The 57,671-nt window shown below is 72.9% G+C and carries 44 protein-coding genes and 4 pseudogenes (1 of these 48 running past the window's edge); 31 read left to right on the top strand and 17 right to left on the bottom strand.

The window, feature by feature from the left end; translation table 11 throughout:
- Window positions 1–452: the 3' portion of a MerR family transcriptional regulator gene (locus AB0947_RS30410; protein ID WP_366753559.1), read on the top strand. It extends 373 nt beyond the left edge of the window; 452 of the gene's 825 nt are visible here — the last part of the coding sequence; the start codon falls outside the window, past its left edge; it ends in the stop codon at window positions 450–452.
- Between the two features lie 256 nt (window positions 453–708).
- Entirely contained in the window at window positions 709–1,425 is a 717-nt protein-coding gene (locus AB0947_RS30405) for an SDR family oxidoreductase (RefSeq protein ID WP_366753558.1), read from the top strand.
- 100 nt (window positions 1,426–1,525) lie between these two features.
- Here AB0947_RS30405 and AB0947_RS30400 read toward each other — a convergent pair whose 3' ends face one another.
- Window positions 1,526–2,749, bottom strand: a complete 1,224-nt coding sequence (locus AB0947_RS30400; RefSeq protein WP_366753557.1) for a glycoside hydrolase family 3 N-terminal domain-containing protein — start codon at window positions 2,747–2,749, stop codon at window positions 1,526–1,528.
- A 1,217-nt stretch (window positions 2,750–3,966) separates the two neighbouring features.
- On the opposite strand from AB0947_RS30400, the gene AB0947_RS30395 reads away from it, so the two are divergent.
- The 3 genes from AB0947_RS30395 to AB0947_RS30385 all read left to right on the top strand — a co-directional run bounded on the left by AB0947_RS30395 (window position 3,967) and on the right by AB0947_RS30385 (window position 7,212).
- Window positions 3,967–5,328, top strand: a complete 1,362-nt coding sequence (locus tag AB0947_RS30395; RefSeq protein WP_366753638.1) for a sugar transferase — start codon at window positions 3,967–3,969, stop codon at window positions 5,326–5,328.
- 115 nt (window positions 5,329–5,443) lie between these two features.
- A complete protein-coding gene (locus tag AB0947_RS30390; RefSeq protein WP_366753556.1) occupies window positions 5,444–6,004 on the top strand; it encodes a DapH/DapD/GlmU-related protein in 561 nt (186 codons plus the stop codon).
- Complete coding sequence (locus AB0947_RS30385; RefSeq protein WP_366753555.1) at window positions 6,001–7,212, top strand: glycosyltransferase family 4 protein; 1,212 nt, start codon at window positions 6,001–6,003, stop codon at window positions 7,210–7,212. Before AB0947_RS30390 ends, AB0947_RS30385 begins: the two co-directional genes overlap by 4 nt.
- Window positions 7,213–7,387: 175 nt before the next feature.
- On the opposite strand, the gene AB0947_RS30380 is transcribed toward AB0947_RS30385, so the two are convergent.
- Together AB0947_RS30380 and AB0947_RS30375 are read right to left on the bottom strand one after the other, a co-directional pair.
- On the bottom strand, window positions 7,388–8,584 hold the full coding sequence (locus AB0947_RS30380; protein WP_366753554.1) for a glycosyltransferase family 4 protein: 1,197 nt from the start codon (window positions 8,582–8,584) through the stop codon (window positions 7,388–7,390).
- A gap of 29 nt (window positions 8,585–8,613) precedes the next feature.
- Window positions 8,614–9,594, bottom strand: a complete 981-nt coding sequence (locus tag AB0947_RS30375) for an NAD-dependent epimerase/dehydratase family protein (RefSeq protein WP_366753553.1) — start codon at window positions 9,592–9,594, stop codon at window positions 8,614–8,616.
- Between the two features lie 262 nt (window positions 9,595–9,856).
- Here AB0947_RS30375 and AB0947_RS30370 point away from each other — a divergent pair, with 262 nt between their 5' ends.
- From AB0947_RS30370 to AB0947_RS30350, 5 genes and pseudogenes are all read left to right on the top strand, one after another.
- Window positions 9,857–11,326, top strand: a complete 1,470-nt coding sequence (locus AB0947_RS30370; RefSeq protein WP_366753552.1) for a hypothetical protein — start codon at window positions 9,857–9,859, stop codon at window positions 11,324–11,326.
- On the top strand, window positions 11,323–12,906 hold the full coding sequence (locus tag AB0947_RS30365; protein WP_366753551.1) for a hypothetical protein: 1,584 nt from the start codon (window positions 11,323–11,325) through the stop codon (window positions 12,904–12,906). The genes AB0947_RS30370 and AB0947_RS30365 overlap by 4 nt, the downstream gene beginning before the upstream one ends.
- Complete coding sequence (locus AB0947_RS30360; RefSeq protein WP_366753550.1) at window positions 12,903–14,429, top strand: oligosaccharide flippase family protein; 1,527 nt, start codon at window positions 12,903–12,905, stop codon at window positions 14,427–14,429. The genes AB0947_RS30365 and AB0947_RS30360 overlap by 4 nt, the downstream gene beginning before the upstream one ends.
- A gap of 87 nt (window positions 14,430–14,516) precedes the next feature.
- Entirely contained in the window at window positions 14,517–16,058 is a 1,542-nt protein-coding gene (locus AB0947_RS30355; RefSeq protein WP_366753549.1) for a fibronectin type III domain-containing protein, read from the top strand.
- Window positions 16,055–16,468: pseudogene (locus tag AB0947_RS30350) on the top strand (adenylyltransferase/cytidyltransferase family protein); the annotation flags it as partial. The gene AB0947_RS30355 and the pseudogene AB0947_RS30350, both read left to right, overlap by 4 nt.
- Before the next feature lie 24 nt (window positions 16,469–16,492).
- On the opposite strand, the gene AB0947_RS30345 reads toward AB0947_RS30350, so the two are convergent.
- A complete protein-coding gene (locus tag AB0947_RS30345) occupies window positions 16,493–17,194 on the bottom strand; it encodes a CDP-alcohol phosphatidyltransferase family protein (protein ID WP_366753548.1) in 702 nt (233 codons plus the stop codon).
- A gap of 53 nt (window positions 17,195–17,247) precedes the next feature.
- On the opposite strand from AB0947_RS30345, the gene AB0947_RS30340 reads away from it, so the two are divergent.
- From AB0947_RS30340 to pqqE, 7 genes are all read left to right on the top strand, one after another.
- Window positions 17,248–18,774, top strand: a complete 1,527-nt coding sequence (locus tag AB0947_RS30340) for a glycosyl hydrolase family 28-related protein (protein ID WP_366753547.1) — start codon at window positions 17,248–17,250, stop codon at window positions 18,772–18,774.
- A 391-nt stretch (window positions 18,775–19,165) separates the two neighbouring features.
- Window positions 19,166–20,242, top strand: coding sequence for a PQQ-dependent sugar dehydrogenase (locus tag AB0947_RS30335; protein WP_366753546.1), 1,077 nt, complete (start codon window positions 19,166–19,168; stop codon window positions 20,240–20,242).
- 82 nt (window positions 20,243–20,324) lie between these two features.
- Window positions 20,325–20,462 carry a pyrroloquinoline quinone precursor peptide PqqA gene (pqqA, locus tag AB0947_RS30330; protein WP_014669248.1) on the top strand — a complete coding sequence of 46 codons (138 nt, stop codon included), beginning with the start codon at window positions 20,325–20,327 and terminating at the stop codon, window positions 20,460–20,462.
- 8 nt (window positions 20,463–20,470) lie between these two features.
- On the top strand, window positions 20,471–21,385 hold the full coding sequence (gene pqqB / locus AB0947_RS30325; protein WP_366753545.1) for a pyrroloquinoline quinone biosynthesis protein PqqB: 915 nt from the start codon (window positions 20,471–20,473) through the stop codon (window positions 21,383–21,385).
- Window positions 21,382–22,146: a pyrroloquinoline-quinone synthase PqqC gene (gene pqqC, locus AB0947_RS30320; protein WP_366753544.1), complete on the top strand. Its 765-nt coding sequence runs from the start codon at window positions 21,382–21,384 to the stop codon at window positions 22,144–22,146. Before pqqB ends, pqqC begins: the two co-directional genes overlap by 4 nt.
- A complete protein-coding gene (gene pqqD, locus AB0947_RS30315) occupies window positions 22,146–22,415 on the top strand; it encodes a pyrroloquinoline quinone biosynthesis peptide chaperone PqqD (protein ID WP_366753543.1) in 270 nt (89 codons plus the stop codon). The genes pqqC and pqqD overlap by 1 nt, the downstream gene beginning before the upstream one ends.
- Window positions 22,412–23,605 carry a pyrroloquinoline quinone biosynthesis protein PqqE gene (gene pqqE / locus AB0947_RS30310; protein WP_366753542.1) on the top strand — a complete coding sequence of 398 codons (1,194 nt, stop codon included), beginning with the start codon at window positions 22,412–22,414 and terminating at the stop codon, window positions 23,603–23,605. The genes pqqD and pqqE overlap by 4 nt, the downstream gene beginning before the upstream one ends.
- Before the next feature lie 73 nt (window positions 23,606–23,678).
- Here the strand turns inward: pqqE and AB0947_RS30305 are convergent, their stop codons facing one another.
- Complete coding sequence (locus AB0947_RS30305; RefSeq protein ID WP_366753541.1) at window positions 23,679–24,515, bottom strand: alpha/beta hydrolase; 837 nt, start codon at window positions 24,513–24,515, stop codon at window positions 23,679–23,681.
- 297 nt (window positions 24,516–24,812) lie between these two features.
- On the opposite strand from AB0947_RS30305, the gene AB0947_RS30300 reads away from it, so the two are divergent.
- On the top strand, window positions 24,813–25,820 hold the full coding sequence (locus AB0947_RS30300) for a hypothetical protein (protein WP_366753540.1): 1,008 nt from the start codon (window positions 24,813–24,815) through the stop codon (window positions 25,818–25,820).
- Between the two features lie 88 nt (window positions 25,821–25,908).
- On the opposite strand, the gene AB0947_RS30295 is transcribed toward AB0947_RS30300, so the two are convergent.
- The 3 genes and pseudogenes from AB0947_RS30295 to AB0947_RS30285 all read right to left on the bottom strand — a co-directional run.
- Window positions 25,909–28,665, bottom strand: coding sequence for a bifunctional YncE family protein/alkaline phosphatase family protein (locus AB0947_RS30295; RefSeq protein ID WP_366753539.1), 2,757 nt, complete (start codon window positions 28,663–28,665; stop codon window positions 25,909–25,911).
- Between the two features lie 54 nt (window positions 28,666–28,719).
- Complete coding sequence (locus AB0947_RS30290; RefSeq protein WP_366753538.1) at window positions 28,720–30,150, bottom strand: ABC transporter permease; 1,431 nt, start codon at window positions 30,148–30,150, stop codon at window positions 28,720–28,722.
- 587 nt (window positions 30,151–30,737) lie between these two features.
- Window positions 30,738–31,658 (bottom strand): annotated as a pseudogene (locus AB0947_RS30285) (ABC transporter ATP-binding protein); the annotation flags it as partial.
- 298 nt (window positions 31,659–31,956) lie between these two features.
- Between AB0947_RS30285 and AB0947_RS30280 the strand changes: the two are divergent.
- From AB0947_RS30280 to AB0947_RS30270, 3 genes are all read left to right on the top strand, one after another.
- Window positions 31,957–32,694 (top strand): trypsin-like serine protease, encoded by a 738-nt coding sequence (locus AB0947_RS30280; protein WP_366753537.1) that lies wholly within the window; start codon window positions 31,957–31,959, stop codon window positions 32,692–32,694.
- 100 nt (window positions 32,695–32,794) lie between these two features.
- Entirely contained in the window at window positions 32,795–35,974 is a 3,180-nt protein-coding gene (locus tag AB0947_RS30275) for an amidohydrolase family protein (RefSeq protein WP_366753536.1), read from the top strand.
- Between the two features lie 97 nt (window positions 35,975–36,071).
- Window positions 36,072–36,311: a hypothetical protein gene (locus tag AB0947_RS30270; RefSeq protein ID WP_366753535.1), complete on the top strand. Its 240-nt coding sequence runs from the start codon at window positions 36,072–36,074 to the stop codon at window positions 36,309–36,311.
- A gap of 82 nt (window positions 36,312–36,393) precedes the next feature.
- On the opposite strand, the gene AB0947_RS30265 is transcribed toward AB0947_RS30270, so the two are convergent.
- Together AB0947_RS30265 and AB0947_RS30260 are read right to left on the bottom strand one after the other, a co-directional pair.
- Window positions 36,394–37,356, bottom strand: a complete 963-nt coding sequence (locus tag AB0947_RS30265) for a DMT family transporter (protein ID WP_366753637.1) — start codon at window positions 37,354–37,356, stop codon at window positions 36,394–36,396.
- A 47-nt stretch (window positions 37,357–37,403) separates the two neighbouring features.
- A complete protein-coding gene (locus tag AB0947_RS30260; protein WP_366753534.1) occupies window positions 37,404–38,009 on the bottom strand; it encodes a TetR/AcrR family transcriptional regulator in 606 nt (201 codons plus the stop codon).
- 315 nt (window positions 38,010–38,324) lie between these two features.
- Between AB0947_RS30260 and AB0947_RS30255 the strand changes: the two genes are divergently transcribed.
- Window positions 38,325–42,581, top strand: a complete 4,257-nt coding sequence (locus AB0947_RS30255) for a carboxypeptidase regulatory-like domain-containing protein (RefSeq protein ID WP_366753533.1) — start codon at window positions 38,325–38,327, stop codon at window positions 42,579–42,581.
- A gap of 125 nt (window positions 42,582–42,706) precedes the next feature.
- On the opposite strand, the gene AB0947_RS30250 is transcribed toward AB0947_RS30255, so the two are convergent.
- A complete protein-coding gene (locus tag AB0947_RS30250; protein ID WP_366753532.1) occupies window positions 42,707–43,399 on the bottom strand; it encodes a TetR/AcrR family transcriptional regulator in 693 nt (230 codons plus the stop codon).
- 53 nt (window positions 43,400–43,452) lie between these two features.
- Between AB0947_RS30250 and AB0947_RS30245 the strand changes: the two genes are divergently transcribed.
- Window positions 43,453–44,571, top strand: coding sequence for an NAD(P)/FAD-dependent oxidoreductase (locus AB0947_RS30245; protein ID WP_366753531.1), 1,119 nt, complete (start codon window positions 43,453–43,455; stop codon window positions 44,569–44,571).
- Window positions 44,572–44,639: 68 nt separating this feature from the next.
- Here AB0947_RS30245 and AB0947_RS30240 read toward each other — a convergent pair whose 3' ends face one another.
- Window positions 44,640–45,914 carry an MFS transporter gene (locus AB0947_RS30240; protein WP_366753530.1) on the bottom strand — a complete coding sequence of 425 codons (1,275 nt, stop codon included), beginning with the start codon at window positions 45,912–45,914 and terminating at the stop codon, window positions 44,640–44,642.
- 43 nt (window positions 45,915–45,957) lie between these two features.
- Here AB0947_RS30240 and AB0947_RS30235 point away from each other — a divergent pair.
- Window positions 45,958–46,110, top strand: a pseudogene (locus tag AB0947_RS30235) (transposase); the annotation flags it as partial.
- Window positions 46,111–46,269: 159 nt separating this feature from the next.
- Here the strand turns inward: AB0947_RS30235 and AB0947_RS30230 are convergent.
- Complete coding sequence (locus AB0947_RS30230; RefSeq protein ID WP_366753529.1) at window positions 46,270–46,659, bottom strand: VOC family protein; 390 nt, start codon at window positions 46,657–46,659, stop codon at window positions 46,270–46,272.
- Window positions 46,660–46,853: 194 nt separating this feature from the next.
- Between AB0947_RS30230 and AB0947_RS30225 the strand changes: the two genes are divergently transcribed.
- Window positions 46,854–47,741: a LysR family transcriptional regulator gene (locus tag AB0947_RS30225; protein WP_366753528.1), complete on the top strand. Its 888-nt coding sequence runs from the start codon at window positions 46,854–46,856 to the stop codon at window positions 47,739–47,741.
- A gap of 499 nt (window positions 47,742–48,240) precedes the next feature.
- On the opposite strand, the gene AB0947_RS30220 is transcribed toward AB0947_RS30225, so the two are convergent.
- The 3 genes from AB0947_RS30220 to AB0947_RS30210 all read right to left on the bottom strand — a co-directional run bounded on the left by AB0947_RS30220 (window position 48,241) and on the right by AB0947_RS30210 (window position 51,388).
- Window positions 48,241–49,308 carry a CU044_5270 family protein gene (locus AB0947_RS30220; RefSeq protein WP_366753527.1) on the bottom strand — a complete coding sequence of 356 codons (1,068 nt, stop codon included), beginning with the start codon at window positions 49,306–49,308 and terminating at the stop codon, window positions 48,241–48,243.
- Window positions 49,305–49,925, bottom strand: a complete 621-nt coding sequence (locus tag AB0947_RS30215) for an RNA polymerase sigma factor (RefSeq protein ID WP_366753636.1) — start codon at window positions 49,923–49,925, stop codon at window positions 49,305–49,307. The genes AB0947_RS30220 and AB0947_RS30215 overlap by 4 nt, the downstream gene beginning before the upstream one ends.
- Window positions 49,926–50,518: 593 nt before the next feature.
- Window positions 50,519–51,388 (bottom strand): helix-turn-helix transcriptional regulator, encoded by an 870-nt coding sequence (locus AB0947_RS30210; protein WP_366753526.1) that lies wholly within the window; start codon window positions 51,386–51,388, stop codon window positions 50,519–50,521.
- A gap of 189 nt (window positions 51,389–51,577) precedes the next feature.
- Between AB0947_RS30210 and AB0947_RS30205 the strand changes: the two genes are divergently transcribed.
- From AB0947_RS30205 to AB0947_RS30190, 4 genes and pseudogenes are all read left to right on the top strand, one after another.
- Window positions 51,578–52,366 (top strand): SDR family oxidoreductase, encoded by a 789-nt coding sequence (locus AB0947_RS30205; protein ID WP_366753525.1) that lies wholly within the window; start codon window positions 51,578–51,580, stop codon window positions 52,364–52,366.
- Between the two features lie 115 nt (window positions 52,367–52,481).
- Complete coding sequence (locus AB0947_RS30200) at window positions 52,482–53,525, top strand: alcohol dehydrogenase catalytic domain-containing protein (RefSeq protein ID WP_366753524.1); 1,044 nt, start codon at window positions 52,482–52,484, stop codon at window positions 53,523–53,525.
- 92 nt (window positions 53,526–53,617) lie between these two features.
- Complete coding sequence (locus AB0947_RS30195) at window positions 53,618–54,640, top strand: LLM class flavin-dependent oxidoreductase (RefSeq protein WP_366753523.1); 1,023 nt, start codon at window positions 53,618–53,620, stop codon at window positions 54,638–54,640.
- Window positions 54,641–54,792: 152 nt separating this feature from the next.
- Window positions 54,793–55,043, top strand: a pseudogene (locus AB0947_RS30190) (WhiB family transcriptional regulator); the annotation flags it as partial.
- Window positions 55,044–55,653: 610 nt separating this feature from the next.
- Here AB0947_RS30190 and AB0947_RS30185 read toward each other — a convergent pair.
- Window positions 55,654–55,809, bottom strand: coding sequence for a hypothetical protein (locus tag AB0947_RS30185; protein ID WP_366753522.1), 156 nt, complete (start codon window positions 55,807–55,809; stop codon window positions 55,654–55,656).
- Window positions 55,810–56,274: 465 nt separating this feature from the next.
- On the opposite strand from AB0947_RS30185, the gene AB0947_RS30180 reads away from it, so the two are divergent.
- Entirely contained in the window at window positions 56,275–57,297 is a 1,023-nt protein-coding gene (locus AB0947_RS30180; protein ID WP_366753521.1) for a glycosyltransferase family 2 protein, read from the top strand.
- A 14-nt stretch (window positions 57,298–57,311) separates the two neighbouring features.
- On the top strand, window positions 57,312–57,671 hold a 360-nt coding region (locus AB0947_RS30175; protein WP_366753520.1), incomplete at its 3' end, for a lamin tail domain-containing protein.

Here is a 57,671-nt window from a genome sequence, read left to right as displayed (position 1 = left end):
CCGTCCCCGGCGTCCGGGTGGCCGAACTGACCGCGACCGCCGACAGTTTCTCTCCCGAGGACATCGGCCCGGTCATCGAACCGCTCTACGCCGAGCTGTTCCGGCGCCTCGACTCGGCCGGCATCGCGCCCACGGGCGCCGGTGTCGCCTACTACGAAGACGCCCCGGAGGGCGGCGGCAGGATCACCGTCCACGCCGCCGTCCAGGTCTCCGCCCCCCTCCAGGACGACGGTGCCTTCCGGGTCCTGGACCTGCCGGCCCTGGACCAGGCGGCGACCATCGTGCACCGCGGCTCCCCGGACACCGTGCTGCCCACCGCGCAGGCCCTGACCCACTGGATCGACGCGGGCGGCTACCGGTCGACCGGGTACCCCCGCGAGGTCAACCTGGAGTGCCCCGAGAACCGCGACGACTGGGTGACGGAACTCCAGGCGCCGGTGAGCCGGGCCTGATCACCGGCGGGAGGCGCGGCTCCCGCACGGTTCCCGCCGGCACCGCCACCGCGCGCCAAGTCCGGTGGCGGCCACGCTCCTTGACGGAGGGGCGCTCCATGACGGAGGGGCCGGCGAGGCGGGCCGGTCGGACGCCGTCGGCTATTACGGCGTAATCGCCTGCGGAGGTCCCCGCGCCCGGACGCGGTGGGTCACGGCGGGTGGAAGGATCGGCGACAGGGTCCAGTCCAGGGACGCCCAGGAGAAGGAGACGCCGTTGTCCGGACGTACCGTGCTGATCACAGGAGCGTCGAAGGGGATCGGCCTCGCCACCGCGCACCGGCTCGCCGGCCGGGGACACCGGGTGCTGGGCATCGCCCGCGGTGTCCCGGACGGTGGCTTCCCGGGGGTGCTGCACGCCTGCGACCTCGCCGACGCCGGGGCGACGCGCGAACTGCTGGAGGCGCTCACCCGCGAGGAGCGCGTGGACGCGGTCGTCAACAACGTCGGCATCGTCCTGCCGGAACCGCTCGGCGGGATCACCCTCGACGCGTTGCACGAGGTGTACGACCTGAACGTACGCGCCGCCGTGCAGGTCACCCAGGCGTGCGTCGGCGGGATGCGGGAGCGCGGCTGGGGCCGGATCGTCAACGTGACGAGCCGGGCGCAGCACGGTTCGCGCACCCGGAGCAGTTACGCGGCGGCCAAGAGCGCGCTGGTGGGGCTGACCGGCACGTGGGCGCTGGAGCTTGCGGAGCACGGGGTGACGGTCAACGCGGTCGCCCCGGGACCGGTGGAGACCGGACTCTTCCGCGAGCAGCACCCGGTGGGCGGCGCACAGGAGGCCAGGGTGCTGCGTTCGGTGCCCATGGGCCGCTTCGGCCGCCCGGAGGAGGTCGCCGCGGCCATCGCCTTCCTGCTGGGCGAGGACGCCGGCTTCATCACCGGGCAGGTGCTCGGCGTGGACGGCGGGGGGACGCTTCCCGGCCGGTGAGGCGCGGGGGGGCGGCGCCCCGGACGACCGGCCCGGCCCACAGGGCACTGCGGGACCGAGCCGGTTCCCGTCCGTGTGCGACGGCACCCGGTGGGATGGTTCAGCCGCAGCTGAGGAGGCCGGCGGCGGACTTGGCGGCGAGGATGCGGTGCACGCTGTCCGCGACATCGGCGCGGAACGCGGCGTCGGTCTTCATGCGGGCGCTGACCGCCTGCGCCATCGCCGGTACGGTGGACGCCTTCACGGTGAGGATCATGTTGCCGCCCGCCGCGAGGAAGTTGACGGCCCGCTGGCCCGGGGTGAACGACTTCACGGCGACGGCCTGTCCGAGGTCGTCCGAGATGACGACGCCCTTGAAGCCGAGCTGGGTGCGCAGCAGCTTGCGGATGACCGTCGGCGAGAAGGCCGCGATGTGGTGTGCGTCGATCTTCGTGTAGGTGGCCGAGGACATCATCACCAACGGCGCCCCGGACTTGATGCCGGAGCGGAAGGGGCCGAGGTAGGAGCTGGACGTCGTCGTCACCGAGTCCACGACGTTCGCGGTGGTGTCGGTGTTGCCGGTCACCCGGCCGAGACCGGGGAAGTGCTTGAGCGTCGTCATGACATGGGCCTGCTTGAACCCCTCGGCGAAGGCACCGCTGTGCGAGGCGACGACCTCGGGGGTGTGGCCGAACTCGCGGTTGTAACGGCCGATGGGCGCGTTGCGCGTGCCGAGGCTGGCCGGCACCGTGTCCGCGACGGGGGCGAGGTTGAGGTTCAGCCCGGCGGACTTCAACTGCGTCGCCCAGCCCGCGGCCCGGCTGCGCAGCGTCGACGTCGACCAGGTGCCCTGGGTGAGCGCGGCCGGCATGGTGGAGAACCCGGGGCCGCTCAGCACCTGGACCTGGCCGCCTTCCTGGTCCGTGGAGACCATCAGGCCCACGCGCCGGCCGGACACCGTGTCCGCCTGGCCCCGGAAGCCGTCGACCACCTTGCGCGTCGCCGTGGTGCCGGCGCTGCTGCGCCCGGTCAGCATGACCGAGCCGACGTGGTAGTCACGCAGCGTACGCAGGTCGGTCGCGCTGGGGTGCGCGGCGTTCACCCCGCCCATGAAGAGCTGGCCTATGCGCTGTGCCTGGGTCATACCCGTGTAGACGCGGTCGGCGCAGGTGGTGGCGACGGCCCCTGGACCCGGGCCGGCGACGGCGCGGACCGGCTGGACGGTATGCGCCTGGGCGGCGGGTTCGCCGACGGCGACCGCGGTCAGCAGCATGGTGACGAGCGGGATGCCGGTGCGCAGAGCCGCCGAACGGCCCCTTCCGCGCCGGCGGACACGTGCTGTCATGGATGGCGCTCCTGTCTCGGACGATGGGCGGGCAGGGAATCGGTGGCCCGCTGTTCCTGTACGGCGGGGGCAGACCGCTCCGCCGCGCGCCCCCGCTCCCACACGCTACGCCGCACGGCCGTGAGATGCGCGCCTTGCCTGCCACAACCCCATGAACAGGCCCTCGGAGGCCGCGCTTCCGTCTTGGGGAGGGGGCGCGAGTGCCTCCTGGGAGGGGGCGCGGGTGCCTCTCGGGAGGGGGGCGCAAATCTGTCCCGGCCGGGGCGCGAATCCGCCCTGGGAGGGGCGCGGGTTCCTCCCGGAAGGGGGCGCTGATCCGTTCTGGGAGGGGGCGCTGATTCTGTCCCGGCCGGGGGCGCGGTCCGTCCTGGAAGGGGAGCGCGGGTTCCTCCCCGGAAGGGGCGCGGATCCGGCCCGGCGGGGGTGCGGATCGATCCTGGGGGGCGCGGATCCGCCCAGGCCGGGGACGCGGATCCGTCCTGCAAGGGGAGCACGGGTTCCTCTTGGGAGGGGGCGCGGATCCGTTCCGGGAGGGACGCGAGTTCCTCCCAGGAGAGGGGCGCGAGTTCGTCCCGGACGGTACGCGGATTCGCCCTGGAAGGGGATGCCAATCCGCCCCGCAAGGGGGACGCCAATCTGTCCGGAGAAGGCGCGAGTCCGCCCGCCAAGGGGATCGCGAGTCCGTCCCGGAACGGAGCGCGAGTCCGTCCCCGGGAGAGGGACGCCGATCCGTCACGGTGCGCGACGCAGAGCCATCCCGGTAAGGAACCCCCTGAACCAGCCGTAAGCAGGCGCAAGCAGCCGCAAGCAGGCGCGAACCCTCCCCGGAGGGACGCCTGGCGCAGTCAGGAGGCGGCGTGGAACCGGTCAGGGACCCCTCAAGGGGGACACGCCTACCAGCCGGTCCAAGGGCGCTGAGCCGGCCCGGCCTCATCCGCCGCTCACTGTCCGGGGCACTGCGGTGCGGACTGGTCTAGACCGAAGGAAGTAAGCAAATCGGACATGGATGACTATTGCTTGATATAAAGATCACGTGAAGGCGTGACCGGTCCGGGGGGCACCGCGGCCGCGCCGGTTGTCTGGGATTGGAGCTCCTAAGGAGACGCATGCGGCCCTTCAGAATCGCGGCAACTCGACAGACCCCTGTTTCCGTGCCGCGTCGGCCGGCCCATCCGGAAGGCACCCACGCACACTGGTACGGCCCCCTGTCCGTCTGTGTGGATCTGGTCGGCGCCGCACTGCCGGTGACGGCGGCGATCGTGGAGGTGCACGAGCCCCACCCCCTGCGGCTCGCGGCCGTCGCCGCCCTGCTGTGGCCGCTGATCAGAGTGCTCGGCAAGCGGTACACACCCTCCGCCTGGGGTGACGGCGGCGGCCTGGGAGCCGTCCTGCGGGACTGGCTGCTGCTGGTCGGCGCGCTGGCGACGCTGCGTGTGCTGTGCGGGCTGGAGAGCGTGCCGGCCGAAGCCTTCACCGCGCTGATCCCGGCCCTGGTCCTCACCGCGGCCTGCCACAAGGTGATCCACCGTCACCTCCTGGCCGCCCGCCGCAACGGCCGCGCGCTGCGCCACGTCCTGGTGGTCGGGGAGGGCCCGACGATCGACGCGGTCGTCGGTCAACTGGCCCAGCGCACCGACCACGAGTACGCGATCGTCGGCTGCTGCCCGGTCGGCGAGGACGAGGTGCTCTCCGGTGTCCCCGTGTACGCGCGGCTGCCCCGCGAGGCGCCCGGGATCCCCGGTGAGGACGCCGCCACGGTGCTCGGGGCGGCCGACGAACTCTCCGCCGACCTGGTCTTCGTCGTGACGGGCCCGCACCTGTCGGGCGAGCGGCTGCGCCGGCTGTCCTGGTCGATGCACGACCGGGACTGCCCGATCGTCGTGCTGCCCGGCATCGTCGAGGTCGCCCGCCGGCGGGTCCGGCTCACCTCGGCGTCCGGACTCACCCTGCTGCACATCTCGCCGCCGCTGCGCCGTGGCGTGCCGGCCCTGCTGAAGGCGGCCGTCGACCGCGTGGGCGCGCTGCTGCTGATCGTGCTGTTCTCGCCGCTGCTGCTCCTGCTGGCGCTGGCCGTGCGGCTCGGCTCCCCCGGCCCCGCCCTCTACCGCCAGATCCGGGTCGGGCAGTACAACACGCCGTTCCCCATGTGGAAGTTCCGCACGATGGTGGTCGACGCGGACCGCCTCAAGGACGAGCTGGAGGCGGCGAACGAGAACGACGGCCACATGTTCAAGATGCGCCGCGACCCCCGGGTCACCCCCGTGGGACGCGTCCTGCGCCGCTACTCGCTGGACGAGCTGCCCCAGCTGTTCAACGTCCTCCTCGGCCACATGTCCCTGGTCGGCCCGCGCCCCCCGGTGCCGGAGGAGGTCGTCAAGTACGACCCGGTGGAGATGCGCCGGCTGCACGTCAAGCCGGGGCTGACCGGCCTGTGGCAGGTGAGCGGACGGTCGGACCTGTCCTGGCACGAGACGGTCTCGCTCGATCTGCGCTACGTCGACAACTGGTCCCCCTCCATGGACATGAACGTGATGGCCCGCACCGTACGCGCGGTGCTGAACGGCCAGGGCGCCTACTGAAGTTCGTCCATCCGGGCAGCCCTGCCGCCAACACGCGCCGATCGCTTCGGCGGAACCGGCGGCGGACCGGCAAGGTACCGGGAAGGAACCGGGAGGAACCGGAAGGAACACCGTCATGGCGCAGACCGCAGCCGCTCCGCACCGGCCGCTCGTCGAGCGATCCCTGCGCGGCTTCACCGGCGCCGGTTACGACAAGGGACGCCCCCTGCTCGTCCAGGCCGCCTGGTTCGCCGTCCTGCACCTGGTCTTCGTCAAATGGTGGTGCCCCGACCGCTGGCGCCCGGTGCTGCTGCGCGCCTTCGGCGCCCGGGTCGGACAGCGGGTGCTGATCCGGCACGGGGTGCGGGTGCACTGGCCGTGGAAGCTGGAGGTCGGCGACGACGTGTGGATCGGCGAGGAGGCGTGGATCCTCAACCTCGAACCCGTCACGATCGGCAGCGACTGCTGCGTCTCCCAGGGCGCGTTGCTGTGCACGGGCAGCCATCGCGCCCGTTCCGCCACGTTCGAGTTCGACAACGGCCCCGTCCGGCTGGAGCCGGGCAGCTGGGTCGCGGCCCGTGCCGTCGTCCTGCGCGGTGTCACGGTCGGCCGGGGCGCGGTGGTGGGCGCCGGCGCCGTCGCCCAGCGGGACGTGGCGCCCGGCGAGGTCCTGACGACGAAGGGACGTACGGCATGAGACTGCTCCACGTGGTCACGCTCCTCAGCGACGACGGTGCCTTCGGCGGTCCGCCGAGCGTCGCCGTCGCCCAGGCGCGGGAGCTGGCCGCGCGCGGGCACGACGTCGCGCTGATGTCGCTGTGGCGGGGCGCCGGCCGCGCGCCGGAGCGCGTCGGCACGGTCCGGCTGCGCTCCCGCCCGGCCCGGGCGCTGCTGCCGGGACGGGGTTTCATCGGTCTGCTGCACCCCCTCCTCGTCCGCGATCTGTGGCGGGCCATGGGCGGCGCCGAGGTCGTGCACGTGCACGCGGGGCGCGACCTGGTCTCCCTGTCCGCCCTCGCCGTCGCCGCCCTGCGCCGCGTGCCGTGTGTGGCGCAGACGCACGGCATGGTAGAGCCGCGCACGGCGCTGCCCGTCCGGCTGTTCGACCTGCTGTACCTGCCGTTGCTGCGCCGGGCGCGCGCCTGCTGCGTGCTGACCGAACAGGAACGCGGGCTGGTGGCGCGGGTGCTGGGGCCGGACGGTCCGCCGCTGCGCATCCTGCCCAACGGCATCGAGCCGGGCCCGCCCGAACCGGCGCCGCGCCGGCCGCGCGAGCCGCACGTGCTGTTCCTGGCCCGGCTGCATCCCCGTAAGCGTCCCGAGGCCTTCGTGGAGATGGCCGCGCTGGTCCACGAGGAGGTGCCCGAGGCCCGCTTCACGCTGTACGGCCCGGACGACGGATCGCTGCCCGCGGTGCGCCGGCTCATCGAGGAGGGGCCCGCCGGCGTGGTCCGCTACGGCGGCGCGCTCGACCCCTCCGAGGCGCGCGAGGCGTACCGTACGGCGGCCGTCCATGTGCTGGCGAGCGTGAACGAGCCGTTCGGCATGACGGTCATCGAGGCGCTGGCCGCCGGTACGCCCGTGGTCTGCACGGACACCTGCGGCATCGCCGACGAGCTGGCCCGCCGTGGCGCCGCCCTCGTCACCGACGGCAGCCCCGGGGCCATGGCGGCGGCGGTCCGCCGGCTGCTCGGTGACCCGGAGCTGTGCGCCCGGATGGCGGAAGCCGGCCGCCGCGTGGTCGAGGACGTCTACTCCATCGGCGCCGTGGTGGACCGGCTGGAGGAGATCTACCTGGGCGGCCGCCGTAACGAGCCGGCCGGCCGGGGCGGCACGCACAGCGCGGCGCGCCCGGCCGCCGGCCACCCCCCACAGCGGCCGGCCACGCCCACCCCGCTCAACTGACCCCGGCCCACCGGCCTCACCGCCGCCCGGCAGGCGACCGCCCACGTCCGCTCCCGCGCCGCACGCCCACCGGGGTCGCTCGGACCCGGAGTTCCCGGTCCGGGTCGCCCTGACGGCGCGCTCGCGCGCGGGCCTCCCGCCGCCGGTTCACGGACGCGGCGGCGGGAGGCTTCGGTCAGGGGCGGCGGGTGCCGCTCGCGCGCAGGATGGCCTCGAAGCGGGAGGCGCAGTCCTCCAGGGCGAACTCCCGCTCGGCCAGGGCGCGGCTCTCCTTGCCCAGCCGCTCGGCGCGGGGCGGGTCGGACAACACCTCCCGGACCCAGGTGGCCGCGGCGTCCAGTGCGGACTCCCGCGGGGGGAAGACCGCCGACCCGGCCTGCCGGAGCAACCGCGCGGCGAGGTTGTCGGCGGGCATCAGGCCGAGCACCGGCCGTCCGGCGCACAGGTAGGACAGCGTCTTGGACGGGACCGAGAACTGCCCCGCCCCCGGGTCGAGCAGGACGACGAGGACGTCACCCGTGCCCAGCACCTCGGGCAGCCGCTCGTACGGCTGGAACGGCAGCAGGGTGAGGTCGACGCCCCGCGCCGCGGCGGCGTCCCGGAGGACGGGTACGGCAGGGCCGTCGTTGACGACGACGAGACGCACCGGGCTGCCCTGTTCGCGCAGTCGCTCGGCGAGCCGTACCAGCAGCTCCGGGTCGTGCTTCAGTCCGAGCGTGCCGGAGTACAGCACCGTCCGCACGCCGTCCAGACCGTGCTGTGCCGACCAGCCGTTGGCCCGTGCCACCGGGACGATCTCGTCGAGCGGCGCCCAGTTGGGGATGACGGTGACCTTGTCCGCGGTGCCCCACTCCTCGTGGACCCGTACGAACGAGTCGGCGATCACCACGACGGCCGCGGCCTGCCGCGCCGACCACTTCTCGCCCGCCCCGAACACCTTCGCCGCCAGGCCCATCGACCTGGCGACGTCGGCGGCGGCGAAGCTCTTCAGCGCCACCGCGGTCACGTCCTGGTGCCACAGCACCCAGGGGATGCGCAGCCGCTTCAGGACGGCCGCGGTCACCACCAGGACCGGGATCGGCAGGTTGGACAGCAGGGCCACGTCGGGTTTCTCGCGGTGGACCTGCCGGGCCAGTTCGAGCCCCAGCCGGGTCTCCTGGCCGAGCCGGCGGACGTAGGCCTCCTTGCGCAGCCTGACGCCGTCCCCGATGGTGGCGAAGCGCAGGCCCGCCGTGGACCCGGCGAGGTCGCCCTTGCCGGAGACGTAGGCCGTGCACGTCGAGTGGACGACCTGGTGCCCGCGGCGCGCCAGCTCCCGGCTCAGCTGGGCCTGGAACGGGTGGCCGCTGTAGTCGTGGACGAGGATCCTCATCGTGCCGCCTCCCCGCGACGCGTCCGGCGTCACTGGTGGGAGCGCTTGACCTGGTCGTAGACCCATGCGTAGGTCTGTTCCAGCCCGTCGGCCAGGGAGACCGACGGCTCCCAGCCGTAGATTTCGCGGATCAGGGTGTTGTCGGAGTTGCGCCCGCGCACGCCCTGGGGCGCGTCCAGCCGGTGGCTGCGCTCGCAGCGGATGCCGGCGATCCGCTCGACGACGTCGACGAGCTGGTTGATGGTCACCAGCTCCGAGGAGCCGAGGTTGACCGGTTCGCCGCTGTCCCCCTCCATGATCATCTGGGTGCCGTGGAGGCAGTCGTCGATGTACATGAAGGAGCGGGTCTGCAGGCCGTCGCCCCAGATCTCGATCCGGTGGTCGCCGGAGAGCACCGCCTCGGCCACCTTGCGGCACACCGCGGCGGGGGCCTTCTCCCGGCCGCCGGCCCAGGTGCCGTGGGGGCCGTAGACGTTGTGGTAGCGGGCGACGCGGGTGGTGAACCCGTAGTCCTCCGTGTAGTGGCGGCACATGCGCTCGGAGAAGAGCTTCTCCCAGCCGTAGCCGTCCTCGGGTTGCGCCGGGTAGGCGTCCTCCTCACGGAGCGCGGTGACGTCCGGGTCGGTCTGCCTGGCGGCGGCGTAGACGCAGGCGGAGGAGGAGTAGAAGTAGCGCTCCACCCCGGCCTCGTGGGCGGCCTGGAGCATGTGGGTGCTGGTCAGCACCGACATCATGCAGGCGGCCTTGTTGTTCTCGATGAAGCCCATGCCGCCCATGTCGGCGGCCAGCATGTACACGTGCCGCGCGTCCCGGACGCCCGCGCGCGCGTTCTCCAGGAGCGACAGGTCGGCGATCACGTTCTCCGCGGCGTCGTGGACCTGGTACCACTCGTGCCGGGGCTTGATGTCGATGGAGCGGACGGTCAGTCCCTGGGCCAGGAGGGAGCCCACGAGATGGCCTCCGATGAATCCCCCGCCACCGGCAACGACGACGTCGACCTGCTTGCCCATGGGCAACTCCTTTGTCCGAGAATCGGATGACCTGGTGCGATAAAGGAATGCACATTTGTCATGATTTGCTGTAAATGGCACGCCGACCTGTCCCCCGCGTCACCCGATGACGGCGCCGTGCGGACGGCCGCGCGCGGCTCCCGGATTCGCGCGCGCCTGTACGGCTTCATGAGGTACGGGCGTTATAACCCTGTTGATGAGCTTTCAGGGGAAATACCCGGCTGGTGAAGACCTTCGGTGGCGTGAGGCCCCCGTCCGCAGCGTGGCCGCGGTCTCCCTGTGGGCCGTGGCGCTGCTGGTCCTGCTGCCGGGGCTGGTCCTCCAGTCGGACGGCGCGCACCCGTCGGTCCCGCTCGCCGCCCAGGCTGTGGTGCTGGCACACACCGGCGTGGCCCTCGTCCGTGTGCTGACCGCGACGACGGTGCGGCTCACCGCCCTGGGTTTCTGGGTCTTCGCCTACGTCTGGCTCGGCCTCGCGCCCCTGGCACAGCTCGCCACCGACACGTACCCCTGGCCCTACCGGACCGGCCAGGGAACCGCCCTCACGGCCGTGGCCGTCGTCGAACTCGGGCTCCTCGCCCACAGTGCGGGAGCCGCCGTCGCCGCCCGCCGGGAGCGCACCCGTACGGCCGGACCCGCCGCCTGCCCACCGGGGCCGGTGGAACGGCTGCTGTCCCGCCGCCTCGCACCCTGGCGCCTGCTGTCGCTGTGCGGGCTCGCCCTCGTTCTGGCGGCGCTGCTCGTCCCCGGCCAGCCGGGCGGCGTCGGCGCCTACTTCACGAGCCGTCAGGCGCTGCGCGAGGCGGGCGTCGCCGACGGTTCGAACGACGCGTTCCTCGCGGCCGTGCGCAGCTGGTCCCTGTCCGTGCCCGCGTTCTGGGCGCTGCTGGGGCTGCTGCACGTACCGCGCGCGCCCGGCGGCGACCGTCTGCTGCGCGGTGTCCGCCGGCTGCTGCTGCCGCTGCTCCTCGCCCTCAACGTCGTCGTCAACAACCCCGTCAGCAAACCGCGGTTCTGGTTCGGCACGGTCCTGCTGACCCTGCTGTTCGCCGTGCCCCGGCTGAGCCGGCCCCGCGCCTTCCGCGTCATCGCCGCCACGCTCATGGCGACCGTGCTGCTGCTCTTCCCGTACAGCGACTACTTCCGCTACAGCGACCGGGAGCGGTTCGCCGTCGTCTCCCTGTCCGCGCAGTTCACCACCAACGGCGACTACGACGCCTTCCAGCAGGTGCAGACCGGCATCGACATGGCGCGGGACCGGGGGTTCTCACCACAGGACGCGCTGGGGCCCGTGCTGTTCCCGGTCCCGCGCTCGGTGTGGCCGGACAAGCCGGGGGACACCGGCATCACCCTGGCCCAGTACGCCGGCTACGACTTCCTCAACCTCTCCGCCCCCCTGTGGATCGAGAGCTACCTGTGGGCCGGCCCGCCCGCCGTGGCCGCCGTGTTCTTCCTGCTCGGCGCCGCCGGACGGCGCATGGACGACGTACGCCACCGGCTCCACGACCGGGCCGGCACCCTCGCCGCGTTCCTGGTCCCGGCGTTCGGCTTCTACCAGATCGTCTTCCTGCGCGGCAGCCTGCTGGGGATCGTCGGCCCGCTGACGCTGCTGGTGACCGTTCCGCTGCTCGTCACCACCCCCGCCGCCCGCGCGGCCCGGCTCGTCCCGTCGGCGCCGCCGACCGCACCCACCCGACCCGCACAGCTCCCCGGAACAGGAGGGCACCCGTGACCGGCCCCATCCACCTCTACGACCGGTACGACGAGCCGGACCAGCTACGCGACCAGCTGCGCCGGCTCCTGCGCCACCGTGCCGTCATCGCCCTCGGGATCGTCCTGGGGCTGCTCGGCGGTGCCGCCCTGGCCCTCTCCCGCGCCCACACCTACACCTCCACCAGCGAAGTCCTCGTACGCTCCACCGCCGACCCCTTCGGCACGGTCAGCGTGGCCGCCGACAACCAGGTCAGCATGGGCACCGAGCAGCAGATCGCCGCCAGCACCGCGGTCGCCGTCCGCGCGGCACGCCTCCTGGGCCAGGCCGACGGCAAGGCGAACGCGCTGGAGGACGCCCTGCGGATCACCAACCAGGCCAAGTCCCAGGTGCTGCGCTTCGAGTTCACCGCCCGCACCCCGGGGCGCGCGGCGCGCGGCGCCAACGCCTTCGCCGAGGCCTATCTGGCCGACCGCAAGGCCCGTAACCAGGCCGCCGCCCAGCGGGCCACCCAGGGCGTGGAGCAGCAGATCAAGACGGTGGAGGCCGCGCAGAAGCAGGAGACGGCGGACGACGACACCGCCAAGGCCCTGCAGAGCCAGCTGGACACCCTGCGCAAGCGCGTCGTCGACATCAACTCCCGCGACACCGACGGAGGCGACGTCGTCCGCCGCGGTGAGCCGCCCGCCCGGCCCTCGGTGCCCGGCTGGCCGGCCCTGCTCGCGCTCGGGCTGGCGGGCGGAGCGGCCCTCGGCATCCTGCTGGCCTGGCTGCGCTCCGCCCTGGACACCCGGGTCCGGTCGGCCGACGAGGTCCGGGCCGCGCTGCGCACCCCGGTGCTCGGTCTGCTGCCCCCCGGGCACGGCGAGGACGACGACCTGCTCGCGGTCGGCCGCCGGGGCGGTGACCGGGCCGAGACCCTGCGCGCCCTCGCCTACCGGCTGCGCGGCACCGGCCTGCGCGGCGGCACCGGCCGGCTCCTCGTCGTATCCCCCCGGCGCGGCGCCGCCACCGAGGAGGTCGCCGTGAACCTGGCCGCGGCCCTCGCGGAGTGCGGCGACGAGGTGCTGCTCGTGGACGCCGACCCCGGCACGGCCGCCCTCACGGCCCGGCTGCCGCTGCTGCCGGACGACGCCCGCACGTCCGGGGACGCCTCCTCGCTGCCCGACGGCAGCAGCCTCGTCGACGCCGGGAGCGCCGGGCGGTTCGCCTGCTGCGCCGGCGGCACCGCCTCGCCCGACCGCACGGGCGGGCCCGCCGCCGTCCACCGGCTGCCGGCCGGGTCCGGCTCCCGCACCACGGTCGTCGTCGCCCGGCCGCTCCTGGAGCACGCCGACGCCCTGGCCCTCGCGCAGCGCGTCGACGGCGTCCTGCTGGTCGCCGGTCTGGGCACCACCCGGCGCGACGACCTCAGGCGGGCGCACGAGCTGGTCGAGTGCTCCGGCGGGACCCTCCTCGGCACCGTGCTCGACGCCGCCCGCCGGCGCGGACGCCTGCATGCCGTGCTGCGCCGCGGCCCCGCGCGCCCGGAGGCGGAGACCGCCACCCCGGTCGTGGAGCTGCCGGCGCAGGACGACACGCTCTCGGTCTCCCGCGGATGACCGCCCCGGACGCGCCCGCCGCCCCCGCCGCCGGCAGCGTCGCCGCCGCCGCGCGGGGCGGGTGGTGGGGTGTGGCGGGTTCCGCGACGAACGCCGTCTTCGCCTTCGTCTTCGTCGGCCTGCTCACCCGCGCCCTCGGGGCGCAGGGCGCGGGCGCGGTCTTCACGGGCGTGGCCCTGTTCACCATCCTCAGCAACACCTGCAAGCTCGGCGCCGACAGCGGGCTCGTCCGGCTGGTCTCGCGGGACATCGCGGTGGGCGGCGGCCGCTCGGTGGGCGGCCTGCTGCGCGCGGCCGTCGTACCCGCGGCCGTGGCCAGTACGGCGGCCGCCCTGGTCCTCCTGCTGTGCCCGGCGGTGGCCACCACGCTGCTGCCGCACCTGCCGCCGGCCGACGCGGTCGCCCTCGTCCGGCTCTTCGGGCTGTTCCTGCCCGTCGCCACCGTCGGACTGGTCCTGCTCGGCGCCACCCAGGGCCATGGCACCGTGGTGCCGTTCGTCGGAGTGGAGCAGGTCGGCAAACCGGTGCTGCGCGTGCTGATCGCCGTACCGGTGGCCGCCTGTGTGCCGGGCCTGCTGCCGCTGGCCGCGGCCTGGCTGCTGCCCGCGCTGGCCGGCACCCTGACCGCCTGGCCCGCTCTGCGCCGCTGCCGCGCCCTGCGCGGCACCACGCGGCCGGCCGTGCGCGGGGCCGTTCCCTGGCGCGCCTTCTGGAGCTTCGCGGCACCCCGCGCGATCTCGTCCGTCTTCGACATCAGCGCGGTCTGGGTCGGGGTCATCCTGCTGTCCGCGCTGGCCACCGGCACCGAGGCGGGCGTCTACACCGCCATCGGCCGCGTCGTCACCGCGGGCACCCTGCTGCAACTGGCCGTGCGGCTCGCCGTGGCGCCCCAGATCAGCAGGCTGCTCGCCGTCGACCAGGTCGCCGAGGCGCGCCATCTGCACCGGGTCTCGACCTGCTGGATCGTGCTCTTCTCCTGGCCGCTGTTCGTCCTCGTCGCCGCCTTCCCGCGGACCGTGCTGTCGGTCTTCGGCCCGGAGTTCGTCCGCGGGGCGCCCGCCCTGGTCGTGCTGTGCCTGGCCTCGATGGTCAACGTGGCGGTCGGCAACGCCCAGACCGTGCTGCTGATGTCCGGCCGCAGCTCCTGGCACCTGGCCGTCACCGCGCTGGCGTTCACGGTGCAGTTGACGGTCGGCCTGCTCGCCGTGCCGCGGTGGGGCGTCGTCGGGGCCGCCGTGTCCTGGGGCGCGGCGATCGTGGTGGAGAACCTCTCGGCCGCGCTGCTCATCCGGCTGCGCCTCGGCTTCACGACCGTGGACCGGGGCTACACCACCGCCCTCGGGACCGGACTGGCCGTCTCGGTGGTGCTGGGCGCGGCGCGCGCACTGGGAGGTGACACCACGTCAGGACTCGCCGCCGGGATGACGTTGGGATTGTGTGCCTTTGGTACTACTTTGTGGTGGTATCGCAGGCCGCTGGGAGTGAGTGAGCTGGTCGGAGTCCTGCGCCGCCGCGCCGCATGAGCCCGGGCAAGGGTGTGCGGTCCGGGTGCGGCGGGCCCCGCGTCATTCCCCGCGTGTCGCCCACACCACTGCCATCCGGGGTGTCCTTTGCGCCTGAGAAACCTGCCGTCGAGGGCGGCCACCCGTGCTGTCGCCGCCACGCTCCTGTGCTCCGCCGCCCTGCTCCAGCCCGCTCCCGCCACGGCCGCCGGCGAACCCAGGTCGTCCTTCACCGCCGATCCGCTGACCACGTGGCAGACGAACGGCATCGTCTGGTCGCTGGCCTCCGCGCACGGTGTCGTCTACGTCGGGGGAACCTTCGACGCGGTGCGGCCGCCCGGCGCCGCGCCGGGCGAACGGGAGGTCCCGCGCCGCAACTTCGCCGCGTTCGACGCGGTGACCGGCGCCCTGCTGCCGTGCGCGCCGTCGTTCACCGGGGGCGAGGGAACCGTCCGCGCGCTCAGGACCTCGCCGGACGGCCGGGTGCTGTACGTGGGCGGCTCCTTCAGCCATGTCGGGTCCACCGGCGTGGCCAGCGCCGTCGCCCTGGACACGGCCGACTGCTCCCTGCGCGGAGACTTCCGCCCGGCGGTGTCCGCGACCGTCCGGGCGATCGACGTCACCGACCGGACGGTCTACCTCGGCGGTGACTTCGGGCAGGTCGACGGCCGGACCCGCAAGCGCGTCGCCGCCCTCACCCCCGAGGGCGGCCTGCGCCCGTTCCGGGCCGACGTGGACGCTCCGGTGCGCGCGCTGTCGGTGGCGCCCTCGCACGAGAAGATCTACGCGGGCGGTGACTTCGAGTGGGTCAACGGCCGGCGGGCCCACTCGCTGGTCGCCCTGAACGCCAGCAGCGGGGCGACCGAGCGCACCTTCCCGGACTGGCTGCCGCCCCGGTCGTCGGTGAAGTCGATCTCCCAGGACGGCAGCCGGTTCTACGTGGGTGCCGAGGGCCACGGCGAGGGCGTCTTCGACGGCCGTATCGCGGGCCGGCTCGACAACGACCGGATGGTGTGGAAGGACACCTGCCACGGCGCCACCCAGGCCGTCCTGCCCTACCGGGGTGTCCTGTACAGCGCCTCGCACGCGCACGACTGCCATGAGACTCCGGGCGGGTTCCCCGAGCGGCACGACCGGCAGCACCTGCTGGCCCAGTCGCCCGCCGACAGCAGGATCCTGCACTGGTTCCCCGACACCGACGAGGGGACGGGGGAACAGATCGGACCCCGGGCGCTGACGGTCGCCCGGGGCGTCCTCTGGGTGGGCGGCGAGTTCACCAAGGTCAACGGCGAGCCCCAGCAGGCCCTCACCCGTTTCGGGGCCGGCCCCGACACCGGGGCGCCGGACGTGCCCGCGCTCTCGCTCGCCGCCCGGCGCCCCGGACAGGTCACCCTGCGCTGGAAGGCCTCGTGGGACCGGGACGACGCGTCGCTCACCTACCGGCTCTACCGGGACGGCCGGCTGGTCTCCCGGCAGCAGCAGTCGTCCGCCTACTGGAACCGCCCGCTGATGAGCTACACCGACTCCGTGGGCGCCGGCACCCGCCACGAGTACCGGATCGAGGTGACGGACGGCACGAACACCTCGCGCAAGTCGCCGCCGTTGCAGGTGTCCGTGCCCGTGGGGGCGGGGGGTGACACGGCCAAGTGACCCGCATCGGATTCGCGCCCGGCGTCTACGACCTGTTCCACATCGGGCACCTCAACATCCTGCGCGAGGCGCGCCGGCACTGTGACCGCCTGGTCGCCGGGGTCACCTCGGACGACCTCGTGGTCCGCCTCAAGGGCAGACCGCCGGTCGTCCCGCTCCCCGAGCGCCTGGAGATCGTCGGCAGCCTGCGCTGCGTCGACGTGGCCGTCGTCGAGTCGGAGGAGGACAAATTGGAGACGTGGAAGCGGGTCGGCTTCCACGTCATCTTCAAGGGCGACGACTGGCGCGGAACGCCCAAGTGGAACGAGCTGGAGCGGCGTTTCGCGAAGGTCGGCGTCCAAGTCGCCTACTTCCCCTACACCCTGCACACCTCCAGCACCCTCCTGCGCGGCGCGCTGGAACTGCTCTCCCGGAGCGAGCCGCCGGAGATCCCCTCAGCGCAGCTCGCGGAACCACTTGACCAGGAAGGCGGCCATGAACAGGAGGTGGGCCAGCAGCAGGGTGCAGTAGACGGAAAGGAAGACGTGCTGGCTGCCCAGGAATAGGAAGCTGAGGCAGGTCACGCCGTAGTCGACGGGCAGGAGCAGCAGGGACCGCAGCGCCGGCGCGGGCTCCGCCGGCGCCGGGGCCGCCGTCCGCCGCTTGAGCTGCTCGGTCAGGATGCCGGCGAAGAAGATCACCACGGCCGCCAGCTCGAACAGCATCGGGGCCAGCAGGAAGGCGGGGTCGGGCAGCGAGAAGAACCGGTAGAACGACACCAGGACGACCAGGTGCACCGTGACCAGCTTGACGCAGTCCAGCACATGGTCCAGCCACTCGCCGGACGGGCTCCCGGAACGCTGTGTGCGGGCGAGCTGCCCGTCCGCCGCGTCGAGGGCGAACCCGACGGCCAGGGCCGCGCAGACGCAGACCGACAGCCCCGGACCGGGGCGCACCAGGGCCACGGCGGCCAGGGCCGGAAAGGTGAACAGGGCGCCGAGCACCGTCAGCTGATTGGGGGTCGCGCCGACCCGGTAGGCCAGGGCCGCCAGGACGCGGCCGGCCGGACGGTTGACGAACAGGGTGTAGACCGACACCCCCCTGGCGGGCTTCTGTGCCGCCGACATGTGCCTGAGCACCTCGATGAACCCGGTCATTCAGCTCCTTATTGCCTGGAAAGAAGGGGATTATGACAGAAGGGGATGGATCGATGTCCCGTGTCAGCCGTCGGCGGCTTCTGCGTGGCGGCGCCTCGGTGCTGGCCGCGACGGCCCTGTCGACCCGCGCCGCCTCCGCCGCCCCGCGCCCCTCCGCCGACGACACCGTGGTCAACGTGGTCGACCTGGGCGCGGTGGGCGACGGGCGGACCGACGACACCGAGGCGTTCGAGATCGCCTACACGTTCGCCGCCGCACGGGTCACCGAGGGCGTCGGGCGCGTGGTGATCGAGATCCCCGCCGGCGAGTTCCTGATCACCCGTCCGCACGCGCTGCTCAACGGTGTCGCCCCGCCGCGGCCCGCGAGCGGCCTGCGGTTCTCCGGCGCGGGCAGGCGCATGACGAGTCTCGTCTTCCGCCCCGGCACCGGCCCCGGCTCCTGCCTCTGCCGCAACCAGGACGTGTGGTCCAACCTCTCCTTCGAGCGCATGCGGTTCCGGTCGGCCACCCCGGGCGCCTCCTTCTTCGACTCGTACTCGACCGGACAGGCGCAGGACTACCGGTTCTCCGAGTGCGAGTGGATGGGGGAATGGGAGTACGGGCTCGTCCTGAGCGGCACGGACACCAACTCGGAGATGCGGTGGGAGGCGTGCCGGGTCGGCGGCCGCTACCGCCGGGCCTTCTTGTACTCGGGGCTGACGCGGAACGGGCAGCAGGAGCCGAACGACCAGGACCAGTTCCTCAACTACTGGTTCACCGACATGAAGGTCGAGTACGAGTGGGGCAACTTCCTGGAGTTCCCCTACGGCGGCTCCATCGCCTGCCGGGGCGGCTCGTACATCATCACGGACAGGCGCCCGCAGAGCACCCCGGAGTACGGCACCACCAGCACGTTCTTCCGCTTCCCGGTGGCCCGGCACCACGACTCCGTGCAGCGGTTCCACGCCCAGGACATCCGTTTCGAGGTGCGCAACCCCGACGTGGTCGTCATCGACTGCGCGTGGAACGGCGGCACGGTCCACTTCGACGACTGCGACGACACCGGTCTCGCCTTCAAGGACTTCTCCGCCGAAGTCCGCCCGCACCGCTACACCGTGGGCCCGCGCGGGCCGCTGATCCGCTACGACTCCTGCCAGCTGGTGGGCCGCCACGAGTACCGGCCGGCCGCCGCGCCGGACACCCTCCCGGTCCTCGCCCGCTACGACATGTGCCTGCTCCGCAGCCACACGGCACACGACTTCGCGGTCGCCGGCGGCACGGGGCAGGTGCCCTTCGTGCGGTTCGTGGACTGCGTCGACGCGGGCGGGACGGCCGGCTCGCCCGTGTCCACCCCGTCCACCCCGCCCGGCCCGGCCGCCCCGCCCCCGTGCCTGGCGCCGGGCCCGAGCCCGAGCTCCAGCCCGAGTTCCAGCCCGAGCCCCGCGTCGGCGCCCGAGCCGGGTCCCGCCACGGCCCCCTCGCCGCAGCCGGCGACGGCCCCCGAACCCGCTCCCGCGACGGCTCCCGGCACCCCCGGCACCCCGACGCCGTACGACACCGCTCAGGCGGGCTGCTCCTCCCCGCAGCAGGACCCCCTCTGACCCGGTGTACTCCGTCCGCGCCCATCCGGGCAGCGGTGGGTCACCCGAGGGAGGGACTTCACGGCGCCGGTCACCGGCGGCGGACGTGCCAGCGCGCAAGCTCACTGGTATCCGCACTCCCGACGCCGGGAAACGCCCGTCAGCACGACGGGCCGGTCCCGGTGGCCATTCGCTCCAGGGGGCGCCTGAAACTCCGGAAGGAAGTCGTTGCCACGCTCCGGCCCACGCCCTGCCCACCGGGTCCGCCGCGGTGCGGCGCAGCGATGAGCACCCCCCTCGTATCGCAGTCGACCGCCTCGTTCCGTCCGGGACCACGCGGTCGCGCCACGACATGAAAGGCATCAGGATGTCACGCTTGGCGCATGCGGCGCTGCATCGGGTCCGTCCGGGCATGGCCGCGCTCACCGCTGTCGCCGCCGTCACCGCACTCGGCGTGTCCGGGGCGCCCGCGACGGCCGGGGAAGGCCCCGCCGGCCCGCGCGCGGGTGGCGCACCGTCGGGGATCAGCAAGCTCACGGGCGAACTGACCACGCCCTGGGGGATCTCGTTCCTCCGGGGCCGCGACGCGGCGCTGGTGACGGAACGCGACACCGCCGAGGTCTGGAAGGTCGCCCTGGACGGCGCCAAGAAGAAGGTCGGCTCGGTCCCGAACGCGGTGTGGCACAAGCAGACGCAGGACAAGGGCGGTCTGCTGGGTGTCGCCACGTCCCCGACCTGGAACGGGACCACCGACAAGGACGTCTTCTTCATGGAGACCACGGCCACGGACAACCGTGTGGTCAAGATGAGGTTCGACGGCACCAGGCTGAGCCACTACACCCCCATCCTGACCGGCATCGTCCGGGACACCCAGCACAACGGCGGGCAGATCGCCTTCGGGCCCGACGGATACCTGTACGTCGCCACCGGTGACGCCCAGAAGAGCCGGCTGGCGCAGGACAAGAAGTCGCTCAACGGCAAGATCCTGCGGATCACCAGGAACGGTGCCGCGGCCCCCGGCAACCCGTTCGGGACGCGCGTCTACAGCTACGGTCACCGCAACCCCCAGGGGCTGGCCTGGGACCGCGCCGGCCGGCTGTGGTCGACCGAGATCGGCGCGGACGCCTGGGACGAGCTCAACCTCGTCAAGCCGGGCCGGAACTACGGCTGGCCCACCTGCGAGGGTGCCTGCCGCGCCGGGGGGATGACGAACCCGAAGATGGTCTGGAAGCCCGAAGAGGGAGGTGTGCCCGCCCAGATCGCGATCGTCAACAACGTGATCTACGCCTCCACGCTGAGCGGCCACCGGCTGTGGCGGGTGCCGATCGACTCCACCGGCCAGGACGTCGGACGGGCGACGGCCTACTACAAGAACGCCTACGGCCGGTTGCGGGCCCTGGTCAAGGTCCCCGGCGCGGACCAGCTGTGGATGGGCACCAGCGACCGCGGCACCGACAAGGACCTGATCCTCAAGGTGACCATCAAGTAGTGACGGCCCACTGACGGCCCACTGAAGGCTCCCTCCCGCCCGGGGAGGGCAACACCCCCTCGCAGAAAGGAAGGTAAGCACCATGACCGAAGCCGTCGAGCAGGTCGAGCAGCCCGCCCGCACGACCGAGGAGATCGACCGGACCGCCTGGCAGACCCCCGGATACGTGGTCGTCGACACCGCGCTGGAGGTCACCGCCTACTCCCTCAGCGTCCGCTAACCGCCGGCATGCTGCTGCAGGTTCTCGGTACCGCGGCCGGCGGCGGCATCCCCCAGTGGAACTGCGCGTGCCCCGGGTGCTCCGGGGCACGCGCCCACCCCGGGCGGCGCCGCCGACACGCCTCGCTGGCCGTCCGCGCCGACGAGGGCCGCTGGTACCTCGTCAACGCGACCCCCGACATCGGCGACCAGATCGAGGCCCACCCGGTCCTCCACCCCGGGCCCCGGCCCCGGCAGACGCCGGTCGCCGGAGTCGTGCTCACCGACGCCGAACTCGACCACACGCTGGGGATCGGACGGCTGCGCGAGGCGGACCGCCTGGAGATCCTCGCCACCGCCCCGGTCCGCGAGGCCGTCGAGGGCCGGCTGCGCCTCGGCCCGGTCCTCGCCCCGTACACCGATCTGACCTGGCGGGAGCTGCGCTGCCGGGGGGCACAGCCGCTGCACGCCGACACGGGCCTCCCGGCCGGATCCGGCCTGCGGATCAGCGCCGTACCCGTCTCCGGCAAGCGCCCCCGCTACGCCGCCGACGCCCCCGGTGACGACGCCTGGGTCGTCGCGCTGCGCCTGTACGACCCCGTCACCGGCGGCACCGCCCTGTACGCGCCGGCCGTGGCCGCCTGGTCCGACGAGCTGCACCGCGCCGCCGCCGAGGCCGACTGCGTCATCGTCGACGGCACCTTCTGGGACGACGAGGAGCCGCGCCGCACCGGCATCTCCCCCCGCACCGCGACGGGCATGGGGCACCTGCCCATCGACGGACCGGGCGGCACCGCCGGCATCCTCGCCACGCTGTCCGCCCGCTGCCTCTACACCCACCTCAACAACACGAACCCCCTCGTCGACCCCGCCGCGCCGCAGCACAAGCGGCTCGCCCGGCTGGGCCTCGGGGTGGCCGAAGACGGAATGGTGATCGAGCTGTGACCACGACACTCGCCCCGCCGGTGAAGCCCTGGAGCCGCGCCGAGTTCGAGGACCGCCTGCGCGCGGTGGGCCAGGACCGCTACCACGACCGCCATCCCTTCAACGTCCGCATGCACGAGGGCGACCTCAGTCCGGACGAGGTGCGCTGCTGGATCACCAACCGCTTCCACTACCAGCGCCACATCCCGGTCAAGGACGCGCTGATCATCGCGAAGCTGGACTCGTCGCGGCTGCGGCGCATGTGGCTGCGGCGGATCGAGGACCACGACGGACGCGGCGAGGGCGAGGGCGGCATCGAGCGCTGGCTGCGGCTCGGCGAGGCGGCCGGCGTGGACCGCGAGGTCCTGCTGTCGGGCGGGACCGTGCTGCCGGGCGTCCGGCTGGCCGTGGAGGGCTACGTCACCTTCTGCCGCCTGCGCTCCACCCTGGAGGCCGTCGCCGCCTCGCTCACCGAGCTGACCGCTCCCGGTCTGATGCGCCGGCGCATCGAGGCGTTCGAGCGCCACTATCCCTGGATCGCGCCGGACGGGCTCGCCTACTTCCGCGCCCGCGTCGACCAGGGCCGGCGCGACAGTGCCGAGGCGCTGGACCTCGTGCTGGAGTGGGCCCGGACCCGCGAGGAGCAGGAGAAGGCCGTGGCCGCGCTCTCCTTCAAGTGCGATGTGCTGTGGTCCCTGCTCGACGCCGTACAGCAGTACGCGGGCATGCCGGGGCAGGGCGAGCGGGCGCACGGCCGGGACAGCGCGCTGGAGCGGGTGTGATGCCGCGGACCGCGGAGCAGTGGTGCCCGGCGCTCGCCCCCGCGCTGATGCTGCGGCACGACGCCGTGCGCGGCACGGACCTGCTGGTCCTGCCGGAACGCGTGGTCGTCCTCGAAGGGCACGGCGGGACGGTCGTCGGCCTGTGCGACGGCACCCGCACCGTGCCGGGGATCGTCGGCGAGCTGGCCGAGCGCTTCCCCGGAGCGCCGGTGGCCGCCACCGTCCCCGCCTTCCTCGACAGCCTGCGGCAGGAGGGCTGGCTGACGTGACCGCCCCCGTGAACCCCGCGTCCGGCGTGGCGCCCGCGCCGCCCTGGGCCCTGCTCGCCGAGCTCACCCACGCCTGCCCGCTGCACTGCCCGTACTGCTCCAACCCGCTGGAACTGGCCCGCCGTTCCGCCGAGTTGAGCACCGACGAGTGGTCGGACGTCCTGCGTCAGGCCGGTGAGCTGGGCGTCGTGCACACACACCTGTCCGGCGGTGAGCCGCTGCTGCGCCCGGACCTGGAGCGGATCGTCGCCGCCGCCGAGGCCGCCGGGATCTACACGCAGCTGGTGACGAGCGGGACCGGGCTGGACGAGGCCCGGCTGGCCGCCCTCACCGGGGCCGGGCTGCGCAGCGTCCAGCTGTCCGTCCAGCACGCCGACGCGGGGGCCAACGACCGCATCGCCGGGCGCCCCGCCTCCTTCGCCGCGAAGGAACGGGCCGCGGCGCTCGTGCGCCGGGCCGGGGTGCCGCTCGGCCTGAACGTGGTGCTGCACCGCGACAACCTCGACGCCGTCGACGCCGTCATCGGGCTCGGCCTGGCCTGGGGCGCGGACCGCATCGAGCTGGCCAACGCGCAGTTCTACGGCTGGGGCCTGCTCAACCGGGCCGCGCTGCTGCCCACCCGCGACCAGCTGGCCCGCGCCCGGGAGACCGTGGAACGCCGCCGGGAGGAACTCGCCGGCCGGATCGACCTGGTGTGGGTCGTCCCCGACTACTTCGACGGCGTGGCCAAGCCCTGCATGGGCGGCTGGGGGGCGGTCTCGCTCACCGTCGCGCCGGACGGGACCGTGCTGCCCTGCCCGGCGGCCGCCTCCCTGCCGGACCTCGACCCGCCCAACGTCCGCGACCACCGGCTCGCCTGGATCTGGGAGCGGTCCCCGGCGTTCGACCGCTTCCGCGGCACCGACTGGATGACGGGCCCCTGCCGGGGCTGCCCCCGTCAGGAGGAGGACTTCGGCGGCTGCCGCTGCCAGGCGTTCGCCCTCACCGGCGACGCCGCGCGCACCGACCCGGCGTGCGCGCTCTCCCCCGACCACCACCTCGTCCGGGACCCGGCCGACGCCGACCGGACCGAGGCACCGCCGTACGTCTACCGCCGGCCCGGAGCGGTCCCCGCACCGGCTCCGGCCCCGGCCCCGGCACCCGCCGCCGTCACCGCCGACGGACCGAAGGGCGGGAACCAGGGCCGCTGATGAAGGGGTGGTGACGCGGGTGGCCACCGGGCGCCCTCGCCGCCCCGGCCGTCGGCCGGGGCGGCGACTGGCGTCACTTCGCCAGGAAGGCGAGCAGCGCGGTGTTGACCTCCTCCGCGTGGGTCCACAGCAGACCGTGCGGGGCGCCCTCGATCTCCACGTAGTCGGCGGACGGCAGGGCCTTGTGGAAGGGCCGGGCGGTGCCCTCGACGGGCAGGATCCGGTCGCCGGTGCCGTGCAGGATCAGGGCCGGCACGCCGATGGCCGGGATGTCGGCGCGGAAGTCGGTGTACCAGGTGGACGGCGCGGCGGCGGCGGCGAAGAACCCGCCGCTCGCGGCGACGTTCCAGCTGTTGCGCACGGCCTCCTCGCTGATCCGGGTGCCGAGGTTCTCGTCCAGGTTGTAGAAGTCCTTGTAGAAGTCCGTGTAGTAGGCGTAGCGGTCCGCCTTGACGGCCGCGACGACACCGTCGAAGAACTCCTTCGGGGCGACCCCGTCGGGGTTGTCGTCGCTCTTGAGCAGGCAGGGCTCCAGCGAGGCCAGGAAGGCGACCTTGGCGACCCGGGCGGAGCCGTAGGCGGACACGTACCGGGCGACCTCGCCCGTGCCCATGGAGAAGCCGACCAGAACGGCGTCCCGCAGATCGAGCGTCTCCATCACGGTGTTCAGATCGGCCGCGAAGGTGTCGTAGTCGTACCCGGTCGTGGGCTGGCTGGACTGCCCGAAGCCGCGGCGGTCGTAGGTGATCACGCGGTAGCCGGCGTCCAGCAGCACGGCGCTCTGCCGCTCCCAGGAATGGCCGTCGAGCGGGAAGCCGTGGATGAGGACGACGGGCTGCCCGCTGCCGTGGTCCTCGTAATACAGGTCGATGGTGGTGGAGTTCTCCTGGCCCACGGTGATGTACGGCACGGTCTCATGTCCTTCGCTGGGAGTGGCTTGTGCGGTCATGCTAGGGCGGCGGACGCCGCCGTCTGTTGTCGGCGAGCGCACTGCTTCTTGTCTGTCAGTGCCAGGACGCGCGGTGTTCTCGGCGGCACCTCCGCCTCCGCGACGGGCCGTACAACCCTGTGGGCGGGTTGTGAGTCTTCTGTTCGATCACATGGTGATCGGAGCAACGAGGAGACCATCATCAACGCCATACGCAAGACCCTGACCGCCACCGCCGTCGTCGGTGCCGTCCTCGCGGGTTCCGCCGCCTGCGGAACGGTGGAGCAGCTGTCCGCCGGCAGGAAGCTCGACCGGGCCTTCGAGGAACTGGGCAAGAAGAACAGGCTCTCCTTCGAGCTCGACGTCGACGCCGACGCCGCGACCCTGAAGGCGCTGGACGCCAAGTCCGACCCCGCGCCCGGTGAGGAGATCCCGGACGAGGCCGCCGAGCTGATCAGCGGCGCGAAGATCACGGTGACCGTGGAGTCGAAGAAGCCGCTCGCCGAGTCCGGCGAGAAGGACCTCGTCGGCACGGCCATGAAGGTCAGCACCCCGGACGGCGACCTCGCCGAGTACCGGGTGATCGGCGACTACACCTACATCCGCGCCGACATGGACGCCATGGGCAAGGTGTCGGGCAGCCCCGTTCCGTCCGCGGACGACCTGCCGCCGGGGGCCGGGCCGTTCAAGGCCGTCCTCGAGGGCAAGTGGGTGAAGTTCAGCACCAAGGAGATGGACAAGGCCGCCGCCGAGGGCGGGGAGGGCGACGGCGGCCCCGCGCCCGCGCCGTCCCTGGACGCCAGGACGCAGAAGAAGCTGGTGCAGGCGCTGCGCGAGGTCGTCGCCCGTGAGGTGCGCTTCAAGACGGCCGGCGGCGGGGACGGCACCGAGCACGTCACCGCGACGGCGCCCTTCCGCACGCTGGTCACCGAACTGTTCGGCGAGCTGCGGCCGCTGGCGAAGGACCTGCCGCCGGGCATGGAGCTGCCGACGGACAAGGACCTGAAGGACGCGCCCAACGCCAGGGTGACGGCGGACTTCACCCTCAGGCACGGCGAGTTGTCCCAGGTGGACGTGGACCTCGCCAAGCTGGCCGGGACCGCCAAGGTCAAGAAGCTGGGCCTGACGCTGCGGCTGGGCGAGGGCACCAGGCCGACCGCTCCGGCCGGTGCCACCAAGCTGGACCTGGGCGACCTGATGAGCGGCTTCCTCGGCGGCCCGCCGGTCGACGCCGCCGGCATCGACACGAGCGGTCTCGACCAGGACTTCCCGGGCGAGGACTTCTGACAGGAGGACCCCTGTCGGGCGGTCGGCCCGACAGGGGTCCTCGGCGGATCGGCGCGTGTCAGCCGTCAGGCTGCCGGCGGCCGGACCGTCAGCCGTCGGACTCCGCCGACGGGATGTAGGCGCCGGGCACGTCGTTCGGGGCGTAGATCTTCTTCTCGCCGGGGTACGGGCGCGCCCAGTTGTGGGTCTGGTACCAGGTGAGGTGGTTCATCTGGGCCGGGTTGGCGTAGTCGGGGACGGCGTGCGGGCCGGTCAGGTGCTGCTTGGCCTTCCAGGCGTCCCACGCGGCGGCGAGGGACTCCTTGCCGGCCGGCACCTTCGCCGACGGCACGGCCGCGGCCTTGGGGTCCTGGGCGGCGGGGGTGTCCACGCCGCAGGCCGGCGGGGTCTTCAACCCGTCGGTCAGCGAGGTGCGGTTGGGCAGGGCGGTGAACGGCGTGTAGTCGGGCTTGTGGGTGAACGCGCCCCGCATCGGGGTCGCCGCGCTGTCCTTCTGGTTCATCGGGTGGATCCCGAGGATCTGCTCGATGGTGCGGATCATCGTGATCTGCGAGTAGTAGTGGCTGTCGACGGTGCCGTGCTGGGCCCAGGGGCTGATGATCTGGACCGGGGCGCGGTGGCCGTCGACGTGGTCCAGGCCGGCCTGGGAGTCGTCCTCGACGACGAAGATCGCCGAGTCCTTCCAGTACTTGCTGTGCGAGATCTTGTCGATGATCTTGCCGGTGGCCAGGTCGTTGTCGGCGACCTGGGCGGCCGGGCTCGCCGGACCACCGGTGTGGTCGCTGGAGAGCCAGAACATGTTCAGGTTCGCCGGGCCGTTCTTCTCGAAGTCCTGCTTCCAGATCTGGTACCGGTACAGGTCCGGGACGCTGGTGTCGAACTTCGGGAAGCCGGGCACCGAGACGCTGTTGAGCGACGGGATCGGCGAGGACGAGTTCAGCGGGTAGGCGGTGGCCTGCCCGGTGGCGTCCATGTTCTTGGCGTCGCAGTACAGGTTCTGCCAGCTGGCGCCGGACGGCTTCGTCAGGAACTGCTGGAACTCGCCGAAGTTCCGCACGGACTTGCCGGCCGCCTGCGCGCCCGACCACAGGAAGCCGGTCTTCTGGTGGCCGAGTGCGTCGTCCTCGGTGTCGTAACTGCGCTTGTACTCGCCGGCCGAGGACTCGGTGTACTCGGGGTTGTCGGCCTGCATGAGCCAGTTGTGGCCCTCGGCGGAGTTGGTGCCGATGTCGTAGGTGTTGTCGTACAGCCCGAACTGCTCCGCCAGCGCGTGCTGGTTGGGGGTGACGTTCTCGCCGAACTGTGTCAGCGACGGGTCGCCGTTGCCCTCGGGGACGTCACCGAGGACCTGGTCGTAGGTGCGGTTCTCCTTGACGATCAGGAAGACGTGCTTGATCGTCGACGGGTCGCCGATCCGCGTCGGGACCGGCTGCGCCTTGCCGTTGCCGTTGCCGTGGCCCTTGGCCAGCCGCACGGAGTCGGCGGTCCAGCCGTTCTGCTGGAAGACCTTGGCGGTCTGGGAGCGGATGACACGGTCGCTGGGCAGGGTGAACTGCGTCAGGCTGGAGGTCGTGTCATGGGTGCCGTGGCCGGCGGCGGCGGGGCGGCGCGCGTCGATGCCGCGGGTGTTGGAGACGACGACCTTCTTGCCCACGGTGGTGATCTCGGCGGGGAAGTAGTCCGTCGGCAGGAGGCCGACGTAGCTGACCGGCTCCTGCGGGGAGGTGTAGCGGTAGACGGCGACGGCGTTGGCGCGGCCGAGCGTCACCAGCAGCCGGCCGTCGTCGGTGAGGGTCACCGCGTCGGGCTCGTAGCCGACCGAGGCCTCCGGCCACGGCTGGGTGGAGATGGTCTGGACGACCTTGTCCTTGGCCGTGCTGATGACCGACACGTTGTTGTCGGCGGTGTTGGTGACGAACACCGCGCCGCGCTGGGCGTACACGGCGGTCGGGTGCAGGCCGACGTCGATGGTGCCGACGGCGGCGGACGGGTCGGCCAGGTCGATGACGCTGACGGTGCCGGTGGTGGTGGCGCCGGTCTTGGGGTCGGCCGGCACCTGGGTGCCGTAGGAGTTGAGCGTGGACTCGCCGGCCTTCGCGGGCCGGCCGCCCTCGTTGCTGACGTAGAGCTTGTCGCCGACCCGGGCCATGCCGCGCGGGGCGTTGCCCACCGTCCAGCTCTGCTTGACGGTGCCGGTCGCCGCGTCGATCGCGACCACCCGGTTCTGGCCGTTGACCGCGGCGTACACGGTGGAGCCGTCGGCCGAGAAGACGGCCGCGGCGGCCAGGGCCTGCTTGCTGCCGTCGGCCGGGATCTTGACGGCCACCGGGTTGGCGAGGGTGCCGTCCGGGTTCACGGTGAACTTGGTGTAGCCGTCGAGCTGGCCCAGCCACAGCTGCTTGCCGTCGGGCGAGTACGTCGGTCCTTCCTGGCCGACGGCGTTGCTGCTGATGCGCAGGTCGTCGGCGGCGTTGGTGCCGACGCGCTGCTTGATCTGCCCGGTCGCGAGGTCCACGACGACCAGCGAGGCGTCGCCGTCGGTGACCGAGGCGACGAGGTGGCCGCCGTCCGGGCTGACCGTCGACGACATGATCTTGCCGTCGTCGATGACGAGGCGGTCGCCGTACGGGTCGATGTACTGGTCGGCGGAGACGACCTGGCCCTTGTCGGTGACCTGGCCGACCTGCTCGGTGCCGAACTGGCGGGTCTGGGCGACGGCGGTGCCGGTGGCCAGGGCGGCCGTGGTGATGCACGCCGTGACCAGGGTGGCCCGGCGGCTGACACGTCTGCCCAGCAGGTCGTAGTACTTCTTCTCGGCCTGCCGGCGGCGGCGTGTTATCTGCATGCGTCATTCCTCGGGATTCGGGGCGGAGTTGGGGGGTGGCCGGGAAGGGAAAGTTCAGGGGGTCCGGGAGTCCGGGGAGGCGGAGAGCAGGTCGACGTCGCCGTCGAACTGCCACAGCGGGTTCGGTGCGTCTCCGGTGGAGGTGCGCACCACGAAGTAGCCGTTGACTTCCTTCGGTCCGTCGCCGTCGGCGACGAACCGCCCGTCCGCCGTGATGTCGAGCTGGTAGACGGCCGACCCGGTGGCCGCGACGCCCGGCAGGTGCCAGGAGACGACGCACCGCCAGTCGTTGCCCGGGCCCTGCGCGCCGTCCTGGACACCGGCCTTGGTGCACGCCGCCGAGGTCCTCAACTGCGCCTCGGTGACGGCGGGCCGGTGGAGCTGGTCGGTCTGCAGGCGGTACAGGTGGGCGAACTCCGTGGCGAGCGAGCGCTCCACCTTGGCCTGCTCGATCCCGGAGCCCGTGGCCGTGGTCGTCGCCGCCACGACCGCGACGGTCACGCCGAGCAGCGCCGCGAGCGGCAGGGCCGCCGTGGTGACCGCGCGGCGCGCCGAGCCGTCGTCGGTGGGGTTGGTGAAGTCGCGCCGCAGGAAGAGGACATAGGCCAGCGCCGTCGCCGTCACGGCCCACAGGAGACTGACAACGATGCCGATCAGGAGCGGGGTGAGCTGCGCCGGGCCGGTGAACAGGCCGTTCCAGGTGAGGAAGGCGTCGCCGGGCAGGGCGAGGCGCAGGGCGACGGGGAGCGGCAGCATCTGGGCGAGCTGCATCGCGAGCGCGACGAGCGCGGGCAGCAGCAGACCCATCGGGGAGCGCCCCAGGACGACCGAGCCGAGCAGCCCGATCCCGGCGAGGGCCAGGGTCGGGGCGAGCACAGCGGCCCAGGCGGCCAGGACGGTGCCGGCGGCGTCCCCCGGCGTGAGCAGGTGGCCGTCGAGGCCGACGAGCGGCTGGTTGCCGACCGCGACCAGCCCGCCGGCCGTGCTGGAGACGGCCAGTCCGGCCACGAGCAGCAGGATGACGGTGAGGCCGGCCAGTGCCTTCGCCGCGAAGATCCGCCGGGGCGAGCGGACGGCGACGAGGAGGTGGCGCCAGGTGCCGAGCCGGTCCTCGGAGGCGAACACGTCGCCGGCGACGACGGAGGTGAGCAGGGGGAGCGCCCAGGTGCCGGCGAAGCCGAGCGTCACGAGCGGGCCGGCCCATCCGGTGGCGTGCATCCAGCGGCCGAAGAGGGTGTCCGTGGGCAGCGTGCTCTGCCCGCTCACCCCGGCGACGAAGAGCGCCGGCACGATCCAGCAGGCGAGGAGCAGCAGGCGGACGCGCCACTGGGAGAGGAGTTTGACGACTTCGAAGCGGTAGCTCCGGGCAACTGTGACGCGGCCTGATGCGGTGGTGTGCGCGAGGGGTACGGCGGTGGGGGCCGGGGCCGGGGGTGTGGCGGGCGTCGGGGATGTGGTCGCGGTGGGGGTCGGCGTTGCGGTCATCGACCGGTCTCCTGCTGCTGGGCGACGGACTTCTCGGGGGCGTCCTGCTGCGGAGGCTCGACGCCGTCCGACTGGCGGGCGGCGGCACGGTCCCGCCGGCGGGGGGCGGCATCATCCCGTTGCGGGGGCTCGGCGCCGTCCAACTGCGAGGGCTCGGCGCCGTCCAACTGCTGGGCGTCGACGCCGTCCCGTTGCCGGGCTTCGGCACCGTCCCGCTGCCGGGCCTCGGCACCACCCCGTTGCCGGGCGTTAGCGGCATCCCGCTGCGGAGTCTCGACGCCGTCCCGCTGGCGGGCGGCGGCATCCCGTTGCCCGGCGTCGGCGCCATCCCGCTGCGGGCTCTCGACGCCCTCCACCTCCTGGGCCTCGGCACCGCCCCGCTGGCGGGCGTTAGCGGCATCCCGCTGCGGAGTCTCGACGCCGTCCCGCTGGCGGGCGGCGGCGGCACCCCGTGGCCCGGCGTCGGCGCCATCCCGCTGCGGGCCCTCGACGCCCGCCACCTCCTTGGCTTCGGCACCGCCCCGCCGCCAGCCGACGGAGTCATCCCGCTGCCAGGCGCCGGAGTCGCCCCGTTGTCCGCCGGCGGGTTCCGTCAGGGACAGGAACGCCGCCTCCAACGGGGAAACCAGCGGCGCGAGTTCGCGCAGGGCGATGCCCTCGTGGACGAGCCGCGCCACCAGCTCGTCGAGGGCGGGCACCAGCGCGCTGAGCACCAGCGCCTCGTCTCCCCGGCGTCCCGCGGCGTCGTCGGCCAGGCGGATGCCGGGCGCGCCGGCGGCCAGCCGGCGTGCGCGCTCCGGGTCGGACGTGACCAGCCGGTAGTCGAGTTCACCGTTCTCGGCGGCCAGTTCGCCCAGCGGCCCGGAGAAGACGACGCGTCCGGTGGCGAGGATGGTGACCTCGGAGCACAGGGCCTCCAGGTCGTCCATCCGGTGGCTGGAGAGCACGACGCTCGTGCCCTCCCGGCCGAGCCGGGCGAGGACACCGTGGACGTGTTTCTTCCCGGCCGGGTCCAGGCCGTTGGAGGGCTCGTCCAGGATGAGCAGCCGCGGCCGGGTGAGCAGGGCCGCGGCGAGGCCGAGCCGTTGCCGCATGCCCAGGGAGAAGCCGCGGGTGCGCTCGTCGGCGACGTCCGTGAGTCCGACCTGTGCGAGGGCGTCGTCGATCCCCGCGGACCGCGTGTCGTCGCCGCGCAGGGCGGCGAGCGCGGCGAGGTTCTGCCGGGCGGTGAGCGAGGGGTACAGCCCCGGCCCGTCCACGAACCCGGAGACACCGCCGGGGGCTTCGAACGCGCGGCCCACCGGCGTGCCGAGGATCTCCAGGCTGCCGCTGTCGGCCACGGCGAGGCCGAGGAGGAGGCCGAGCAGCGTCGTCTTGCCGGCACCGTTGGGGCCGACCAGGCCGTGGATCTGCCCCCGCGGCACCTCCAGATCCACGCCGTCGAGCGCGACGACCTCACCGAAACACTTGGTGATGCCGCGCGCCCGGATCGCGAGCTGTGCGTCCATGAGCCCCTTCTTTCGGAAAGCCTCATGGACCCTAGGAAGCTCACACGACACCGACAGCGATCCCCGGTTGAACGCTCAGGGAACGGAAAACCAAACGCGAGTCAATCGGCGTCCGGAGCGCCTGTGGTCGTCCCCGTATGGGCGTTCTGCCCGGACGTTCTGACCGGACGTCAGCACGGAGGGAACCGTTCTGTTCCCGCAGTGCACGGATCGCGCGGTCGCGGAACCGCCCGGACGGCCCTTCGCTCTTGCCGGACGCATGCAACCGGCAGCTACCGAAACCAACCGAGGAAACCCCATGTTGAGCAAGACGCGTGTACACGGCGCGATCGGCGCGATCGGCGCGTTCATCGCCTTCTTCCTGGCGACGGCGGACCCCGCTTCGGCCATCCAGGGAGGCACGGTCAGCAAGCACGGCCCATGGGCGGTGCGCGTCTACATCGACGGAGAGCCGTCCTGCACGGGCACCGTCGTCGCCCCCGAGTGGGTGATCACCGCCGGTCACTGCGTCCGCTACGACAACTGGGACATCACGTTCCGCGTCGGCAGTCTCGACCAGCGGCACGGGAAGACCGTGCGTCGCGTCGAGAACGGCACGGTGTTCGCGCCCGGGGCCGACGTGGCGCTCGTACGGGTGCCCCGCCTGGACGTCGAGCCCCTCGCGGTGGGAACCGGCGACCGTGTGAAGGTGGGGCGCGGTGTGCGGTCCTACGGCTGGGGGGCCACGTGCGCGCCGCCGCGCAGCGAGGGCTCGTGCCAGTCGAACGTGCTCAAGCAGGCGCAGGTCACGATCGTCAGGCACACGGACCCGCGGTGCGATCTGCTCGCGGGGACCGGGGACTTCTGCGTCCAGCGCGGTACCGGTCTGCCGGCGGGCGGTGACTCGGGTGGCCCGGCGACGGCGTTCGACAAGGCGGGCCGAGAGGTGCTCGTGGGCGTCCTGTCCGCGTCGGACCGGGCGCAGGTCGCCTCGTTCGGAGACGTCACGCGCCTGCGCTCGTGGATCAAGTGGGTCGTCCGCACCGGGGGTCGCTAGCCGGGCCCCGCGCCGTGACGGGCGCGGCTGCCGCGGCCGTACGGCCGCCGTTGCCATAATGCGGACGCCGGTGCGTTGTCCGTCCGACGGAAGGCCGCCCATGGATCAGCGCTCAGCAGTGTCCCGTCGCGGTGTCCTCACGGCGGGACTCGGCGCCGCCGCGGTGGCGTTGCCGGCCGGGGCCGGCACGGCGTCCGCGTCCCCGGCCCGTCGTACGGTCGCGGTGGCCGGCGGCCGGACCCTGCGGTTCACCGAGGGCACCAACGCGTCCGTGGCCGTCTCGCCGGACGGCGGGCGCCTGATCGTCGAGGTACAGGGCGTGTTGTGGTCGCTGCCCCGGACGGGCGGTGCGGCGACGGCGCTGACCGGGGCCGGGCTGGAACCGGCCCGGGTGGCCTGGTCGCCGGACGGTTCCCGGCTCGCCGTCTGCGCCTATGAGGGCGGCGGGTTCCACGTGTGGACGATGGCGCCGGACGGTTCCCGTCGGCGCAGGCTGACGTCCGGGCCGTGGGACGACCGGGGCGTCAGCTGGTCGCCCGACGGCCGCCGCGTCGCGTTCGCGTCCGAGCGGGGCGGGGACGCCGTACGCGGCGGCTCGTACTCCGTCTGGACGGTGGACGTGCGCACCGGTGAGCTGACGCGGCTCACCCAGGACGCCGGGGTGGAGGACCACGACCCGGCCTGGCACCCCGACGGCGGCACGGTGGTCTTCGTCCGGGCCGGCGCCGACGGGGCACGCACGCTGGCCTCCGTCCCCGCCGGGGGCGGCAGCGTCACGGTGCTGCGCACGGTCGGCGCGGGAACGCTCGTGGGGCCCGCCGTCTGCGCGGACGGCCGGGTCGCCTGTGTGCGGGTGGACGACGCCCCGCAGGGGGCGTACGCGGCGCGCTCCACGCTGCTGGTGGACGGCGAGCCGGTCACGGACGGCGAGGACGTCTCCCCGCTGCCGCCCTCCTGGACGGCGGACGGTGAGCTGTTCTACGTGGCGGACGGGCAGGTGAGGGTGCGGCGGCCCGGCACGGCCGGCGGCGGCCCGCGGACGGTTCCGTTCGTGGCGGAACTGCCGGTGCCGCGGCCGGGCGGGTCCCGCAAGCGGTACGACTTCGACTCGGTGGCCCGGCGTCCGGTGCGGGGCGTGCACCTGCCGGTCCTCTCCCCCGACGGGGCGTCCGTGGCGTTCGTCGCGCTCGGCGCCCTGTGGGTGATGCCGGTGGGCGGTGGCCGTCCGCGCAGGCTGGTGCAGGCGCCGCCGTCCGCCTACGCGCAGATGCCGTCCTGGGCGCCGGACGGGCGGAGCGTCCTGTACTGCCGGGAGAGCGGGCCGGGCGGCGACGGGCTGATCGGTGTGCGCCGGTTCCGGCTCGACGGCGGCCGGGAGGAGGTGCTGGCGACGGGGGGACGCCTCAACCCGGTGCTCTCCCCCGACGGCACCCGGCTCGCCTGCCAGGACTCCACCGGCAACCTGCTCGTCCGTGACCTGGCCACCGGCACGGAGCGGAACCTCGCCGCCCCCCTGGGCGCGGGCGGGCCGCCGGGCCGGGCGAGCTGGTCGCCCGACGGGCGGTACCTGGCGTTCAGTGACCGCAACCGGCTCAACCGCCGGTTCCGCGAGGGCTACAACGTCATCCGGGTCGTGGACACCGCGACCGGGCGGTGGAACGCGTATCTGCCGGCCGCGCACGCCTCGCTGTCCGACCGCGGCGACAGCGGTCCCGTGTGGTCGCCGGACGGCACGGCCATGGCGTTCGTCATGGAGTCCGCGCTGTGGGTGATGCCGGTGCGCCCGGACGGCTCGCCCGCCGGTGATCCCCGGCGCCTGACCGACGAGGCCGCCGACCATCCTTCCTGGTCGGGGGATTCGCGCACCCTGCTGTACGAGGCGAGCGGGCGGCTCAGGCTCGTTTCACGCGACGGCTCCGGCCGGCGTGACGTCCCGGTGCCGCTCACCTACCGGCGGCGGCTGCCGTCCCGCTCCGACACCGTCCGGGTGCACGCCGGACGGCTGTGGGACGGGACGGGCGAGTCACCCAGGGACGACGTGGACCTGGTCATCCGCGGCCACCGCATCGCCGCCGTCGAACCCCACCGGGCGCGGGCCCGCGGCGGCGAACGGGTGATCGACGCCTCCGCTTCCACCGTCGTCCCGGGACTGTGGGACTCCCACACCCACCCGTGGCAGTACACCTACGGCGGCCGGCAGGGCAGCCTCATGCTCGCCTACGGCATCACCACCAGCGTCTCCCTCGGCGGCTTCGCCCACGAGGCCGTCCGCATCCGGGAGTCGGTGGCGGCCGGCCGTATGACCGCACCGCGTCTGTTCGCCACCGGTGAGCTGATCGACGGCAGCCGGGTCGCCTACAGCATGGCCCGCGCGCACCGGACGCGGGAGGGTCTGGAGCGGACCCTGCGCCGGGCGGTCGCGCTCGACGCCGACTTCGTCAAGACCTACGTCCGCGCGTCCGCCTCGGTCATGCGGGAGGCCGCCCGCACCGCCCACCGGGACCTCGGCGTCCTCGCCGGCAGCCACTTCCTGTCCCCCGGGGCCGCCGTCGGCCAGGACCTCACCACCCATCTCCAGGCCACCCAGCGCACCGAGTACGGCCACGCCCTCAGCCCCACCGGCCACTGCTACCAGGACGTCCACGAGACGTACCGGGGCGGCGGCTTCGCGCTCGTCGCCACCCCGTTCACCGCGCTCGCCCAGCTCGGCGCCGATCCCTCGCTCGCCGACGACACCCGCGTCACGAGGCTCGCCGCACCGTGGGACGCCGCGCTGGTGCGCAGGCTGGCGCGGACACCGCCCGGCGCGGCGGCCACGCGGGCCCTGGAGCGGGAGACGGCCGTCTACCGGCGCGTCCTCGACGACGGCGGGGTGCTCGCCCTGGGCACGGACGCGCCCCTGACCCCCCTGGGCCTCCACCTCCACCTCGCGCTGCGGGCCCTGCACCGCTTCGGCGGCCTGTCCGTCGCGCAGGCGCTGCGCACGGCGACGGCTTTCCCGGCCCGGCTGTTCGGGGTCGCGGACGATCTGGGCACCCTGGAGCCGGGGAAGCTCGCCGACCTCACGGTGATCGACGGCGATCCGTTCCGCGACGTCGACGACCTCGTGCGCACCTCCTGGGTCATGCGGGACGGCGTGGTGCACCGCCGCGAGGACCTGGTGAACGCCTTCCCGGCCGGCCCGCCGGCACCGTCCGGCCCGGCACACGCCGACTGGCTCGACGTCAGCCGGCGGCTGCGCCGTGAACCCTGCTGTTCGCACCACACCGTCGGGCCGTAGGCACACCGCCGGGCGGCCGGCGGGCGGCCGTCCCGGGAGCGCGGGCGGCGGCGTGCGCTGACGGGCGTTTCGGTGATGCTCTGCATAGCATCCTTACGTGACAGACATTCCGGACGAATTGGTCGAGCTGGAACGTTGCTGTGAAGCGGAGCGCGCGAAGCTGGCCGGCCTGTGCGGTGAGGAGTACGACGCCCAGTGGCGGGCGTGGCGAGGGGCGGCCGAGGCGTTCCACACCGCCCTGACGGCGTACTCGGCGCGCGAGGGCGGGTCGCGGTACGAGCTGGAACAGTCCGTGAAGAAGGCGGTGCGGAGCACGCAGGAGGATCCGGCGCCGTAGCCGACCGCCCCCTGACGGCACGGCCCGGAGCCGCTCGCCCCTCCGCCGGGCGGCCCGTGCCGTGGGCGGGACACGCTCGCGCTCAGTCTGCCGCCTGGTCCCGGACCGCGGTGAGACCGGACGTGACCGACGGTGCCGCGTCGGGGACCGGTCCGGCCGGGTCCCCGGAGTGCCGCCGCCGGCGAGGGGCGGCGGTGAGGACCGCGAGGCAGGCGATGACCAGTGCTATGCCCGCCCAGCCCGCGCCGGGCAGGCGTTCGCCGACGACCAGGACGGCGAGTACGGCCGCCACGGCCGGTTCCAGCAGGGAGAGCGTGGTGGCGGTGCTGGCGGGCACGTGCGCGAGACCCCAGCCGAACAGGACGTAGCCGGTGAACATCGGGATGACGGCCATGTACGTGCCGACCGCCGCGTTGGACCAGGAGGCGACGAGCGGGGCGCCGGTGACCAGGAGGACGGGCAGGAGGAGCAGTCCGCCGAGCCCGAAGACCGCGCCCATCGCCGCGCGGGAGGGGATCCGGCGGCTGATGAGCCGGTGAGCCGCCCAGGAGTACAGGGCGTAGGTGGCGGCGGCGACCAGGCCGAGGCTCACGCCGAGCAGCGTGGCCGCCATGGACGCCCGGCCCGTGCCGTCGCCCGCGTGCGCGGCCTCGGCGACGCACAGCAAGGCGGTGCCGAGCAGGCCGAGGGCGGCGGCGGCCGTCCAGCGGCGGGTGAGCCGGCGGCCGTCCACGACCCGTTCGATCACGGCCGAGGCGAGCGGGGCGGTGCCGAGCGACACGACGGTGCCGACGGCGACTCCGGCCAGGTGCATCGAGCTGTAGAACGCCAGGGGGTACACCGCGACGGAGGCCGCGCCGAGCAGCACCGTGCCGCGCCGTTCGCGCAGGCGGGACGCGTGGCGGGCGATTCTCGGGGCGGCGACGAGGGCCTGGAGGAGTCCGCCCAGGCCCATGGCGACGGCGCCGATGGCGAGCGGGCCGACCTGCGGGGCGAACGTGGCGGCCGTACCCGTCGTACCCCACAGGACGGAGGCCGCCAGCACGCAGAGCGCGCCCGTCCCGGCGGACCGGCCGGGTCCGGCGGGCCGGCTCACAGCCGGTCCAGCAGGGCGGCGGCCATCGCGCGGGCGTGCCGGAGGCGGGCGCCGTCGCCCTCAAGACCGGCGCGGGCCATGGCGCCCTCCAGCAGGAAGGCGAGGTGCTCGGCCGTCGCGCGGGCCTCGCCGGGCCGTTCGGGCAGCAGTTCCTCCAGGTGGCCGGCGATCAGCCGCTCGACCTCCTCCTTGTGGGCGCGCACCACGGCCCGGCCCTCGTCGCCGGCCGGCAGCTCGGCGGCGGCGTTGAGCAGTCCGCAGCCGCGGAAGCCGTGCTCGTAGGCGAAGGCCGCGTGGTCGGCGTAGGCGTCGAACACCGCCAGCACGCCGTCCCGTGGGCCCCGGGCGTGCTCCAGCCGGGCCCGGTACAGGCCGAGCCACTCCGCGTGCCGGGCGTCCAGGTAGGCCCTGACCAGGTCGGCCTTGGAGGAGAAGTTGTTGTAGAGGCTCATCTTCGCCACGCCGGCCTCGGTGGTGATCGTGTCGATGCCGGTCGCCGCCACGCCGTCGGCGTAGAAGCGGCGGGCCGCCGCCGCGAGGAGGCGTTCGCGGGCCGGGCGCCGGCGCGCGCCGTCCGGGGTGCTCACATCGGTTCCCCTCATCACGGTCCAGACTAGGTAGGTCGGTCTACCCAGAGTAGGTCACACGAGGGACCCCGTCCACCTGGGCACGAGAGCCCGTCCACCTGAGCACGAGACCCCGTCCCCCTGAGCTGATCAGCCCGCGAGCACGACACGGGCGACGGCGGCCGGGTAACGGGGGCGTGAATACGTCACGGCGGCAAGACGCCAGAGGCAGCGCATTGACGGGTCCGGTCTGCCGGGTGATCTTTCTTCTCACCGGCGAACCCCCTTGACCGACACCGCAGTCGGACCGGTTCCGCTTCCAAGCCCGCCTCCCTCCCCCGGAGTTGTCCCGTGCGTAGACCTCCCGTCCCGCGCCCCGGCCGTGGCCGCGCGAGACCCGTCCTGGGCGCGGTCACGGCCGTGCTGCTGGCCGCGCTCACGCCCCAACCGGCCGCCGCCGCGGCGGCATCGGCCACCCCCGCCGCGACCCCGGCGGCGTCCTCCTCCCCCGCGACTCCCGGCACCCCCGACACCGAGGCCCTGTGCGGCACCCCCCGTCCGGGACACTTCGGCTGCTTCGCCGTCCGCCGTACCGGCGCCCCGAAGACACGTGTGCGCGCCGACGGCACGGTCACACCCGAGGGTTACGGCCCCGCGGACCTCCGCTCGGCCTACTCCCTGCCCGCCGACGGCGGCGCCGGCGCGACGATCGCGATCGTCGACGCGTACGACAACCCGCGCGCCGAGCAGGACCTCGCCACCTACCGCGCGCAGTACGGGCTGCCCGCCTGCACCGCGGACGACGGCTGCTTCCGCAAGACCGACCAGCGCGGCGGGGCGGACTACCCGGTGTCCGACGACGGCTGGGCGGGGGAGATCTCCCTCGACCTGGACATGGTGTCCGCGGTGGCGCCCAAGGCGCACATCCTGCTCGTGGAGGCCGACAGCACCGCGACGGACGACCTGGGCGCCGCGGTCAACACGGCGGTCGCGCTCGGCGCGCGTTACGTGTCCAACTCCTACGGCGCCTACCACGAGGACGCGAGCCTGCCCGCCCTGGACGCCGCGTACTTCGACCACCCCGGCACCGCGCTGCTCTTCAGCTCCGGCGACGGCGGCTACGGCGTCAGCTACCCCGCCTCCTCCCCGCTCGTGACCTCGGTCGGCGGCACCTCGCTGACCCGGGACCCGGGTACCGCCCGCGGCTGGTCGGAGAAGGTCTGGAACACCGTCGTCACCTCCCCCTCGGGCCAGCCGTCCTGGGGCGCCACCGGGTCGGGCTGCTCGGCGGTCGAGCCCAAGCCGTCGTTCCAGCCGGACACGGGCTGCGCGGGCCGTTCGGTCGCGGACGTCAGCGCGGTCGCCGACCCCACGACCGGCGTGGCCGTCTACAACAGCTTCTCCGACGCCGGCTGGAACGTGTACGGCGGCACGAGCGCCTCCGCTCCCATCATCGCGGGCGTCTACGCGCTGGCCGGCACCCCGGCCGAGGGCACCTACCCCGCCTCCTACCCCTACCTCACCCCGGGCGCCCTGCACGACGTCACCGAGGGCGACGACGCGAGCTGCGGCGACTCCGGACTGTGCGGTTCCGGCCCGGTCCCGCACTGCGAACCGGCGAAGAGCTGCACCGCCGGCCCCGGTTACGACGGGCCGACCGGCCTCGGCACACCCGACGGCCCGGCCGCCTTCCGGCCCGGGGCGCACGGCACCGTCGCCGGCACGGTCACCGACCGCGCGAGCGGCAGGCCGATCCCCGGCGCCACCGTACGCCTGGGGGACTACCACACCCTGTCCGGCGCCGACGGCACCTGGTCACTGGTCGTACCGCCCGGCACGTACCGGCTGACCGTGAGCACCTTCGGCTACGCCGAGAAGGACCTCGGGGAGACGACGGTCGCCGACGGCGCCCAGGTCCGCGGCGACGCGGCGCTGGACGCCATACCCACCGTCACCCTCTCCGGCAGCGTCCGCGACGGCGGCGGACACGGCTGGGGCGTGTACGCCCGGCTGACCGTCGACGGAGTGCCCGGGACCGCGTTCACCGACCCGGCGACCGGCCACTACGCGATCCGGCTGCCCCGCGGGGCGAAGTACACCGTGCGGGCCACCGGCCTGTACCCCGGGTACCGGCCCGCCACCGTCGAGGCCGACCTGAGGTCGGCCGGGCGCACCGCGGACCTGGAACTGCCGCTCACCGGCACCGGCGTCCTCCCGCCCGGTTACGCGGTCTCCTACCACGGCGGCGGCCTCCAGCCCTTCGACAAGGCCACCACCCCCGACGGCTGGAGCGTGGTCGACCACACCGGCGCCGGCGGCTGGGACTTCGGCGACCCGCTCACCCGCGGCAACCAGACCGGCGGCGAGGGCCGCTTCGCCCAGACCGACGACTACGCCCTCGGCTGGGCCCCCGTCGACACCGAACTCATCAGTCCCGCCTACGACTTCTCGGCCCTGACCCACCCGGCCCTGGAGTTCGACACGGCGCTGCCCGGCAGCTACCGCTTCAACGACCCGACCGCCGACGTCGACGTCAGCACCGACTCCGGGGCCACCTGGGAGAACGTCTGGCACCACACGGACGTCGTGAACGGCCCCGCGCACCAGAAGGTGGCGCTCACCCAGTACGCGGGCGAGAAGTCCGTACGCGTCCGGTTCCACTACACCGGCTCCCTGACCGGCTTCTGGCAGGTCGACAACGTGGCCCTCGGCACCCGCACCCTGGACGTCGTGCCCGGCGGCCTGCTGACCGGTCATGTCCAGGACGACCACACGGGTGCCGGTGTCCTCGGCGCGACGGTCGCCGCCCGCCGCACCCCCGCCGACAGCGGCCGGAGCATCGCCTCCCCGGGCGACCCGGCCGTGGGCGACGGCCTGTACTGGGCCTTCTCCTCCGGCACCGGCCGGCAGGAGTTCACCGCGGACCTGGCCGGGTTCGGCTATCCGGCGCAGACCCGCGCGGTACAGGTCCGCGCGGACACCGTGACGACCGCCGACTTCCGGCTGAGTCCGGCGAAGCTGGAGGTCAAGCCGTCCGCGATCGGCGTCACCGTGCCCTGGGGCACGAAGAGCGACCTCACCGTACGGCTGCGCGACAACGGCAGCGCCCCCGCCACGGTCACCCTCGGCGAGCAGAACGTCAGGACCGGGACCACGGCGACCGCCGAGGGCGCCCCGCGCAGGCGCGCGGCCACCGGGGCCGGCCCGCTGGACACGCCCCGCACCACCGCGGGAAGCGCTGCCGCGGCCACCGCCACCGCCGACCCGGCGTGGCAGCCGGTCACGGACCTTCCCGAGGGCACCGCGGGCGGCATCGCCGCCACCTACCGCGGCATCGTCTACACCGGACTCGGTGCGACCGCCGACGGCCGGTGGAGCAACGCCCTGCGCTCCTACGACCCGGCCACCGGCGCCTGGAAGACCCTGGCCCCGGCCGCGACCAGGCGGTACGAGGCGGCGGCCGGCTTCATCCGCGGCAAGCTGTACGTGACCGGCGGCAAGAACGCCGCCGGACAGCCCGTCGCGGGCGGCGAGGTCTACGACCCGGCGACGGACTCCTGGTCGGCGATCGCCGACGAGCCCGTCGCCTACGCCGCTTCGGCCGCGGCGGTCGCCGGGGACAAGCTGTACGTCATCGGCGGCTGCGCGCAGTTCAGCTGCGGCAGCGGTGACGTACAGGTCTACGACCCGGCCACCGACACCTGGTCCTCCGGTCCGGCCTACCCCACGCCGACCTCGTGGCAGACCTGCGGCACCGTCGACGCGACCGTGTACTGCGCGGGCGGAGTCTCGCAGAGTGACGGCGGCACGCCGCGGGCGACCGCCGTCGGCTACGCCCTGGACGCCGGCGCCGGCCACTGGACGCCGATCGCCGACCCGCCCGTCGACACCTGGGGCGCGGCCGGCGCCACCGCCGGGGGCCGCCTGCTGACGGCGGGCGGCATCCTGACCGGCGCCGGTGCCCTCACCAACGAGGCGTACGCCTACGACCCCGTCGCCGACACCTGGACCGCGCTGCCCAACCTGCCGCAACCGCTGTACGCGGCGGCGTCCGCGCCGGGCTGGTACGTGCTGGGCGGACAGGGCGCGGACCGCGTCGTCCAGTCCGGCGCCCAGGTGCTGCCGGGCTGGGACACCCCGCACGCGGACGTGCCGTGGCTCGGCGAGAAGCCCGGGACGACGACCGTCGCCGCCGGCCGGACGGTCCGGCTGACGGTGACCGCCGACGCCCGCGCGATGGGGCCGGCCGACGCGGGCGTCCACCGGGCGCGGCTGGTCATCGACAGCGACAGCCCGTACGGCGCCGTGACCGTCCCGGTCACCATGACGGTGGTGCCGCCGCGGGGCGCGGTCCACCTCACCGGCACGGTGACGGGGGCGGGTCCGTCGGCGGCGCCGCTCGCCGGGGCGAGGGTGCAGGTCACCGCGAGGGGCGCGACACACACCCTGAGCACCGCCGTGGACGGCCGCTACGAGGTGTGGCTCATGGACGCGCCCGGCACGATCGGCGTCACCGCGGACGCCGAGGGCCACCGGACCGGACGGCGCACCGTACACCCGCACGGTGCGGCCACCGTCACCGCCGACCTCGCCCTCAGCAGGCGGTAACCGGCACGACGAGACCGTGGGGCCGGCCGGACACCCGGCCGGCCCCACGGTCACACCCGGTCGAGCGGTTCCGCGAGCGGGCTCGTGCGCCGTTCCGGGCGATCACCGGCGGCGCCGAAGGTGCGTCAGGCCGGCGGCCGGGTGAGTCTGGCGGCCACGGCGTCGAGGACCCAGTCCAGGCCGGTCGCGAAGGACGTCTCGGCGTCCACGTCCGTGCCGTCGTACACGGCCTTGGCCAGTGCCGGGAAGCGGCCCGTGGCCAACATGCTCGTCACATGCGGACCGGAGGCACGCTGCCAGTCGCGCTTGGACAGGCCCGTGGCGCGCTCGGCCCGCAGGTTCGCGATCTCACGTCTGATCGCGCCGGTGACGTAGGCGCCGACCGTCTCCACCGCGCGCATGACGGTGTCGATGCCGGCGAGGCCGTCGAGGGCGGCCAGCCTGGCCTCGGTCACGGCGAGGCCGTTCGGGCCCAGGGCCGGGCGGCCGCCGAGCAGGTCGGCGAACCATTCGTGGCGCAGCGCGGCCCGCCTGGTGCGGTGGGCGAGGACGCGCAGCGCCTCCCGCCAGTCACCGGGCTGCTCCTCGGGGAGGATCTCGGCCTGGACCTCGTCCACCATGAGGTCGAACAGCTCCTCCTTGGTGGAGAAGTAGCCGTACAGCCGCATCGGGCCGGCGTTCAGCCGGGCGGCGACCTTGCGCAGCGACACCGCCTCCAGCCCGCCCTCGTCCGCCAGCGCGACGGCGGCGGCGACGATCCGCTCCCGGTCGAGCGGCACGGGGCGAGGCGGCGGCGCCGGCTTGTCCCACACAGTCATGGCGACATCGTACTGTTGCGAGACGCCGTACCGCGCCAATACGGTGTATCGACATGAGACGTCGTATCGCGGTGGTCGGGGGCGGTCCCGGCGGCCTGTCCTTCGCCCGTGTCCTGCACCGCCATGGCTGCTCCGCCACCGTCTTCGAACGCGATCCCGCTCCCGACGCGCGCCCCCCGGGCGGCACGCTGGACCTGCACGAAGGGCTCGGCCAGCTCGCCCTGGACAAGGCGGGGCTGCTGGCGGAGTTCCAGACGCTGTCCCGGCCCGAGGGGCAGGCCATGCGCATCCTGGACACGGACGGGACCGTCCTGCGCGACTGGCGGCCCCGTCCGGACGAGCGGGCCAATCCCGAGATCGACCGCGGGCAGCTCCGCGACCTGTTGCTCGGCCCCCTCGACGTCCAGTGGGGGCGGGGCGTGACACGGGTGGTGCCGGGGACCCCGGACGGCGTACGGGTCCATTTCGCGGACGGGCGGCAGGAGACGTTCGACCTCGTGGTCGGGGCGGACGGCGCCTGGTCCCGGGTGCGTCCCGCGGTGTCGCCGGCCACGCCGCAGTACACCGGCGTCACCTCTGTCGAAACCTCCCTCGACGACGTCGACACCCGCCATCCCGGCCTCGTCCGGCTGACCGGCGACGGTTCCGTCGCCGTGTACGGCGTGAACCGGTCTCTGGTCGCCCAGCGCAACAGCGGCGGCCACGTCAAGGTGTACGCCCGGTTCCGCGCGCCGCTGGACTGGCACACGGACCTGGACCCGGCCGACGCCGGGGCCGTGCGGGCGAGCCTGCTGGCGCTGTTCGACGGCTGGGCCGAGCCCGTCCTCGACCTCCTCCGCCACGGCACCGCGTTCGTCCACCGCCCCCTCCACGTCCTGCCCGTGTCGCACACCTGGACCCACGTCCCCGGGGTGACGCTGCTGGGCGACGCCGCCCACCTGATGCCCCCGCTGGGGGCGGGCGCGAACCTCGCGATGCTGGATGGCGCCGAACTCGCCGAGTCCATCGCCGCCGGCCCGGACGACCTGGACGAGGCCGTCCGCGCCTTCGAGGAGAGGATGTGGGCCCGGGCCGGCAGGTGGGCGGAGATCACCACCGCCGGCCTGGAACGCCTGGTGAGCCCGGACCCCGCCGAAGCCCTCGCCGTCTTCGACCGGGTCCAGCCGTCCTGACTGCCGGGCGCGGGAACATAGGCACGGCAACTCACCACGGCCTCAAGGGCCTTCGGGTGAGGCGCGGATCAGCGGGCGACCTCCTCACCGGCCTGATCGCGTACGGCGGCGGATGCCGGGAGCGGGGACGCGGAGTGCCGAACTCCCCGGACCTGCGGAGACGCCAGGGCGGCGAGAGTGGCGAGGACGACCACAGCCGCGCACCCGGCCAGAGCCGCGCTCGGGCCGGCACTCTGGGCGACAGGGCCGGCGGCGAGCAGGCCGAGCGGGGCGAAGGCCAGGGATCCGAGCAGGTCGTAGGAACTGACGCGGGAAAGGACGTGCTCCGGAATCTCGCGCTGCAACGTGCTGGACCACAGCACGTTGAAGACGTCGCCGGCCACACCCGCGCAGAAGGCGGCGACGGCGGTCAGCCAGACCGGTGCCGAGACACTCAGGAAGACCATCGGCAGCGCCGCCGGGAACGTGGCGACGACCGCGACCAGGACCGGTCGGCGGACCCGGACCCGCGCGGCCAGCCCGGCGCCGGCGATGGCCCCCAGAGCCTGGGCGGCCACGACGACCGACCAGGGCCCGGCCCCGCCCAGATGCCGCTGCGCCTCCAGCGGACCGAGAACCCCGAGGGTCGCGCTGAAGACGGCGACCACGGCCGTGCACTGGGCGACCACCACCCACAGCCACTGCCGTGAGGCGAACTCCGCCCAGCCCTCCCGCAGGTCCGTCCACACGGACGACGTCTTCACCGGCCTGGCGGGCAGCCGCAGGCGACCCGTGAGGACGGCACTGACCACGAACGAGACGGCGTTCAGGGCCAGGGCCCACCCCGCGCCGACCCACGCGACGACCACGCCCGACAGCGCGAGTCCGAGGAAGAGGCACGTGTTGGTACTCATCCGCAGCACACCGTTGGCCCGTTGCAACCGGTCCGCGGGGACCACGAGCGGCACGACACCGTCCATCGCCGGTGCGAACAGCGCGGTCGCGAGCCCCGCCATCACCGCGAGGCCGCACATCGGAACCAGGGGCGCGTGCCCGGTCAAGGTCATCGCCGCCAGTCCCGCATAGGCGAACGCTCCGACGCCGTCGGCGACGACCATCAGGCGCGACCGTGACATCCGGTCGGCGACCACGCCTCCGAGCAGGATGAACACCAGCTGGGGCAGCGACTGGCAGGCGAGTACCAAGGACAGCTCGCCCGGGCCGGCGCCGGGAAGTGCCAGCACGGAGAAGGCCAGGGCCACCCGGGCGAACCCGTTGCCCAGAACGGAGACGGTCCGCGCCGACGCGAGCAGAACGAACCGCTGGTCGCGCCACAGCGCCGGCCTTCTCGAAGTGATCGTCATGGAGACGAACCTTAATTAAGGTCCTGTCTGACAATCGGTCGGTCCGTGGCGGAATCACCGGCAGGTGATCAACGGGGTGTCGTGGCGGTTGCGGACGGGTGCTCCGTGGCGTGACCTGCCGGAACGGTTCGGGCCGTGGCAGACGGTCTGTGAGCGGTTCGCCCGGTGGGAGGCTGACGGGACCGGGGCCCGCCTGCGCAAGGAGGTCCAGGTCCGCGACGACTCGGTCGCCGGCACCCTGCGCCAACTGGAGGCCGTCGGCCTGGGCCAGGCCCTCGATGCGCACCCCGTACCGGCCGCGGGTGCACACCCGGTGCGCCTGACGGGGATGCCCGATGGGTCACCGGGGGCGTTCTCAGGCGTCCGGCGCATACCAGCGCAGCTCCACCGTGTTGCCGTCCGGGTCCTGCACATAGAGGGAGTCCGCGACGCCTTGGGCACCGAAGCGCTTGCCGGGGCCGTCCAGCACTGTGAAGACGCCGGAATCGATGACGCGCTGCCAGTCGAGCGGCTCGACCACCAAGCAGATGTGGTCGACGTTGGAGCCCTTCGCCCGCTCGGCGGGCGCCTTGACGAGGTCGATGATGGTGGTGGGGCTCACCCGCACGGACGGGAAGGAGACCTTGCCGTCCCGCCACTCCTTCACCCGCACCGGCTGCAGGCCCAGAGGGCCGGTGTAGAAGGCGAGCGAGCGCTCGATGTCGGCGACGTTCAGGACGAGGTGGTCGAAGGCGATCACGCGCATGGGTTTCTCCGCGGGGTCGGGGCGCGCCGGGCGCCAGCAACGTTATGACGGGCCGGCAGCTGTGGGCCACGCCGGGTACGGGCAGGGTCTGGTCGCTGGCAGCACGGCCGGCCCCTGTTTGAGCATCGCTGCGCAGGCATCCATTGGTCCAACGCATGTTTGTCATGCAATCAATCGTGTTTCACGATGAACTGATGGATCTTCAGCAGATGCGCTACGTCCTCGCGGTGGCGGAGACTGCCAGCTTCACCCGCGCCGCCGAGCAATGCCATGTCGTCCAGTCCGCGCTCAGCCACCAGGTGGCCCGGCTGGAGAAGGAACTCGGCGCCCGGCTGTTCGAGCGGACCAGCCGCCGGGTGCGGCTGACCACCGCCGGAGAGGCATTCCTGCCCGCCGCCCGCGAGGCTCTGGAAGCGGCCGAGAGGGCCCGGGCGGAGGTGGCGGCGGCCAGCGGCGAGATACGCGGCAAACTGGCCGTCGGGTCGATCCCCACTGTGGCGGCCGTCGATCTCCCGGCGGTGATCCAGAACTACCGCCAGCGCTACCCTCAGGTACGGATTGGTCTGCGGACGGGCTCCAGCGAGCTGCTCGTCGAACAGGTGCGAGAAGGCACACTGGACGCGGCGTTCCTCGGCGTAGTGCCCGGATTCCGGCCGCAGGGCGTTTGTGACAAGGAACTTGGCCACGGGCAGCATGTCGCGGTGGTTGCCCCGGGCCACCCGCTGGCCACGCACCATGAGGTGGACCTGCGCCTCCTCGCCGACGAGGTGTTCGTGGACTTCGCCGACGGCAGCGCCGCCCGCGCCCAGTCGGACCAGGCGTTCGCGGCGATCGGCCTGCGGCGCGAGGTCGCGTTCGAGGTGTCCGGTGTCGAGCTCATGGTCCGGATGGTCCGCCACGGTTTGGGCATCGCCCTGCTACCCGCGACCTTCGACGCCGAACTGCACGGGCTCCGATGTGTGCCGATCACCAACGGGCCGACACGGGTGGAGCGCCTCATCTGGAGCCGGTTCCCCCCGTCACCCGCAGCCTGCGCATTCCTCTCTCTGCTAGGCGTCCGCACGCCCGTGGGCGAGGCCTAGATCCTCACGGCTCAGCTCGCGCTAACGGCTGGCGTGGGCGTGGCTGGAGGCCATGCTCGCGGGATAGCCGGTGACGTCGCCAGTTCTTCAGGTGGGCGAAGCAGTTCCGCCGGTCGGCCTTCCCGGTGCGGCGCTGGGTGGGGATGAGGGTGCCGTCGATCAGGACCACCTCCCCGCCCCGTTCGGCAACGTTCTCAGGCAGCAGGTCACCAGCCGCACCGTCACGTCACCGAAGTCGGCCTCCGCCTCCGCTCCGGGCTTGTGCGTCTGCGGGACGCAGGCTTCCACCACGCCTCGTCCGGCCTGGATCCGAATCTGCGCGACGTCCTCGGCGCCGAGGCGCTCACCTCGTGCGACACCGAGGAACTGATCCCCCATCTCGACGCCGCGCTCGCCGGGAGCGACGGCAGCGAGACCTCCCCCGCCCGATCGAACCGCCCAACGCCAACGCGGGGCCCGGCGCCGGCGGCGCGCGAGCCCCATCCCGTCCATGGCGGAATCAGCCGGCGGACTCCGGGGGTACCTCGCCGTGCCGGTCGACGACTCCGCGCGCCATCACGGCGTCGACACCGAACAGGACGTCACCTCTCGTACCCCTGGTCGTGGCCCCACCGTCGGTGAAGTACGCCTGCGATCCGAGGTAGGCGAGGGTGTCCTTGTCGAAGATCAACACGGATCGGGTCGCGGAACCGCTGTCCTGGTGTGTGATGCCGATGCCGTGGCGGCCGGCCGCGTCGACGGCGTCGGGGATCCAGGTGACGCCGGGAACCCTGGCGACAGCCTTGTACAGAGCGGAGGCGGTCGCGGGCGGCATGATCACACTGCCCAGCAGGTCGCCGATCCCTCTGAAGACGGCCTCGTCCTTCGATTCGCCGTCTTCCACCGTGGTCTGGTTGTAGAGCACCTCGAGCAGGGCATCGGGGTCGGCGGGCAGTTGGGCCAGCCACGCGTAGGTGGGATACCACAGACCGGGGCGCACGGGAGTCGCGAAGGTGCTGGGCACCAGTTGACCAGGCATGACGGCGTCTTTCCCACTCGAACGCAGCCAACCGGTCGTGGTGACGGGACCGGGCTTCTGAGCCATCCAGGCCTCTTCCTTGTGCGTGGCCCCGAGCACCACCGGACCGCCGAAGGCGCCCTTGTTCTCGCGCGCCAGGCGCCGGATGTACACGAACTGGTTCTCCGCCACCGGCGCCGCATCCGTCTTCATCGCCGCGGCGGCGATCCGGTCGAGTGTGGCGGTCGCGCTGTTCACGCGGGCCGGTCCGGAGGCGGCGGACCCGGCCGCCGGAGCGGAACCGTGGCCGCCGTGGGAGAAGGTGATGACCAGGGCACCGGCCAAGGCCAGTGACACGGCGGGCAGCACGAGGCCCAGGCGCGGCAGCCTGCGGCGGGACGGGACGGCCGGCTTTTCGCCGGGAGCGGTGTGGTCCTGGTCGATCTGCTGCATCAGGATGTCCTTGTAGTGAAGGTGGCGGCTCGGGGAGAGGTCCCAGTCGGCCGAAGCCGCCAGCAACTCCTCCGCCTCGCTCCGGGCGGAGCCGACGCGCGGGTTGTCAGCGTTCATTGGGTCTCCTCCCGCAGGAACAGGGCCGCGATCGCGGCCCCACTCTCTTCCTCTCCGCGACGGCCACGCGGTTCCGTGTTTCTTCGAGGCGCCGGACCGGCGCTGTGCCGGGCCAGTCGGGCCCGGGCGCGCGAGAGCCGCGACCTCACGGTCCCGACCGGGATGCCCAGCGCCTCGGCGGCCTGCTGGTAGTCCAGCCCGGCGCCCACGCACAGGGCGATCACCTCCCTGTCCGGGCGCCGTAGTCGACGCAGGGCGTCGTGGACCAGCGCGAGACGGCGGGAATCGTCGATCCGGCCGGCCGTCTCGTCGGCGAAGTCCTCCACGGGCCGGGGCTCCGGGCTGCGAGCCAGGAAGGCGAGGCGCCGACGCACACCGCGGTTGGCGTTGTGCGCCTTGTTCGTCGCGATGCCGAGCAGCCACGGTGTGAGCGAACCGCCCTCCGGTTCGACCGTCTCCCGAGTGCGCCATGCGCTGAGGAAGGTCTCGGACATCACTTCCTCGGCGTCCGACCAGTTACCGGTCAGCCGCAGGGCATGGCTGTAGACCGTGCGAGCGTTCCGGTCGTAGAGGTCGGCGAACGCCGCACGGTCCCCAGACCGTACGCGCGCCCGCAATGACTCACTGGGTTCTGTATGCCTCACACTTTGTTCTCTCCGCGGGCCCGGCCGCGTTCCTGTGCCGTGCGCCACACCACCGGAAGGACGCACACCACTGGGCCCCGCGTACCGGGGCGTCAGCGGCTTGGAGGCTCAGGGGCGCCCGTGCGTCACCCCCTGCGCTCGGGGCCCCGGCCGCGGCGCCTCGCACCCTTCATGACTGTGCTCCGGCCTCTGCCGCGTGCCGTACGGCGGACGAGCACGCACACGATCGACAGGGCACGTATTACCTCGCAGAGTCCACGGACAGCGGAGAGGCACGTCGCGGGTCACCCCGACCGGGACCCCGTCCCGGTACTGAGGGTAGGTCAGGCCGACGGCGTCCGAGAGGGGGCCGATACGCGCTCGTTACGGCACGTGAGGCCGCGTACAGAGTGAAGCACAGGTGATCCTCCAGGCGAAGAGGAGGCTGTGCGGGGGTGTCGGGTTCGGGTTGTGCTGTGCCACTCTTCTCCGTACGCATCACCGCGTGTCTCGTCCCGCAATTCGCAGAGGCACCCTCGTACCACCTGCGGACCGTCGTGCCCAGGACGGTGACGCCCATGTGATCCTCAGGTTCCGGGACCGGCCGGACGGGAGGCCGAGGTTGCGCCGGTGGTCCAGCTGCTGAGGATGCGCAGGGACTCGGCCGTGGCGGAGCCCGGCTCGGGGAGGTAGACGCACAGGGTCTGGTTGTCGTCGCCGGGCGGCTGCAGCGACTCGTAGGAGAAGTGCAGGTCGCCGACGAGCGGGTGCCGGTAGTGCAGGGTTCCGTGGCTGCGCCGCAGCACCCGGTGGTCGTTCCACCACGTACTGAACTCCGGTGACTTCAGCGTCAGTTCGCCGATCAGGTCGGCCAGCCGGCGGTCCTGCGGACAGCGGCCCGCCTCCAGGCGCAGCATGGCCACGGTCTCGGCGGCGATCTGCTCCCAGTCGACGGTGCGCTCGCGGGCCTCGGGGTCCAGCAGGTAGTAGCGCGCCAGATTGCGCCGCTGGACGGGCAGCGCCTCGAAGTCGGTCAGGACGGCGCGGGCCAGGCGGTTGGAGGCGAGGACGTCGGTGCGCCTGCCGATGATGAACGCGGGCACCTCGTCCAGGGTCTGGAGCATCAGGTGCAGCCCTTGGCGGACCCGCTGCGGGTTGACCGGTGCGCGTCGCCCGCCCGGTCGGGCGAGGAGGTTGGTGAGGTGCTCGCGCTCGGCAGCGTCCAGACGCAGGGCCCGGGCCAGGGCGTCCACCACCTCGGGCGAGGGGTGCGCGGCCCGGCCCTGTTCCAGCCGGGTGTAGTACTCGGTGCTCACGCCCGCGAGGCGGGCGGCTTCCTCGCGGCGCAGGCCGGGCACGCGCCGGACGCGCCCGTCGGCGGGCAGTCCCGCCGACTCGGGACTCACCCGCGCGCGACGGGTGCGCAGAAAGGCGGCGATCTCGCTGCTGCGGTCCATGCCTCCCAGTCTGGACCGTCCACCTTGGCTCGTCCCGGCGCTGGGTGGTCCTGTCAGTACCTGTCTTGCCAGGGCCACCTGCGGGCCGTGCGGGCCGGTTACGCGGTGGTGTGCTTGGAAGGCGGGGCCGCGACGGCGGACGTTCGAGGCCTCGCCGCTACCCACTGATCTTTTGGAAGGTGTCACCTTATGACTACCGAGACCTCTGCCACGGCCTCTGCCAGGCCCCTGGACGGCCGGGTGGCCGTCGTCACCGGCGCGTCCAGCGGCATCGGCGAGGCGTCGGCCGAGCACCTGGCGTCGCTGGGCGCGAAGGTCGCCGTGCTGGCCCGGCGCGCCGAACGGCTGGACGACCTGGTCGCGCGCATCGGCAAGAACGGCGGCACCGCCGTGGCCATCGCCGTCGACGTGACCGATGCCGCCGCCGTGCGGGCCGCCGCCGAGCGTGTCCAGGCCGAGCTGGGCGGCGCGGACCTGCTGTTCAACAACGCCGGCGTCATGCTGCCCGGACCCGTCGAGGAGCTGCGCGCCGATCAGTGGCAGCGGCAGATCGACCTGAACGTCTCCGGGCTGATGAACGTCATCGGCGCGTTCACCCCGCAGCTGGTGCGCGCCGCCGAGGAGCGCGGTGTCGCCGACCTGATCAACACCTCGTCCAGCGCCGCGCAGAACCTCTACCCGACCTTCGCCGTCTACGCCGGCACCAAGGCGTTCGTCTCGCACCTGTCGAAGCACCTCCGGGTCGAGCTGGGCCCGAAGAAGGTCAGGGTCTCCGCGATAGAGCCCGGGATCGTGGGCACGGAGCTGCAGGACCACGTCACCGACACCGGCGCCCGCGAGTGGCTGGAGGGGTCCAAGGAGACCATCGACTGGCTCCAGTCGATCGACATCGCGCAGACCGTGGGTTTCATTGCCTCCCTGCCGCTGCGGGTCAACCTCCCGCAGGTCTTCATCATGCCCACCGCCCAGCCCAGCTGACCTCGGTCCGGCCAGGGTGACGCCGTACAGAACAGGAAAGCGCAACAGCCGCGCCTTCGACGGGTGGTTGATCCACACCACCCGCCAGTGCACCACTTGAAATGGAGTTTCACTGATGCGAGCAACCCTCATGTACGGTGCCGGCGACGTCCGCGTCGAGAACGTCCCCGACCCCGTCATCAAGCACCCGACCGACGCCCTGGTCCGGATCACCGCATCGTGCGTCTGCGGCACGGACCTGTGGCCCTACGCCTCAATGAAGCCCGAGGACGGTCCGGCCCGGATGGGCCACGAATTCCTCGGCATCGTCGAAGACACCGGCTCGGAAGTGACCACCGTCAAGCGCGGCGACCTGGTCGTCTCCGCGTGGGCCGTCTCCGACAACACCTGCGAGTTCTGCCGCGAGGGCCTGCACACCTCCTGCTCCCACCCGGAGGCGAACTTCTGGGACCTTGTGCCGGATGAGGGCGGCCAGGCCGAAGCCATCCGCGTCCCCCTGGCCGACGGCACCCTCGTCAAGCTCCCCGTCGCACAGGACTCGGCCCTCATCCCCTCCCTGCTGACACTCGCCGACGTCCTCGGCACCGGCTACCACGCCGCCGTCGCGGGCGGGGTGAACGAGCGCACCCGCGTCACCGTGATCGGCGACGGGGCTGTCGGCCTGCTGGCGGTCCTGTCTGCCAAGCGGCTGGGTGCCGAACAGATCATCCTCATGGGCCGCCACCAGGCTCGCACCGACCTCGGCCGCGAGTTCGGCGCGACCGATGTCGTCTCCGCCCGCGGCGAAGAGGGCGTCGAAGCGGTCCGTGAAGTCACCGGCGGCCACGGCACGCACGTGGTCCTGGAAGCTGTCGGCACCAGGCCCGCCTACAACCAGGCCCTCGGCATCATCCGACCGGGCGGAGTCATCAGCCGGGTCGGTGCCCCCCAGTACGAGGAAGCACCCATCGGCTTCGGCAGCCTCTTCCGCCACAACATCCGCCTGGCAGGCGGCCCCGCACCGGTCCGCGCCTACATCGAGGAACTGATGCCCGACATCCTCAACGGCACGATCGAGCCCGGCAAGGTCCTCGACGCCACCACCGACCTCGACGGTGTCCCGGCCGCCTACCAGGACATGGCCGACCGCAAGAGCCTGAAGGTCATGATCAAGCCCTGACCCCGGCACGCAGGGGGGTACGGCGCACGCCGCACCCCCACTCGAGAGCCGAACCTCTGGGGTCGACACGGCCACCTACCACTGGAAACAACATGAAGAAGATCGGATTCCTCTCCTTCGGCCACTGGTCGCCCAACGAGCATTCCCTTACCAGGTCGGCCTCGGACGTCCTGCTCCAGTCCATCGACCTGGCCGTCGCCGCCGAGGAGATCGGCGTGGACGGCGCGTACTTCCGAGTGCACCACTTCGCCCGGCAGGCAGCCAGCCCGTTCCCGTTGCTCGCGGCGATCGGTGCGCGGACGTCGAAGATCGAGATCGGCACCGGCGTGATCGACATGCGCTACGAGAACCCGCTTTACATGGCCGAGGACGCGGGCGCCGCCGACCTCATATCGGGTGGCCGGTTGCAGCTGGGTGTCAGTCGCGGGTCACCGGAGCAGGTGATCGACGGTTGGCGCTATTTCGGCTACAACCCCGCGCCGGGCGAGACCGACGCCGACATGGCTCGCCACCACACCGAGACTTTCCTCAAGGTTCTCGACGGCGAGGGTTTCGCCCGGCCCAATCCGCGGCCGATGTTCCCCAACCCGCCCGGGCTGCTGCGCCTAGAACCGCACTCCGAGGGACTGCGCGACCGGATCTGGTGGGGCTCCGCGTCGAACGCGACCGCCGTCTGGGCCGCCGAGCTGGGGCTGAACCTGCAGAGTTCGACGCTGAAGGAGGACGAGACGGGCGAACCACTGCACGTGCAGCAGCGCAAGCAGATCGAGGCGTATCGCGAGGCGTACCGCAAGGCGGGCCACACCCGAACACCGCGGGTCTCGGTCGCCCGCAGCATCTTCGCCCTGACCAGCGACCTCGACCGCGCCTACTTCGGCCACGACCGCAACTCCCGCGACCACGTCGGCACGCACGACAACGTCACCCAGTCCGTCTTCGGGCGGTCCTACGCCGCGGAGCCCGACAGACTGGTGAAGCTGCTGCGGGACGACGAGGCGATCCAGGCTGCGGACACCCTGCTGCTGACCGTCCCGAACCAGCTCGGCGTCGACTACAACATCCATGTGCTGGAGAGCGTCCTCACCCACGTGGCACCGGAACTCGGCTGGCGCTGAGCATGGCCTGACGGGCGGCCCCGACCGCACCGGCCCCCGCTACACCTTCGCCACCAGCGACAGTGCGCCCGGTGCCCTGTTCGCCGGCCGGCACCTGGTGATGGACACCTGGATAAACGTCCACGTCGCAACCAGCGACGGGGAGGGAAGACATGACGAGTCGGAGGTCCCACTGGAGCGAGGACGCGGCCTGCCGGAGCGCCGACCCGGACGAGCTTGTCGCGGACTGCACCGGCCAGAACCCGGCCAAGGCGGTCTGCACCGGGTGCCCGGTGCGTACCGAGTGCCTGGCCGACGCCCTCGACAACCGTGTCGAGTGGGGCGTGGGGGCGGCATGACCGAGCGCGAGCACCGGGCCCTGCTGCGCCGCAGGCCCAAGGTCACCTCCTGGAGGACGGTCCTGGTCGACGGGCCTGCTTTTCTGTTGCCGCCGGGGTACAGGGCTGAGCCTGATTGCCGTTCCGGCCCTTCCAGTCGCTGAACGACAGCACAGCTCAGGCCCGGTCCTCCCAGGCAGCAAGGGGCTGAAGGGGCTGTGTTTTGGCCTCGCCATATCTGCTCCGCCCGCAGATCGAGCACGATCTCAGCTTCCGCGGCCCCATCGTCCGCGCTCCGCATCACTGCGCGGTAATCCGCATCGACTGACCGCGGGGATTCGTCGGTCACCGCACGCGAACGCGACAGGTCATCAGTTTCCATCGCGTAGAGAATGAGCCTCTGCTAACTGGAAGTTGCTACCCAAGGGCTGGTGTGTGCACCTGGCGGCGTAGTCGCGCTGGTCGTCGGCGGCAGCCTGTGGAGTAGATCATCTGCCGGATCGGTCGGCTATGGACCGGGCCTTGTGGGTTCGTAGGTGCTCAGGTCTCCCGGTTGGCACACCCAGGTCTCCGGCGCGGAGCGGGTGAGGCCGGGCCGGCGGGGGAGTCATCAGTCATGCTTCGATCATCCCCGGCCCGGCGGCGCACCGCCCGTCGTCGGTCGCTTTCTCCCGGCGGTGCATGCACCAGGTGCACCTACGAGGCGGTTCCCGTGAACCAGGCTCGGGTGCTGCGCACGCCGAGAAGGGCCAGCACGGCCGCGGACAGGAGCACGCTGATCACGGCTCCCGGCGCTCCTTGCGTGACGTTGACCGCCTGCACGAGGAAGTAGAGCCCGGTGGTGACCGTCAAGGTGAGGCGCAGGACGCCGCGCCCGGGCTGGAGGAGGAAGACGTGCGCGGCGCTGGCGAGGGCGGGCAGGAGTGTCAGGATCCGGTACCAGACGGGGGCCTGGGTAGTGGCCGACCGCGAGGCCCGTCACGGCTATGACGACGATGACGCACAGCACGCAGAGAAGGGCGCGCAGCGCAGTGACAGTGCCCGGGCGCTTGCTGTGCGGCGGCTTCGATCCCAACGGCTGACGGCCCCTGCCCCCTCCGGTAGCCGGTGGTGCCCCACAGTCGTCGGGTGTCGCCGGCCCCGCGATGTCCGTACACGCGGCGCGAGCCGCAGTGGCGAGGTGTGTGCGGCGGAGCGATGACCGGACGCCCGCTATGCGAAGGCGGTGTGAGCATACGCGGGACTTTTCATGGTGCTGTGGACTGGGTGCTCAGGAGACTTGTCACACCGTCAGCTGTCCAATTATGTTCGGTCACCGTGCTCGCATCCCCGCTGATCAGCGTCATAGTCGCCGCGCACGACCTCCAGGGACAACTTGGGGTCTGCCTGAAATCGATCCTGGACCAGTCCTTCCAGGACGTGGAGGTCGTCGCGGTCCTGGACCAGTCTGCCTACTGCCCCGCGGACTTGGTGGACGACTATGCCCGGCGCGATGGGCGGCTCTCGGTCGTACGGCTGACGGGTGTCGCCGGCATCGGCCGGATACGCAACGCGGGGGCCGAGCGCGCCGCCGGTGACTACCTGCTGTTTCTGGACAGCGATCACATCGTCCGGGGCGAAACGCTGCAGGCGATGGCCGACCGGCTGCGAGCGGCGGGCGAGCCGGATGTTCTTCTCTTCGGGCACACCCGCCTCCACCGCCGCCGCTCGTGGCCCGGTGCCGCGGCCGGCCTGCTGGCCCAGCAGGGAAGTGAATCCTTCGCCCCGCTCGACCGGCCCGAGTTCTTCGGTGCTCCCGCCTACTCATGGGACCGTCTCGTCCGCCGCGAGCTGTGGACCGGGCAGCAACTCGCCTTCCCCGACGGTCTCCACGAGGAGGTCACAGTCGTCCACCGGGCCATGCTCGCCGCCGACCGGATCGCCGTCCTGAAATGGAACTGCGTGCAGATCCGCCGCCGGCACACCCAGCACCCCGCAGGCTCACCCGACGGCACCCACTTCGACGTCTTCGGCCGGTACGAAGAGAGCTTCGGCCTGCTCGGCGAGCGCGGCGCCCTGGACGTGGTGGCTCCCGCTCTCTTCACCCGCATGATTCGCCACTATCTCTTCCTGCTCAACCTCGAGGGATGTCTCTCCCGCTCCGAGCGCCCGCGGTTCTTCGAACGCGCCAGCGAGCACTACCGGCGCTACCTCCCCGACGGCTACGACCACCCCGAAGGCCGAGAGGGTGTCAAGTTCCAAATCATGGCGAGCGGCAGATACAGCGCCCTGGAGGCCGCCAGTCTCCCGCAGCGGGCACGGGGTCTGGTCTCCCGGGGCGCCGCCCTCCGCGGACGGTGACCAGGCCGGCGGAAGTGTCCGTGTCTTCTTCCGTCCGTCGTCTGACCGCCGTCGCCGGCGTGGCCGCTGCGGTGGTGGGGGCGGTGGCGCTGCCGGCGTCGGCCGACGACCACCACGGCCGCCAGTACCGCCCGGTGGTGTACATCAGTGACGTGCAGTACGACGCCCCGGGCCGCGACGACCGCTCCAACCGCAGCCTGAACGCCGAGTGGGTCGAGATCACCAACGACGCCCGGCGGGCGGTGAACCTGGATGGCTGGACCCTCTCCGACGGGGACGGCCATACCTACACCTTCGACCACTACCGGCTGGACGGCCGCGCCACCGTCCGTGTCCACACCGGTATCGGCCGCGACAACCGGACGGACGTGTAC

This window comes from Streptomyces sp. NPDC047841 (assembly GCF_040704085.1).
Taxonomy (GTDB): domain Bacteria; phylum Actinomycetota; class Actinomycetes; order Streptomycetales; family Streptomycetaceae; genus Streptomyces; species Streptomyces argyrophylli.
Note: the sequence above shows the minus strand (reverse complement) of the source record. Positions and strands in the feature narration are given on the sequence as shown.

Bases quoted from the DNA above. Each gene is read 5' to 3' on its own strand.
- AB0947_RS30220 (WP_366753527.1), bottom strand. From the start codon at position 49,308: ATGAACGCTGACAACCCGCGCGTCGGCTCCGCCCGGAGCGAGGCGGAG.
- AB0947_RS30335 (WP_366753546.1), top strand. From the start codon at position 19,166: ATGGCCGCGCTCACCGCTGTCGCCGCCGTCACCGCACTCGGCGTGTCC.
- AB0947_RS30195 (WP_366753523.1), top strand. From the start codon at position 53,618: ATGAAGAAGATCGGATTCCTCTCCTTCGGCCACTGGTCGCCCAACGAG.
- AB0947_RS30390 (WP_366753556.1), top strand. From the start codon at position 5,444: ATGGCGCAGACCGCAGCCGCTCCGCACCGGCCGCTCGTCGAGCGATCC.
- pqqA (WP_014669248.1), top strand. From the start codon at position 20,325: ATGACCGAAGCCGTCGAGCAGGTCGAGCAGCCCGCCCGCACGACCGAG.
- AB0947_RS30245 (WP_366753531.1), top strand. From the start codon at position 43,453: ATGAGACGTCGTATCGCGGTGGTCGGGGGCGGTCCCGGCGGCCTGTCC.
- AB0947_RS30340 (WP_366753547.1), top strand. From the start codon at position 17,248: ATGTCCCGTGTCAGCCGTCGGCGGCTTCTGCGTGGCGGCGCCTCGGTG.
- AB0947_RS30280 (WP_366753537.1), top strand. From the start codon at position 31,957: ATGTTGAGCAAGACGCGTGTACACGGCGCGATCGGCGCGATCGGCGCG.
- AB0947_RS30250 (WP_366753532.1), bottom strand. From the start codon at position 43,399: ATGACTGTGTGGGACAAGCCGGCGCCGCCGCCTCGCCCCGTGCCGCTC.
- AB0947_RS30200 (WP_366753524.1), top strand. From the start codon at position 52,482: ATGCGAGCAACCCTCATGTACGGTGCCGGCGACGTCCGCGTCGAGAAC.
- AB0947_RS30230 (WP_366753529.1), bottom strand. From the start codon at position 46,659: ATGCGCGTGATCGCCTTCGACCACCTCGTCCTGAACGTCGCCGACATC.
- AB0947_RS30345 (WP_366753548.1), bottom strand. From the start codon at position 17,194: ATGACCGGGTTCATCGAGGTGCTCAGGCACATGTCGGCGGCACAGAAG.
- AB0947_RS30375 (WP_366753553.1), bottom strand. From the start codon at position 9,594: ATGGGCAAGCAGGTCGACGTCGTCGTTGCCGGTGGCGGGGGATTCATC.
- AB0947_RS30400 (WP_366753557.1), bottom strand. From the start codon at position 2,749: ATGACAGCACGTGTCCGCCGGCGCGGAAGGGGCCGTTCGGCGGCTCTG.
- AB0947_RS30225 (WP_366753528.1), top strand. From the start codon at position 46,854: ATGGATCTTCAGCAGATGCGCTACGTCCTCGCGGTGGCGGAGACTGCC.
- AB0947_RS30210 (WP_366753526.1), bottom strand. From the start codon at position 51,388: ATGGACCGCAGCAGCGAGATCGCCGCCTTTCTGCGCACCCGTCGCGCG.
- pqqB (WP_366753545.1), top strand. From the start codon at position 20,471: ATGCTGCTGCAGGTTCTCGGTACCGCGGCCGGCGGCGGCATCCCCCAG.
- AB0947_RS30290 (WP_366753538.1), bottom strand. From the start codon at position 30,150: ATGACCGCAACGCCGACCCCCACCGCGACCACATCCCCGACGCCCGCC.
- AB0947_RS30385 (WP_366753555.1), top strand. From the start codon at position 6,001: ATGAGACTGCTCCACGTGGTCACGCTCCTCAGCGACGACGGTGCCTTC.
- AB0947_RS30380 (WP_366753554.1), bottom strand. From the start codon at position 8,584: ATGAGGATCCTCGTCCACGACTACAGCGGCCACCCGTTCCAGGCCCAG.
- AB0947_RS30275 (WP_366753536.1), top strand. From the start codon at position 32,795: ATGGATCAGCGCTCAGCAGTGTCCCGTCGCGGTGTCCTCACGGCGGGA.
- pqqD (WP_366753543.1), top strand. From the start codon at position 22,146: ATGCCGCGGACCGCGGAGCAGTGGTGCCCGGCGCTCGCCCCCGCGCTG.
- AB0947_RS30240 (WP_366753530.1), bottom strand. From the start codon at position 45,914: ATGACGATCACTTCGAGAAGGCCGGCGCTGTGGCGCGACCAGCGGTTC.
- AB0947_RS30360 (WP_366753550.1), top strand. From the start codon at position 12,903: ATGACCGCCCCGGACGCGCCCGCCGCCCCCGCCGCCGGCAGCGTCGCC.
- AB0947_RS30260 (WP_366753534.1), bottom strand. From the start codon at position 38,009: ATGAGGGGAACCGATGTGAGCACCCCGGACGGCGCGCGCCGGCGCCCG.
- AB0947_RS30295 (WP_366753539.1), bottom strand. From the start codon at position 28,665: ATGCAGATAACACGCCGCCGCCGGCAGGCCGAGAAGAAGTACTACGAC.
- AB0947_RS30205 (WP_366753525.1), top strand. From the start codon at position 51,578: ATGACTACCGAGACCTCTGCCACGGCCTCTGCCAGGCCCCTGGACGGC.